Below are 45,779 nucleotides of genomic sequence, written 5' to 3'. Positions count from 1 at the left end.
CCCCCCCCCCCCCCCCCCCCCCCCCCCCCCCCCCCCCCCCCCCCCCCCCCCCCCCCCCCCCCCCCCCCCCCCGCCGGCGGGCCTCAGCTGCGCGCGGCGAGTGCCTCGCGCCATGCCGGGCTGTCGACGTAGTGGTTGTCGAACCGCTCCGAGGAGTCCTTGATCTCCTGCGGGTCGGCCTCGCCGCGCATCACCCGGCCGAGGAGGCGCAGGTAGTCGAAGCGGCCGGCGCCCGGGGTGAAGACGAACAGGACGTCGGCGGTCCTGCCGGGAGCCGCGGCGAAGGCGTGCGGGGTGTGCGGCGGCACGACGAGGAGGTCGCCCGCCTCCAGGACGGTGATCTCCTCGCCCACCAGTACCTGGAGCGCCCCGTCGATCACGAAGAACATCTCGGACGCCTTGGTGTGCAGGTGGGCGGGCGCTCCGATCGCGCCTTCGGCGAACGTCGACCGGTAGCTGGTGAGCCGCCCACCGGTGTGGCCGGAGTCAGCGAGCAGTGTCATGACGCTGCTGGGGTCCCGGGTCGTCTCGGCGTCGGCCGCGCGGGTGAGGAGCGGGGTGAAGCCCGCGGTCCGGGTCTGCTCGGTCTCATTCGTCTTCGTCGTCATGACTACGACTTTAGGAGGCCAACCGACCAGCAGAAGGGTGCATTTGAGGGTCGAAGGCATGGGTCAATCTGCTCAACTCACCAGGCCGTCCACGCCGCCTCGAAGGTGAGCCGCACTTCGCGGACGGAGGCGAGCGACGGGAACCCAGCCGCGGATCAGACCATGCTGAAGAACACTGCGGTGCCCAAGAAGCAGGGGCAGCCCGGTCAGGAACAATGCGTCCGGAGAAGTTTGTCGCGACACCCCGAATGTTCTGGGGGCGGGTTAAAGGAGGAGGTTAAATACCTGGGTGAGCACCTTGCTAGTGTCCGGTGTGGAGGTAGTGGCATATGGCATCGGAGGAAGAGCTGTTCGCGTCGGTCGACGCGCTGTTGGAGGCGGAGCCACAGCTCCCGCATCCAGCGGAACGCGCCCGGCTGCGTGAGGCCGCCGGAATCACCCAGGCCCGCCTCGCGACCGCGCTGAAGACCACGACCCAGTCGGTCAAGAACTGGGAGAACGGCCGCAGCGAGCCGAAGTCCCCCCGACTGGAGGCGTATCAGCGACTGCTGAACGGCTGGGCTGCAAAACACCCCGTACACGGCACGCCCGCGACCGCACCCGCCTCGCCGCCCGCGCCCCGACCGGAGCCGGCTTCGAAGACGTACCCGGCTCCCGCTCCCGAGACGCCCGAGACGGAAGCCACCGCGCCGGCTAAGGCGCCTGTCGCCCCGGCCCCCCTCAAGCGCCCGGACGCCCGCCGGGCGATGCCCTCCCGGCCTTCGCACGCGACGAAGGCGGCCGAGCCCGCCGCCGACCCGCGCTTCCCGCACGGCCCGCTCGCCGTCCTGGACAGCGACGGCTCCGCCTACGGGAGCGCAGGCCTCGTGCTCCACTGCTCCGCCACCACCATCCCGGAGCTGGTGGAGTGGACGCTCAAGGAGTCGGGGCTCGGCGCCGCAAAACTGCACCGCAACGGCAAGGACGCCGACCCGCTGATCGTGCTCACCGCCGCCGCCGCGGTGAAACTCGGCCTTCCCGAACACCTGGAGGGCCACGAGCAGCGCCGCTCCCTGCGCCTGCCCGCCGACCATCCAGTGGTCAAGCAGGTGACGAAGGCGAAATGGAGTCTCACGCAGCGAGGCTTCGGCCCCTGGGCCCGCATCTACCGACCCGCCCAGGCGGGTCAGCGGCAGTGCGTGCAACTGGCGATCCTCTCCTGGGACGCGCTCGACGCGCGTTCCTGGCCGGGAGTCGCCGAGATGGAACCGGCCGACGTTGCCCGCGTGCTGGGCACCTATGCGCTGCGTGTCCTCACACCGCGCGGCAGCACGGCCGTGTCCGGGCTGGAACTGATGACCGCGCTGCGCCCGCCCACCCGAGCCGTTCAGGATCACGCGACCGGCAACTGGGTCCCCGGCCACAACCCCGGCAGCCTGGGCACCGAGCCGGTCGACCCGGCGCCGCCAGAGGCCACCGGCGAACACCCGGTGGTCGTGAACTCCGGCTGGACCGGCGGCTTCCTGGACGAGGAGGCATATCAGTGGGTGCGTGACGTCGACCTGCTCACCGGCGAGGAGGCGACGCTGCCGTACGCGGTCGGCCTGGACCTGAACACCGCGTTCCTCGCGGCCGCGGCCCGCCTGACAGTGGGCCTGTCCGGCCCCGAACACCTCGTGAGCCCGCCCTTCAACCCGAAGGTTCCCGGCAGCTGGTTCGTGGACCTGTCCCACATCGAGGTGGACCCGCGCCTCCCCTCGCCGTTCACGCCGTCCGGGATCCGGCCTCAGGGTCCGGCCTGGTACCAGACCCATACCGTCGCCTACGCCCAGGAACTCGGCTACAACGTCGCTCCGATCGAGGCATACCTGCGCAGGGAGACGGGCGCCTACCTGGACCCCTGGCACGACCGGCTCAAGACCGCCTACGTCGACACCCTCGCCGACCTCGGCGTCACCAAAGACCTCACCGACCAGGAGTTCCTCTCGGCGATGGAGCGGCACAAGCAGGCCGACCCGGCCATGGCCGCGGTCCTCGCGGCGATCAAGGCCACCATCAAGGGTGGCGTCGGCAAGCTCCGCGAGCGCCCGCAAGGCCGCCACTACCAGCAGGGCGAACGGTGGCCGGCCCTGGAGCGCCCGACCTGGCGCCCCGACATCCGTGCCGCGGTCATCTCCAAAGCACGGGTCAACATGCACCGCAAAATGGCCAACATGGCCAAGATGACAGGCCTTTACCCGCTGGCGGTACTGTCCGACTGCGTCGTCTACCCCACCCCCGGCCGCAGCCCGCTGGACTTCCTGCCCTACAGCGCCTCCGGCAAGCCCCAGCCCGGCGGCTTCCGCCTCGGCCCCACCCCCGGCCTGGCGAAACTCGAGGGCGTCCAGGACCTGGCCTGGGCGGTCGACCTGATGGAACAAGGCCTCAACCCGGCCCGCCACATCAAGGGCGGCGACGCCGTCCTGGACGACGGAGAGTAGCGCCGTGGGAGAGATCGACGAGGCGATCGAACGCGCCGACCGGGAAGCGTTCACCCGCGAACCGCCCAAGACACTTCCGGCCCGCATCAACTACCTGCTCAAACAGCTGGGCACCGCGAAGGCCGTCGCAGCCGAACTGGGCGTCACCGCCGACTCGGTGAACCGCTACCGGCGCGGAGCCAGGAAGAACCCGCCCAAGGACATCGCCGCCAAGATCGACACCGCGGTGCGATCCCGCTGGCAGCCGCAGGTCCGCAGACGCCGGCGGAAGCAAGCCGCCGCCACGGGCGGCATCACCGTGGAGACACGAGCCCGCTTCGGCTACACCGCCCCCATCGGCACCACCGACGACGGCCGCTTCCGCCGCCTCACCGTCCACCTTCCCGCGGCATACGCACAGCGGCTGTTCGACGCCCGCGACGCCGGCGCCGGCGACCAGGAGATGCGCCGGATCATCGCCGAAGGATTCAAGGACATCTACTTCCAGGACGGCGGAAGCCGCGCCATGGGGATTTCGGATGTGGCCATCAACGACATCGACTACCTGGACCTGGACTTCTGAGCAGACGGAGTGAACGCCGGTCGCTCGACTGTCTCGAATCGGAGCACCATGGTTGTCGCACAGGTGCGCCTGCTGTCACAAAGATCGCCGAGCGTAGGGTGCTCGGGTGTTCAACCGGCTTGAGGTCAGTGTGTTGCCACCGGGCCCCCGATGGGCTGCGCAGTTGCAGTTCCGGATCGACGGCGAGGAAGTGGTGGCAGAGGCGGTCGGAGAGGGAGGCCGCGGCCTGTTTGCGGAGGACGTGCTGCCCGGCGGCGGTCACGATCCCCTCTGGGCGACCGGCGAGGAGCGACGCGTCGTGCTGGGCGAACCTGAGTGCACGGGCGGATGCTGTGGCTACCTGTCCGTGTTCGTGCAGCGTCATGGCGGGATCGTGGAGTGGTCCGACTGGGAGGTGCCCGTTGACAAGGTGCGGCCCCCGGCGTTCTCTTTCGACGCCGATCAGTACGACGCCGAACTGACCCGAGCACTGACAGACCGACGGTGGCTAGGCGCAGAGGAGTGATTGACGCGCCTCCTGACCTGTTCCCGGGGCGCGTGGCCGTCAAGCCGTGTGAACGTTGCCTGATGCGGCACTAAGATCCTGGCATGGCCCTGACCTTCAGTGACGTGGACCGGTTCGAGGCGGCCAGGCCGCGCCTGGAGGCCATCGCCTACCGCATGCTCGGCTCGGCGAGCGAGGCGGAGGACGCCGTGCAGGAGACGTATCTGCGCTGGCAGGCCGCCGATGTCGGGCGCATCGAGGTGCCCGAGGCCTGGCTGACCAAGGCGCTCACCAACCTGTGCCTCAACCAGCTCACGTCGGCCCGTGCGCGCCGCGAGACCTACGTCGGCCAGTGGCTGCCCGAACCGTTGCTCGAAGGGGACCCGATGCTGGGCCCGGCGGAGACGGCCGAGCAGCGCGAGTCGGTGTCGTACGCCGTGATGGTCCTTCTGGAGCGGCTCTCGCCCAACGAGCGTGCGGTGTACGTGCTGCGCGAGGCATTCGCGTACTCCCACCGGGAGATCGCCGAGATCCTGGACCTCAGTGAGGCGGCCAGCCAGCAGATCTTCCATCGCGCGAAGAAGCATGTGGCGCAGGGCAGGACGCGGGCGGCTTCCGACGCAACTGCCGTCGGCGGGGCCGCTTTTGGCGGTGCTTCGGGCGGCGCGAGGGTCGAGATCGACGAGGCGGTCGCGCGCCGGATCGTCGAGGAGTTCCTCGCTGCGGCGACCAGCGGTGAGACCCAGCCGCTGATCGAACTGCTCACCTCGGACGCCATCGCGGTCGGCGACGGCGGCGGGAAGGTGCCGGCCCGGGCCAGTGCCTTCGAGGGCGCACGCGCGGTGGCGAAGTTCCTGCGCGGGCTGTTCAAGCCGGCCCAGGCCAAGCGGAATCTGGTCGGCGGTTCGCCCGACCTCTACGCCGCCACGGCCAACGGCGGCCCCGCGGTCGTCGCCGTGGTCGACGGGCGGGTCTTCGGCATCATGTGCCTGGAGCGGACGCAGGAGGGCATCGTCGCGGTCCGCAGCCAGGTCAACCCGGACAAGCTGGAACGCGCGACACAGCGCTGGGCGGCGGGCGATTTCGGACCTCCGGTCCTGACCGAAGCCCTCTGACCCGTCGTGTGACGCAGGTCACTCTCGTCTCCTGTCAGGAATCGGAGGGCTGCCCGGTTCAAGGGGCGTGACCGGGCCACAAGGCTCCGGACCCGCGCAGACAGGAGCAGGAAAATGCAGCACCGGATCATCGTCCTCGGCGCCGGCTACTCCGGAGCGATCGCGGCAGGCCGGCTCGCCAAGCGGCTGCGCCGTGAGGACGTCGTCATCACCCTCGTCAACGCCGAACCCGACTTCGTCGAGCGGGTCCGGATGCACCAGCTGGCCGTGGGCCAGGAGCTCAAGCCGCGCCCGCTGAGCGACATGTTCGCGGGCACGGGCGTCGAGCTGAAGCTCGCGAAGGTCACATCGATCGACGTGGACAGCAAGACGGTCGCGGTGCAGAGCGCCGAGAGCACGGAGGAACTGGCCTACGACACACTCGTCTACGCCCTCGGCAGCAGCGGCAACGACAACGGCGTCCCGGGAGTTGACCAGCACGCCCACCAGATCGCGAGCCGCCCCGGCGCGCTCCGGCTGCGCGAGCGCCTGAGCCGTCTCGCCGAGGGCGAGACGGTGCTCGTCGTGGGCGGCGGCCTGACCGGCCTGGAGTTCGCGACGGAGGTGGCCGAGGCCCGCCCGGACCTCGACATCACGCTCGCCACGCGCGCCGAACTGGGCGACTGGCTCTCCCCGAAGGGCCGCGCGCACCTGCGCAAGGTCATCGACAGGCTCGGCATCACGGTGCACGAGAACGCCTCGGTGACCGCTGTCGCGGCGGACCGGGTCACGACCGCGGACGGCCGGACCCTCCCGGCTGCCGTCACTGTCTGGACCACGGGCTTCGCGGTCCACCCGCTGGCCGCGGCCACCAGCCTCGAACTCGCGGACACCGGCCGCATCGTGGTCGACGCGACGATGCGCTCCGTCTCGCACCCGGACGTGTACGCGATCGGCGACGCCGGCCACGCACTGGGCGCAGGCGACAAGCCACTGCGCATGTCCTGCGCCTCGGGCACCCCCATGGCCTGGCAGGCCGCCGACTCCATCGCCGCCCGCCTGACCGACGGCAAGCTGCCGAACGCCCCGCTGCGCTACTTCAACCAGTGCATCTCCCTCGGCCGCACGCAGGGCCTGATCCAGTTCGTCACCGCCGACGACCGCTCCGTGGACCGCGCCCTGACCGGCCGCTTCGCGGCCCGCTACAAGGAGTTGGTCTGCAAGGGCGCGGCCTGGGGCGTCGCCAACCCGACGCTGGGCATTCCGGTACGACGGCGACGGGTGGCGGCCGACCGGGCCGCGGCACAGGGGACGGCACGGGTCGCGGCGTGAAGCACCTGCCACCTTCCGCAGAGCCTTTCTCGACACCGAACAGGCTCGGAACGAAGGCGAGTTGGACACTGCTGATGGTCGACCGGCCGCTCTATTTCTCCGGGGCTCCGAACCAGTGGGTTGCGGCCTGTGCGAACGCGTCGTGATCGGGGGCGTGCTCACCCGCCCAGGCCACGACGCCGTCGGGTCGGATCAGTACGGCGGCCAGCCCCAGGTCGTTGCGCACCGGGCCGGACGCGTACCGGATGCGGCCTTCCCACCCCTGGGCGGCGCCCTGCAGCGCGCGGTCGGTGCTGAAGTCGAGCGCAACGCCCTGGCCCCGGTGCATCAGGTCACCGAGGCGGGTGCCGTCGTCGAAGCGGAAGTCCGGTGCGGCCCGGCCGATGAGCGGATGCCGGTGTCCCAGGTCGTAGCGGTGGAAGAGCCCCGATGTGGTGCGGTAGACGTGGGTTGCTCCGTCGGGGGTGCTCATCAGGTCACGGACCAGCTGGCGCAGCGCAGGGGCGTTGGGGCCCGGCTTCATGGTCGCCACCTGAGCTCGGGACCAGTCGAGCACCGATGCGCCGACGGGGTGGCGCTCACTGGTGTAACTGTCGAGCAGGCCGTCGGGCGCGTGTCCGTGCACGGTGGCCGAGAGCTTCCAGCCGAGGTTCATGGCGTCGCCGATGCCGAGGTTGAGCCCCTGGCCACCCAGAGGGGAGTGGACGTGCGCGGCGTCGCCGGCGAGCAGAACGCGACCCCTGCGGTACGTCGGCGCCTGCATCGCGCGATCGGTGAAGCTGGAGGCGAGATGGACCTCGTCCAGCGTCACATCGGCGCCGGAGACGCGGCGTAGGACCGTCTGGAGGTGGTCGCGGGTCAGCGGTTGCGAGCGGTCGAAGGTGCCGCCGTCGAAGTCCATCATGCCCAGGTGTCCTTCGAAGGGCGTGCGCAGGTACATGCCGTTCGGTGTCAGGTTGAACCCGAGGGGCAGCTGCTGCGGGTCGGTGAAGGTGACCTTGGCGACGTAGCCGGTGAACAGCGGCTCGGTGCCGACGAACTCGAAGCCCGTGAGCTCGCGTACCGCGCTGCGCCCCCCGTCGCATCCCACCAGCCAGCGCGCCCGGTACTCCTGCCCGCCCGCGGTGGCGACAACGCCCTCGTCGTCCTGGCTCACGGCCGTGACGGGAGCGCCCCGGACGATCTCCACACCGAGAGCGGCGGCCTGCTCGGCCAGTACCGTCGTCACCGTTTCCAGGCTCGTCATGAAGCCTTCCATCGCCGGACTGGGCAGCCGGAAGGGAAGGGCGGCTGCGTCGATGGTGGCCGCGTCGAGCGCCATGCCCGCGAAATGGCTCAGGTCACGAGGCGCGGGCGGCTCGACCGCTTCGGGGTCCGCGCCGACCTTCTCCGCGTTGACGCCGGAAGCCTTCGCCATCGCTTCCAAAAGGCCGCGGCGGTAGAACGTCTCGGCGGACCCTGCGGTCAGGCCCCGCAGCCCCAGCGGGAGCGCCTTCAGTGGCGAGGTGGGTTCCTGGTCCCGCTCGAGCACCAGGACGCGAGAGCCGGTCAGGGCGAGCTCGCCTGCCAGGAACAGGCCGACCGGGCCGGCGCCCGCGATCACTACGTCGTGCATCAGGAATTCCCTTCTGGAACGATCAGCGGCAGACCCGTGCGGATTCGGTCGGTCAGCGCAGGCTGGTGATGCCGTCGAGGACGACGGCGATGCCGGTGAGGAACTGTTCGCGGTCATCGTGCTCGCGCATCTGGACGGCGATGGCGTGCATGAACGGATAGTCGTCGGGGTCGAGTTCCTGCCATGCCGTCGACGCTGCGTCGAGGAACTCTTCGCGGTCCGCGTCGGGCGTGACGCCTGAGGTGTCGCCGTCGATCCGGGCGTTTTGGCTGACGGCGCCAAGGATGTAGTGCACGAGCGTCGAGGCCGCGTCGAACCAGACACCCTGCGGTACGCCCAGGGCGCCCACCTGCCGGCCGACCCTCTCGTAGATCCCCACCGTCACCGCCCCCATCGGGTTTCGGATGATCTGGAGGGTCAGCCGTGTCGCGAGCCACTGGTGGTCCGCGATCGCGTCGAAGAGCGCCAGTGCGACGACGCGGATCTCTTCCGCGGGCGTGGCCGAAGCCTGGGCGGGCGCGGCCGCCAGTGCCGCGGTGATGACGGTTTCCGTCGCCGTATCCAGCAGCTCGTCCCGGGTGCCCACGTGGTAGTAGATCGCCCCGGCCCCGGTCGCCAGGCGCTCGGTCAGCGCCCGGACGGTCAGCGCACCCTCGCCGCCCGCGTCCAGCAGCTCGACGGCGGTATCGATGATGTGGTCCCGGGAGAGCACCTGGTTGCGCCGCTGTGCCCGGCGCGCTCGTGTTGCCATGCCTCGATCGTGCCACACTTGGAACGTTAAACCAATTTGGAGCACTGAACCAAATGCGGCCGTCAGAACCACCCCGACCCGCCCGCCCCTTCCAACTGCTTTGCCGAGGGCTGATGTTCAGCACCTCACGGGCGGACTGCCGAAGATCATCAACGGCATCCAGGATGCGTGCCGGAGCCGGACCTGAGATCACTCAACGCAAGGAAGGGGCTACGGTGTGGCGCTGCGGGGCTCTGCCCGTGAAAAGGGGCTGAGGAGTGAAGTCGGCCGTGCTTTCATGGGCGTCATGGTGCCTGCTGAACGCTTGCTTGCCTTCGCGGCTATGTCGTTTCTGCTGATAGTGATCCCCGGGCCCAGCGTGCTCTTCGTGATCGGGCGGGCGTTGGCGCAGGGGCGGCGTGCCGCCCTGACGACGGTCGTGGGGAACGCGTTGGGCGCCTATGTACTCATCGTGGCCGTGGCTCTCGGAATCGGAACGATCGTGGAGCGCTCCGCTCTCGTCTTCACGGTGCTGAAACTGACCGGTGCTGCCTATCTGGTGTATCTGGGTGTCAAGGCGTGGCGGCAACGCGGCTCGCTACAGGCCGCGTTCACCGGTGACAAAGCCCCACGGGGCGGCCTGCGGACGTTGTGGGAGGGGTTCGCCGTGGGCGTGGCCAACCCCAAGACCATGGTGTTCTTCGCCGCCGTACTGCCGCAGTTCGTCGACCGCGGCCAGGGACACGTCATGGTTCAGATGCTGCTGCTCGGGCTGGTCTTCAACATCATCGCAGTGGCCTCCGACAGTCTGTGGGGACTGATCGCGGCAACCGGACGGGACTGGTTTGCCCGCTCACCTCAGCGGCTCTCCCTGGTCGGAGGAGTCGGCGGGCTCACGATGATCGGCCTCGGCGTCACCGTTGCCGCGACGGGAAGCAAGGACTGACCCGGCATCCGCACCCTCCGCCGGGTGCGCACCACTCACCGTGAGCGCGTCCAAGAGCTCTGACAACGGCTGGCCGCCGCACACGGCAGGATCCTGCGCCTGCAAAGGGTGATCCAGTCCTATCGCCCGACGTCATGACAGCACTCGCTGGGCTGCAGAGCTTACGATCCAGTGCGCAATCCCAGAACACTGTGCTCCACCGCACCCGAGGGAAGATCACTCTTTCCCGAAGCCCGAGCAGTCAAGTCCACGAGACCGGCCCGGAGGTCGGCGGCGGGCTCACCAAGGACGATCGCGCTGATGATCAGCTCCAGCATCAGACAGTCGTACTCGTCCCCCACGCGCCGAAAGCGCTCGCGATCAGCCTCCACAACAGCAGAGGCGATCCTCCTTCCACCACCGGTCATTGGGGCAAAGGACGCCTCATAGACGCCGTGACCGGTCCAACTCCGGTGCATGAAAAGGACATCGCTTTCAACGAAGATGTTCCACTTCTCATCCATGTCCCGGGTTCGATATCCGCGCCGGATCCGGTCCCAGTCCTCGTCGGTCCAGACTCGATCCGGCAACAGAGGCAGCGGCCGGGGCGTGTTGATCGGATGGAGGCGCCGGAACGACTCTCGGGTGAGCGGGGCGTCGGCAGTCATGACGTGATCCTATGGAAGCACCAATCCAACAGGACAGCGGCTCACCTCCAAGAGCAGGCACCCGCGGCAGAGGATGAACCCAGCCGCCTTCCCGACGCGTCCGCAGCGTGGTGAACAGCGACGTTGCGAGACGCCTTCGCCGTTACCCCAGATAACCGGATCGACTCAGACGGGCGGGGAGCCCCGAAGGTTCCGGACAGGGACCCAAGCAGGGCCGCCCTGAAGGGCCGCGCTGACGAACTGAAGTCATCCGGTCGCGCCGGTCGGTCGGTTCTGGCGCCGCAGTGCGCTGCGCTTCCCCACGTACATCCGCTGGTCAGCGGATTTCAGCACCTCTTCGGCGGTCATCCCGCAGTGTGCCCAGCCGATGCCGAAACTGGCGCCCACGCGCACCGTCCTCCCCTCGACACGGATCGGCGCAATGATGGCGTTGCGCAGCCGGGCCGCAAGGTCCTGGGCGTCCGCGGGGCCGAGCCCGTCGGCGAGGACCACGAACTCGTCGCTGCCGAGCCGGGCGACCGTGTCACCGTCGCGGACCTGCCTGCTCAGCCGCCTGGCGACCTCGATCAGCACCTCGTCGCCCGCGTTGTGCCCGAACCGGTCGTTGATCGACTTGAAGCCGTCGAGGTCGCAGAAGAGGACCGCGAGACCTCTGGCGCCATTGTCCGCGCCGGGTTCGTCGCTCGCGGGCGCGACCACGTGCACGTGGTGGTCGAAGGTGGGTGCGGCGTAGCCGGCTGGTGGGGGCGGGGCGGCGCCTTCGGATCCGGGCCTGCCGACCTGTGGCCGTGGGCAGAGGCGGGAGCTGAGCCGGGAGCGCAGCTCGGCCGAGTTCGGCAGGCCGGTCAGGGAGTCGTGCGAGGCGCGGTGGGCGAGCTGCAGCTCGCGGCGCTTGCGCTCCTCGATGTCCTCGACGTGGGTGAGCAGGAAGCGGGGCCCGTCGGCGGCGTCGGCGACGACGGAGTTGCGCAGCGACACCCACACATAGGTGCCGTCGCGGCGGCCGAGGCGCAGTTCGGCGCGGCCGCCCTCGGCGGAGGTCCGCAGCAGGGTGCCTGTGTCGTCAGGGTGGACGAGGTCGGAGAAGGAGTAGCGGCGCATCGCGGAGGCGGGGCGGCCCAGCAGCCGGCACAGGGCGTCGTTGGTGCGCAGGATCCGGCCGTGCTGGTCGCCGCCCATCTCGGCGATGGCCATGCCGGAGGGGGCGTACTCGAAGGCCTGGCGGAAGGACTCCTCGCTGGCACGCAGGGCCTGCTGCTCGCGCTCCAGACGGACGAGGGCGCGCTGCATGTTGGCTCGCAGGCGCGCGTTGCTGATCGCGATGGCGGCCTGGAAGGCGTACATCTGCAGGGCCTTGCGACCCCAGGCACCGGGCCTGAGTCCGTTGCGCGGCCGGTCGACGGAGATGACCCCGATCAGCTCGCCGCCGGAGGCGCCGGTCGCGTACATCGGCGCGAAGAGCCGGTCGGAGGGGTGCCACTCGTCCTCGAGGCGGGGCGCGGGGCCGTCGGCGTGCCACTGCGGTACGTCGTCCTCGTCGAGGACCCAGCCCTCGGTGTGCGGGATGAACCGCAGGTCGCCCCAGGCCTCGCCCATGCTCAGCCGGCGGTCCCAGGAGGCGCGCGAGCCGACGCGGCCGGTGATGAGGGCCTCGGCGGCGGAGTTACCGGCGAGGGCGGCGACGACGAGGTCGCCGTCGGGGCGTACGAGGTTGACACACGCCAGCTCGTAGCCGAGGCCGTTGACCACTCCGTCGGCGACGGTCTGCAGTGTGTCGGCCAGGCCTCGGGTGGTGTTCATGTTCGTCATGACCTGCTGCAGTTGGTCCAAGGCGGTCAGGTCGACGTGGGGCTCCGGTGTCACCACCACGGTGGTCGGGCGCGGTGCGGTCTTCGGTGCGTCGGCGCCTTCCTGCTGCACGGGGGCCGCCGCCAGGGGAGCACCGAGCACCTGCTCCTGCGACTCCGGTGGTTGCTCCGGCTCCTCGTGCGTCTCATGCCCCGACAAAACGCTGCGCAGGACGCGTCCGGCCTCTGACACGCCCATCTCGTGCGCGTGCCGCAGCCACCGTACGGCCTCATCGAGATCGCCGTTGTCGTCCTGCAGGTGGTGCATGCCCTGTGCGTAGGCGGCGTGGCCGATCTCGGCCCGGTCCGACGCCAGGCGCAGCTCTGCCCGCTCCTGGTCGGTCGCCCCACGAAGACGGGCCATCACCGCGTCGAATCCGGCGTCGAGCTCGGTTTCGGTCGTCTCGAAGGAGGCGCTGCGATCGTCATTTGTCACGGGCGTGCCTCCCTCGGCCGAGCGGCAGTTGATAGGACTCCAGTTTCGGGGAGGCCCGCAGTTTGGTGAGAGCCACCCCGAGCGTCTTCTTCACGGTATTGGGACTGATGCCCATGAGCCGGGCCGTCTCATTCATGGTCAGCCGTGCCACGTGATGGAAGTGAAGCGCCTGGCGCTGGCGCTCGGTCAGGTCCGCCAGAGCTCGCTTCAAGTCCACGGACCGGCTGGTGCTGTCGTCGACCAGGATGCCGCACTGCGGTGCGACGCCGTGGGCGAGCGCCTCGAGGTCCTCGCTCGCGGCCGCGGCCTCCCGCGTTCTGCCGCGTTTGCGCCAGTGGTCCACGATGCGGCAGTGGGCGATCGGGAACAGGACCATCGCCAGGTCGTCGTACGTCGCGACATGTTCCTCGAACTTCGAGAAGAAGGTCGCCCAGGTGTCCTGGCACACGTCCTCCGCGTCCTGCTTGCGGGCCGCGCCGAGCTGCGAGACGACGAATCGCCAGATGCGCCACTTGTAGGCGTCGTAGCAGTCCCGCATGGCCAGTTCGGCAGGGCTGCGGTCCTCCGTGTCGCCGTCGCGGACGTGCTCGGTCACCTGTCGAGGTCACCACTTGCCGCATGGTCCGGCGGCCGCAACGCCTCCTCTTCGACAGGACTGCTGCCCACCTCCAGTGACCACTGGGCGCCGGCGCAACTGTGTCGGATGCGCGCCGTGCGTCCGGTGGCGGTGACCGCTTCGGCCACGGCGGTGATCGCCTGTCGCTGTTCCCGCGCGAGCCTCACCCGGCCGCCGACGCGGATCGCCAGCGCGCCCAGGGCCAGCACGCCGGCGAGTACCGACGCGATCTCCTGAGGACCTACCGAATCGAGCACGTTGCGCCTCGCTTTCATCTCCCGACAGCATCGACGCATACATCGCTCGCCATCGGTGAAACGGGTACCTCCCCTCGGAAAATTTCTGAAATGTCGCTCAGCATTCGTTCCGTCCGCGCGCGTGAGGGCCTGTCACGACTGTGATATCGAAATCCCATTCGGTCAAGCGGCATATTTTCGAACAGTAAATGCCCCTCGGAGCCCGCAGGGTGCCGGACGTGGTGGACGACCAGCTGATCAGCCGACCACCGGTAGTTCGTCAATTCCGGCGGTGGCGTGGGTTGACGGCAGGTCGGGTTGGTCGCAGGAAGTGAACTGCCTTATTGGGGGCTTGAGATGAACGCCCACAGTGGCTGCCTCTTCCTGTTTGCCGGCGGGCCCGCCGACGCCTGAGGCGGAGCGGGGCAGGCTGTCTCGACTGCCGTGTGGGACGAGGGCAGTCGGGACGGCCACGCCCCAGAGGGTCTGGAGAAAGGGGCTTCCGCTGATGAGGGCTCTGGTCCTATCGTCTGGGCTCGTGATCAATAATGGTGTTCCAGTGCCCCCGACGGTCTACCCGCTCGCCAAGGGGCGTGTGTGGGCCATGCTGGCCGGCTCTGTGGTCTTCGTCGCGGTGGGCATTGCCTTCCTGGTCGCTCACAGCACCGTGAAGATGACTGTGGCGGGGGCGCTGGCCGTGCCCTTCTTCGGGCTCTGCTCGGTGATCATCATCCAGCGCCTGCTCCGCGACCGGCCGGAGCTGGTGCTGGACGACGGGGGAGTGGACCACGTGAGGCTGGGCCGGTTCGGCTGGGACGAGATAGCCGCCGTACGGATACGTGAGCAGCGGGTGCGTAACACCTCGCAGAGGTTCATTGAGCTGGTGCTGCACAACCCGGACGCCTATCTGGCGCGAGCGCCCAAGCTCGTCCGCAGCACCGCGTCCATGAACGCGCGACTCGGCTTGGGTCCGGCCAACATGGCCACGAACACCTTGCCGGTGTCGCCTGAGGCGGTCCTGGACGCGATGCGGCGCCACTGCCCCGGACTCGCAGTACAGCACTGAGCGCGCACCTTGGCCGACCGGCTCTACTGCGAGGAAGGGTCATGCCCGAGTACGCGCCAGCGGTGTCGGTCTGTCGGTCAGAACGGATCGAGGCCGCCCGGCTCGGTGTCGTCGATGTCCGGGAGGTCGGTGTGCGAGATGTCGGGTGCGGGCCAAGGGCCGTGCGGATCCGACAGGGTGAAGCCACCAGACCCGACTCGCCACTCCTCACTACTTGGAGGAGGAACCTCGTCCCACGTCTGTAATGGCGCCAGTTGGCCCCATATGGAGGTGAAAATCGGTTCGTCGGCTTGCGGTTCTGTGAAGTCGGCCGTTGGCCCCCGCGGGGTGAAAATCGGCCCGTTGGTCTCGGGGCGGCGTGGTCGTGGGGCGCCCGGCGACCTCGGCTCGGAAGAGCCCGGATGACGCGGTGGCTCCGCAGATGCCGGCGTCGCGGCGTCAGGAGGAACAGGCTCTGACGCCATCCGCCGGTGGGACGACGGCCCGCGGGGCCGCCGGAAGCGGGGCTGCGAATCAGGTCCTTCCGAGGATTCCGGCCCCATCACGGACGGGCGGTCGGGCATGGGTGCCGGTATGTCGACGGCTGGGGCGGGTACCGGGTCCGCCGGGTGGGATGGTCCGGCCGCGCTCGCGTAGTGGCGCAGCGAGCGGGTCAGCCCCTGCAGGCGGTCCACGTTGAGGTTGTGCAGGGCTTCGCCGATGAGGCGGGTTACGTCGTCGGTGAGTGCCACGAAGGTGGGATGCAGGACGTACTTGCCCAGCTTGACCGCGGCCTCCAGCCTCTGGTTGCCGCGGGCCAGGTCGGTGACCAGAGTGGCGGACCAGCCCTCGGGGGAGGTGTGCGGGAGCATCAGCCTCCCGAGGACGTCGAAGGCGTCGGCCGCTCCCGCTTCCCCGGGATGGGGTACGGCGTCCTGGCCAGGCACGCTCGCCGCGCCGAGGTCGCGCTCCGACCAGCTGCGTGCCCGTATGTGCACGGCGAGAGCGAGGGCGGTGTGGACGAATCCCTCCTGCGCTGCGATCCCGACCGGCGGATGGTCGGGCAGGTCGGGCCCCAGCATCGCCTGTGTCTGCCCCGCCAGCATGCCCAGCGCCCACGCCCGCCGAGCCGCATCCGCAGGCTCCCGTCGCAGCTCCCGGGCCGCATCACGAGCGGCGCTCAGCACCCCACACGCCAGTCGATCAAGCTCCTCGGGTGACGTGGTGGACCACTGACGCGGCTCCGGAAGGTCCTCGGCGTCCATGCTGCTCCCCTCCCCGGCCGGCCCGACAGCACGAACAGGAAAGGCCGGAAAGCCCAGGATGCCCCGCCTATTGCCTTTGTTCCAGACCCGAACACGGCAACACTTGGACCACCGAAAACAGAACTGTCCGTGGTTCCAGCACCTGCCAATAGCCCCACCAGGAATGCCGGATCGGTGCCCCAGCACTCATTCCGGGTCACAGCCATGGGCGGGGTGGAGAGCTGAGCACGCCTGGAGGCGCACGGGGATCAGCAGGCGCCACGGGAACTGATGGCGAGGCGAATCAAAGGAAAAGCAGGTGCCGAGTCATGGGCCGTGCGGGCAGCATGCCCGCATGTCCACCGAAGTCAGCGGGATGATCGAGTGTCGACCAGGTGCCCGCCTCTGGGGCCCCGACGACGAGGACTCCGTGTGGCATGCCGCCATCGACCTCTTCCTGCTCAACAACGGCAACGCCTACGTTGCCCTCGCCTGCCTCTTCGGTATCCGGAACTACTTCGGCTTCCACCCTCTGGCCGAAGGCCGCGGTTTTCCTGGCGACGTATCCGAGGGCCTGCGGATCGAATACGCCGCGTACGGCGGCCCTCCTGACGTCCACGGCACAACATGGATCACCTGGGCCGAACTCGTCGCAGCCGACTGGCAGGAAATAGATGGTTCCGGCACGCGAAGCCCAGAATCAGTCGCCGGAGACAAAACCGCCTGGGGACCCGTATGGAGCGTTATGCGGACACTCGGTGAACTCCACGGAGCGGACCATGTGCGACTTGTTGCCTGGTTCCACTGACGTCGACTGCGCGCCGAAGCGCCGCTTGCACGGTGGGACGCGACCTTGATTGAACGCGACGTCATGCTCAACGAACTTGCCCAGGGGCTCCGCCCGATGTCACAAGGCATCGCATGGTTCGACGCACTCAGCCCGGAGGAGCAGTCCGAGACGCTCCTGTTCCTGCGCCACCACTGTGTACAGGCACGCGCTGTGACCGAGGACGGATCGGAGAGCATCCTCCGTGCCGGGCTGCGCCCGACGCACACGCCCGCGGTGCTGATCACACGCGGCCGGATCGACCGTCAACTGGGGAAGATCGCCTCTCTCACTCCCCGCGACGAACGCCGAAAAGCGTTCCGACTGTTGGTCGCGGTACTCGCGATCGCCGACGGACGACGTCGCGAGCGCTTCTGCTCCGACGGGTGCGGTCACTGGTGGCACAGGCTGTCCGCCGTTGAGTGATCCTTCTTGTCGGCATCTGTGCACCGATGCCGATGGCGTCCAGGGCAGATTCGGGAAGTACGGCGACATCCGCGCCTGATATAGGAGCTGAGCGCATCCCGGGGGCGGTGGAAGTGCGGCTGACCGGTGGGTTCATCGTCCCTGGCGTGGCACTTGGCGTGTTATGCAGCGAATGGGTACGGCATTGCGGGTGGCGTGGCGGCACAGTGGGGCGGCCGCGCTGGCGGTGCGGCGGGGGTGGGCGGGTCCGGGCCGTGCAACCCGAGCTCGTCGGCGAGTCCTTCCAGGTCGCCTGGATCGGGCTCGTCCAGCTGTATCCAGCAGAATTCCCGTTCTCCCAAACGCTTCAGACTCTCCAGAACCGCAGCGCAGCCACCGTCGGCCTGTCCGCAGTCCACCTGCTCCCGCACACCCAGCGGCTCACGGTAGATGACACTCCTCATGCTTCACGGCTGCGCCGCCGCGCCGATTGCATGCCTTGCACCAACGGACGACCGGCCAGTGGCACACCGTCCCCACGAGATGGTCACGCTCCCTCCACGGCTTGGGTCTCTGCGTCGCTCGGTGCGGGCTACCCGGCAGGAAAGAGAGCCCGTCTTCAAACTTCAAAAGGAGTTGTCGTGGTCTTCGTCGCCATTCTGCTGCCCCCGGGACTGATGTGCGTGATGCTGTCACTGGGACGCTACGAGGAGTGGCTGCTCAAGCAGCCTGCGCAACCTGCGCGTCACGCCCACCGAGGGCGCCATCTCTCCCTCGTTCCGCGCACCGGAGCCCATGCGGAGCAGAACGGCAGCGAGTCCAGGCAGCGAATCACCGACGCGGCATGACTGCGGGCACGGTCGAAGTGGCCGGCTTGCGGCCTGTCGAAACAGCGTGTGGTCCCAACTCGGTCGCGATTGTTGAGAATCGTGACGGTGTGGCCGGGTGGTGCGTCAGGTGACGCTGGGCAGGGGTGGGGTCCAGCGGTGGGCGCGGGGCGCTGTGCCGGTGACGCCGTAGTCCTTTTTCAGCTGTTCGGGGATGGCGTAGTGCATGACGCGTCCGCGGGTGAGCGAGGACAGTTCGAGGATGGTGGTGAGGTGGCCGAGCCGGTCCAGTGCCCAGGCGCCGAGAGGTGAGCGGTCCTCGATGCTTTCCAGGACGCCCAGCAGGTGGGGAACGGCCTTGACGACGGTGTCCCAGGGGGTGCGCGGGACTTGGAGCCAGTCGGCGCAGGTGTCGCCGATCAGGTGGCGGATCAGCGCGGAGACGATCGGGTCGAAGAAGGTGCCGGGGACGACTTCCTCGTACAGGTCGATCAGCTGCCGGGTGAGGTGCGCGCCTTCCTCGGACGGTGCCATGTGGCGGATCATGTACAGGTCGAGGAATTGACGGGCTTCCTCCAGCGTCTTGGGGACGGTGTCCTGGTCGACGCCGAGCATCGCTCCGACGACTCGCCAGGCGTAGAAGTACGCATCGGCGCCCTCGGGGGACATGTGGATGCCCAGGCGGTGCAGAGAGTCCAGTACGAGCAGGGAGAAGAACATCTGCCCGCCGATCATGTCCTCCTGACAGATCGGCACGCCCAGTGTTTCGCTCTCCCAGCGGTTCTCCCGCTTGAGGTGGTGGCGGATGGAGGCGTGCAGGAGGCGGACCTTCTGGGCGGCGGGGATGAAGCGGCTGCCGGCCTCGAACGCGTCGGGCTGCATGAGGTAGACGGTGAATTGCCCGGTCTCCGCCATCCGCTTGGAGGGGTACTTCAGACCGTGGGTGGCCGACAGCAGCCGGGCAACGTGCGGGACGACGTAGCAGGCGGGCATGGAGGCGAACGACAGCGCGGTGGAGATGTGCACGTTGTTGTCGATGAAGAACAGACGGGCCTTCTCCATCTCGGCCCAGTCCACCCAGTCCGGCGGTGCGCTCGTCACTTGGAGGTACTCCCGGGCCACATCGGGCAGCCCGTCGGGCAGGGGAGCACCTGCGGTGGACACGTACCGCATAAGGGTGTTGAACTTGCCGACCTCTCCGCGTTCGAACAGGGTGGCGACGGTGGCGTCGGCGAGTTCGTCACCGGCTTGGCGCAGGGCGTCCAACGACGCCTCGGTGTAAGTCATCACGGAACTCCTTGACCTTACGCAGCAACCCCCTGGGGAGCTTGCTGTCGCAGGATGGGGTGATGCGGTTGGGGCTGTGCGGTGGTGCGGCTGGGCGAGGGCGTCAGTGGTGGCGGATCGCTGCTGACTGGGCCAGCGTGGTCAGAGCCGCGGTGGCATGCGCGGGGACGGCCAGACCGTGCAGGCACTGTGTGGCCTCGTCGACCCGCGTAGTGATCATTGCTTCGATACGCTCCGGCGCATTCAGCCGCCGCATCAGCGCGCGCACGGCTTCCAGGCCGTTGCCGTCGAGGCGTCGCCCCAGCAGGGTGCGCAGCTGCTCACGATCCTTGTCGTCGGCGAGGCGCCATGTCTCCGCCAGCAGGGCAGTGGGCCGGTGGCCACGCAGATCGTCGAGGTTGGCTTTGCCGGTGTGTTCCGGGTCCCCGAACAGGCCCAGCAGGTCGTCCCTGAGCTGAAAGGCTTCGCCCAGCGGCAGCCCGTACGCGGAATACCCCTCGCGCAGCCGCCCGCCGGCGCCGGCCAACGCACCGCCGATCAACAGAGGCTGCTCGACGGTGTATTTGGCGGTCTTGTACCGGATCACCTTCAGTGACGCGGAGGTGTCCGGGGCGGCTCCGGTGTGCAGGATTTCCAGACACTCCCCGGCGATCAGCTCGCGGGCCAGCGCCGCCCACAGCGGGCGGGCCCGGCCGAGATAGGCGGCGGGCAGGCCACTGGTGGTGAACAGCTGACCGGCCAGCGACATCAACAGATCGCCCACCAGCATCGCCAGCGACCGGGCCGCGTTCGCCGCCCGCGGGCGGTGCCGCAGCGCACCGCGCAGGGCCACATGCGCCGTGGGGCGGCCGTGGCGCAGCGCACTGTCGTCGATGAGGTCGTCATGCACGATCGCGGCGGCGTGGACCAGTTCCATGGACGCCGCCGCCCGCACCAGCGCGTCACTGTCCGGCTGCCCGGCCGCACGCCAGCCCCAGTAACAGAAGGCCGCCCGCAGCCGTTTGCCGCCGGCGACCGCGTGCTCCACCTGCCGGGCAACAGGAACGAGCGCTGGATCGATATCCGCGAACTGGTCGGCCTCCGCGGCGACGAAGGAGCACAGCACCTCATCGACCCGGGCCTTGAACGGAGCCGCCTTCCAGTGTTCAGACACCGTCGCCGGCCTGCCGGGCCAGCGCGTGCCGGGCAAGCACCTCCAGATGGGCCGGTGATGCGGCCGCGTACCGGTCGAGAGCCAGGCGCCCGCGCGCGATCAGGTCCCGTTCGGCCTGCTCCGCCAGCTCTGCCGTGTCCGAGCGACGCAGGAACCCGCGCACCGTGCCAAGCGCCGAACCGAGCGTGCTCACCGCTAGATCGGCCACGCCCGCCACCAGCAGCACCGCTTGCTGTTCCAGGCTTCCAGGGCGTTCCGCTTCCCGTGCCATGCCTACCCCCACCTACAGAAGAACCTCAGGCACCGGTCCCGCGCCATGCCACTCAGCGTCGCGTCACGTCAGGCGCAGAGGAGGGAAGAACTCACCAACGAGTGATCACACCGTATGGATGTGCGGTCCCTGTACCTCTGTCTGCCGCTCTTGGCCAAAACTCAGGTACTTCGGTGAGGTCTTCGATCGACCGTTCCCCGGACCCGCAAAGCCCGCGCATCAGCCTGTGGACAAGGACAATCAGTTCCCCGGAGCGGAGAGCATGCCCGATCATGCAGCATGCGCTCGGATGCCTGGCACCTCACCGAAGACATCGACGACTTTCTCGGGCGGGCCGGAGACTTCCTGCGCTCACGCCCCGCCCTGCACAACACGCCGCTCACAGTGATCGAGAAGTGGCAGACCCGCCCGGGCGCGTTCACCCCCGGAACCGTCCTCTTCGGGCGGCTGGAGTCGGAGGGCGAGATTCAGGCGATCTTCTACCGCCCGCCGACCCGCCGCCTGACCCTCACTTCGCTCTCCCCTGAGCGGGCCGATGCCCTGGCCGCCAAATTGTCCTGCACCGGCCATACCTTCGCCGGCGTCACCGCGGACCACGACACCGCCACCGCATTCGCCGAAGCCTGGCAGAGGCATACCGGTGCGACGTCGACGCTTCGCGTCCGGATGAGCCTGTACCGCCTTGGCATGCTCATCCCGCCGGAGCCGTATCCGGAGGGCCGCGGCAGGGTCGTAGGCGAGCAGGACCACGAGCACCTCATGCGCTGGTGCCGTGAACTCGCCGCCGACCTCCGGGAGACCGTCACCGTCGACGCCGCCTCCTGGGAACGCACCCGCTTCGCCGAGAAGACCTACACCTTCTGGGAGACCTCAGAGGGCACCCCCGTCTCCATGGCCGGCGTGAACCCGATGGTCGCAGGCATGGTCCGGGTGGACCCCGTCTACACCCCGGCCCACCTCCGCGGCCGCGGCTACGCAGCCGCCGTAACCGCCGAGGTGAGCAGGGCCGCGCTCACCGCGGGTGCCAGGGAGGTCGTGCTGTTCACGGACGCGGGCAACAACACCAGCAATACCCTCTACCAGCGCCTCGGGTACCGCCGGGTCACCGACTGGGCTTCGTACGACTTCGCGTATGGCGCACCGGAAGCCAGTTGAATCAATAACCTCGCCTATTGCATTGGCCGGCTCAGTGGCGTAGGTGGGTCAGAAGCGTGTCGCCCGAGGGATAGAGGTGTTCCGCGGGAAGCAGTTGCTCGGCGGCTTCCAAAGCCCCGTCTCTTACGTGGGCATGGATCGCATGCGCGATTGCGGTGACGTCGTTGATCGAGACGATCCACTTCTCTGCGTAGCGCTCGGAGGCCTCGCCCGTGAGGCCGAGTTGTAGTGAGCGGTGAGGCAGCGGCTGTAGGTGCAGATCGCGTTCGGGATCCCACTGCACTCGTGCCGGGGCTCGCTTCAGCCGGCGCTTCCATGTGGCGCGGTTGGGATGCAACCCGTGTTCGTAGTGGGCCAGGCAGGCGTTCGACAGAGCCCACTCGAAGCCCTCGCGGGTGATTTCGATTGCGAGGACGGTCTCCTGACTTTCCTTGCTTGCCCATCCGCAGCGGTACATCATCCAGAGGAACGACGGTTTGATCCACGTCATTCGGTCCCTCTTCCAGGCGGCCGGAAAGCGACCGTCCTGCGCGGCGGGCAGGCCGATTTCCGGTGCGTATGCCTGATAGACGGTCACTGTGGCGGCCGTGTAGAGGGCGCGGATCTGATGCTTGGGTTCTGGCACGGTGACCAGGGTCGACGTTTGATGAGGGCTGCGCCATCGAATTACCAGGCCGGATGAGGCTGACTGGGCGCTGGATGGAGTAGGGCTCCGGCTTCGGGTTCAGGGCGTCCGGGACTGGCGCCGGTGGGGGGTGGGTGGCCCGGGGGGCACTGGCCTGGCTGGGGGGCCTCTGCGGACCTGGGGGTGCTGCCCGGTGCCTGGGTGCCGACGGCGGGTGGCATCTCCTGGGACCAGACGACGGTGACGTCGGCGGTCCTGATGTCTGTGGCCCTGCCGGATGGAGGTAAACAGGTCGGTCCCGGCTGGGGCTTGGCAATCGGCGAAGTCGAAGTCGGTGGTGACGGTGTGGCGTGCGGGGCCGGCCTGGTCGGCGCTGTCGGTGGACTACCAGCGAATCCGGAGGGCTGCTTCTGCATCCAGGGATGAAACAACTAGATGGAACGACGTCTCAGCCGAGGACGCTCAATACATCCGCTACGGACACTGTTGAAGAGTTCGCGGGCGGGCTGACTTTGACGGGCTTTCCGATTTCGCTGAACTGCGCCGAAACGGCCTGGCCGCCGTCGACAACGTACTCGGCGCGACGCAGTTCGGGTTCGCCTTCCATCAGCACGTACACCCGCACTGTGACGGGACCGGTGACGCGGGTCAGGACACGCAGTTGCTCATCGGTTCCCTCTTCTGCCGGCCCGGAGGTGACATCTCCGCTGGCGTATCCGGCGTTGGCCAGAAGTTCACCAGCCTGGCAGGCCGGGGCAATCCCCTCCGCAAAGATGTTGTTGTTGGGCAGGTCGGTGACCATGTAGCTTCCGCGCAGCAGCTTCGTGGCAGCAAATTCCGTGTCGTCGCTCTGTGAAGCAGCCGGGTCGGCGGGAGTGGCGGACCCACCGCTCAGCCCGCTGACAGCTTCGTCCAAGGCAGCGTCGTCCCAGCGAGTCCAGACACGCTTCCCGCGCAGGACACTCTCTGCTTTGCCCATCAGGCCGGTGCAGTCGCCCTGCCCGTTCAGCCGTGCGTCGAATCGGATCCTGGTCCCCTCAGGGGTGCGGAGTTCGCCGGCCATCCGGAAAGTCCCCGACGCATGCAGGGGTTGTAAGGCTTCCCGCATCGCCTTCGCATCGCCGTCCGCTGCCCCGCCCCGGGCACAGGACAACAGCATCGTCAGCGCCAGAGCCGTTGCCGTGCTGACCAAGAAACCCCGTGTCCGACTCACGCCCATAGCAGCCCCCGTCGATCAGTCGAGAGCAATACTCGCCCACGTCTGGGGCATTGCACGAGCAGATCGACGCGATCCAGACATACGCCGAGCCGTGACGACCTGCGCGGGACCTCGCCAGACAACGGGCCAACCCGATCCTCCAGGCCTGCGCGGCGACTTGGCTCTCGGTGACGCCAGGAGTCGGCAGGAGGTCAGCACGCCAGGCTGACCTGATGGCCGGTCACCCGCCCTCGGAGACTTGATCGACCGCTTCGAGCAGCACGTTCCACCAGCTCCGGTCGGCCACTCGGCCACTCGGCGGCGCTCGTGGCTGTGGCCTCTGACCGTCTTGCGGGCGTGTTCCGTCGTGTGAGCGCGAGGAGGGGAGAACGATCGGCTGAGGGGCAAGACGCTCGGATCCACGGCTGGTGCGCCGGTGCTGGAGCTGTCGGATGTCGAGTTGGTGCGCGCCTGTTCGTCCAGGGCCTTTGGCGGCTGGGTCCACTCCAGCTCAGGTGACTCCGGTGGGCCCCTGGACGTGGCGCACACGGAGGCGTTTGAGACCCAGGGTGCCGACGCAACCAGAACGCTCAGCCCTCCCTTGGAGGAACCGAGGGGACTCTCCGAGCGCCTGGCCGCTGCCTCTTTCGACGAGGTCTGCACGGACGGGACCGCAGCTCCTGCTTGCCGCTTCCGCCGTATGGTAACGGCTGTTACCATACGAGTATGGCGAAGACACAGCTGGGCGCGCGCGTGGATGAGGACGTGGCGGAACTCGCGAGGAAACGCGCCGCCGACCTGGGGCTGAGCATCGGCGACTACCTCGCCAGGCTGGTGCAGGACGACACCAGCGGCCTGCGCGCCCGTGCGGTGGACGCGGCTGCCCGCTTCCTGGCCGAACACCAGAGCGTCTTCGACGAGGCCGAACAAGCCCAGCAGACGCCCGGGGGAGCGTGCGCGGCCTGATGGACCTGCACATCGACGTTCCCTGGATCCTGCAGGTCGCCGAGGCGGCCGGAGCTGACGATCCGGCCCCTGACGACTACGGCGTTCCCGTCTCGGCGGTCGCCCGCCACAGGGCCGAGCTGTTCGAGCAGCCCGTCTACGACGGCCTCTACGCCAAAGCCGCCGCTCTGGTGCACACCCTGGGCCGGTGCCGCTGGCTGGAGCGTTCCAACATGGCCGTCGCCGCCGCGTCCGGCGTCATGTACTTGGAAGCCGCCGGGATTCCCGTCAAGCCCGCCCGCGAGGATGCCGTCGCTCTCAAGGACCTGCTCCTCGACCCCGCCTGCACCGCCGGGAAGATCGCCGCCTTGCTGCGGACCTGGCCCGCCGCCAGTTGACACGCGCGGGCCCGCCACCGCCTCCCGGGCGCCGGGCGCAGTACGGGCTCACCGCGCCTTCATCGCCAGTCGTTCTTCCCTCCGCCCCGCTGAGGAGTACCGCGCCCCCACTGACGCGGAATGGGAGGATTTCCTGGGCCACTTCGAACGCTGGCGGCTCACGCTCGGCACGTGTTCGCTCGGCTCTACGGCACCGCCTGCGTTCTCGAGTACGTCTGCTTATCCGGACTTCCCGGCACGCCCCGTGAGGCCGCGATTTCCAACTTCCGCACTATGGGTAGTGGTTGCACGGTCACGGGTCGAGGGCTCGCTCTCCGTGATATGCGTCCTGGCGGGGATCTCGATCGGGGCAGTTGGCTTGACCACGACAATCTGCAACTTGCGCCCCGATACGCTGTCGGTTCGGTTTAGGGGGCCTGGGGGGGCAGCGGTGATAGGTGGCTATGACGCCGTCCGTGAGTTGGCGGTGCCGTCGCGTCTGGGGGCAGTGGCCGATCTGGCGCCGGTGCGGCATTGCGAGCGGTCGGCGTGGCTGGTGCTGGGCGAGGACGGAACGATCAGCCGGTGGGACGTAGCAACTGGTGATCACGAGGCTGTCGGGACCACGACCGTTTCGGCAGAACCCGACCACGAACCATGGAACGATCGCCGGCTTCGCAGGCGCCTGCATGCCTCCTACGACGGCATGTTCGCCGCTGTGGTCAACGATTACGGTCGGTTTGGTGAGGTGATCTATCTGCGGACCGGCGAGGTTACGCTGGCGTTGGACAACCAGGGCTACAACGCGGACACCGTCCCGTTCTCGCTGGCGTTCGGGCAGAGCCGCGGGGTTTGCGTCGTGATCCACCGCACGGACTGGCACCGGCTGGACGTGTCCGACGCGCAAACGGGGTTGCTGCTGACTGACCGGTCGCTACCTGTGGCTGCAGCCGGAGAGGCCTTGCCGGAGCATTTCCTCGATTACTTCCACGGCGCACTGTATGTGAGCCCTGATGGCAAACGGATCCTGGACGACGGCTGGAAATGGCATCCATTCGGCATCCCCTCAGTGTGGGATCTTGATCCATGGATCGAGGGCAACGTGTGGGAGTCCGAGGACGGTCCGAGCCGGGTGGAAGTGTGCGACCGGACGTACTACTGGAATTACGCCGTGACCTGGATCGACTCTGTCCGGGTCGCCGTAGAGGGACTCGGCGACGACGGTAACGCCATGCGGCCCGGGGCACGGATCTTCGACACGAGTCGAACCGGGCAGGACGGAATGGCTGTTGAACTCCTCGCGTTCGAGGGCCCGGCCGGGCCCTTCTTCAGCGATGGCACCCGCCTCTTCAGTAGCGGCGACGCCGGTCTGTCGATATGGGATCCGGTCGAGGGGAAGCTACTGGGCATCGTTCCCGGAATATCCCCCACACATCACCACCCAGGCGCCCGGCAGTTCTTGCAACTCGCTGACGGCATGGTCCGTCTATGGACTGCATGACCGGTTGCGCGCTCCGCTCGACCGGATGCCGCTCTGATCGCTGCGTTTGCCCTGCACGCATGGCCGGCTGGAGACCTCGCCCGTTACTGGGAATTGGGGGCGCGATCGGCAGGCCGAACGAGATGATGCGACTCGGGAGTTCGACGACCTCGAGCCGTTCTGGGGCGCCGTAGGGCTCTCGGGTGGAGTACGCGGTTAACGGCAGGGAAAGTCGCGGCGTACGCCGGCACAACCAACCGCCTCTCTGGTGAGTCGTACTGGGCGGCGTGAGGACGCGTACGCCGGTGCCGTATGGGTGTTGCGCTCCGGGTCCGCCGGTGCCACGGTCCAAGGGCTCCTTCTCCTTCGGCGCCGGCACTCTCGGCACGGTCGGGAGTGGCGCCTGGCTCGGCGACGCGTTCCCGCGCTGACCCCCGCCCCCCACGCGCCTTCTTCTCCGCCTACGTCAGGACAATCATGGCTTCCCGTTCCCTCCCCCGGCGCCGCAGACGGCTCGTCCTCGCCACCGGTATCGCCCTGGTCAGCGGTGCCGTGCTGGTTCCCGTCGTCGACGCCGCCACCCCGGCCGCTACGACCACCGCCACGCCCAGCACCAAGCGCCTGCACGACGACTTCAACGGCGACGGCTATCGCGACCTGGCGATCGGCGCGCCCGGCACCACATTGAACGGGCAGGCGAAGGCGGGGGCGGTCAGCGTGCTGTACGGCTCGTCCAGCGGGCTGTCGACCTCGCGCAAGCAAGTGCTGACGTGGTCGAGCCGGTCGACGGCGCAGCCACAGACGCGCTACGGCAGCGACCTGCAAAGCGGCGACCTTGACCGGGACGGCTACGCCGATCTGCTGTCGCTCGTGGACATGTCGCCGATCAGCGGCTACGCCGGACGCTTCCTGGCCGTCAACTGGGGCGGCCCCAAGGGTCTCTCCGCCACGCCGACTCTGCTGAGGAACGTTCCGGCGAACTCCCGCGGCGCCTACGTGGTCGCTGACGTCGACGGGGACAAGTACCCGGATGTGGTGGCGTCGGGCGACGACTACGGCGACGAGAACACGCCCGGCGAGGGCTCGGTGCTGCACGGCCCGTTCCGGCGGAACGGCGCCGACGCGAGGACGACCCGGTTCACCCTCGTCGCCTCCGGCGAGGAGTGGTATGCCCTCGCGATGGCCGCCGGTGACGTGAACGGCGACGGCATCGCCGATCTGGCCGTCAGTGCCAGACAGCTGGACGGTGAGGTCGGTACCGGTGGGGTCGCCCTCATGGTGGGCGGTCCTTCCGGGTTCACGTACAAGGGCCTCCTCAAGGATGCGCAGGGCCGGCTCATCCGCGGCGACGACGTCGAGATCGGCGACCTCGACAAGGACAAGCACGCCGAGATCGTCGTCGGCCACTCCGTCGACGGCACCGACTACGACGTCGGCCTCCCGATCAAGGGCGGTGCGGTCGCCGTCGTCCACGGCGGTCCGAACGGCGTGTCCACCACCCGTAAGCCGGTGTGGATCAACCAGGACACCGCGGGTGTCCCGGGCGTGGGGGAGTGGCATGACGGCATGGGGTCGGGCCTGTCGATCGGCGACACCAACGGCGACGGTTATCCCGACGTGGCAACCGGACTGCCTGGTGAGGACTTCGACGGCATCACCGACGCGGGCAGCGTGCTCGTGCTGCGCGGCACCGCGAACGGCCTGACCGGCACCGGTGCCAAGGTGTTCAGCCAGAACACGAGCGGCGTGCCCGGCACCGCCGAGAAGCTGGACCGCTTCGGCAGCGAGACCGCCCTCGTCGACGCAGACGGCGACAAGAAGGACGGCCTGGTCGTCGGCGACTCGGCGGAGAACGCGAACAACGGCGCCGCGTGGGTCTTCCCGGCCACCTCCAGTGGCATCACCGCGAGCGGTTCCTTCTCGTTCGGCCCGCCCACCATGGGCCTGCCTGCGAGCGGGGCCATGTTCGGAGCCTCGGTGGGCGACTGACCGCGAGGTCGCGGCGTGCACGGTGCAGCAGGCGTGCACGCTGTCGGCGTGCGGGGTGGTGCCACCGGTTGGCGGCGTCACGGGCGCTTTCGACGCCGACTTCGACCACCAGCCTCGGTGGCACCAGGGTGACGTCCAGAGTCTCCCGGCTGTCCGGCCCGGCGGAGAACGACCAGCCTGTCCACGAATGACCGCGCCGGGCCGGAGCGAGGAGCGGGCGCCCGTGCGTGTTACTGGCAGGAGCGGGTTGTTTCCGACCGTGCATCATTCCCTCAACTGCCCTCAGGTCGAGTGGGGTCGCGGCTCAGCGCATGGCGGGCCGTTCCCTCAGGCGTGAAGGTGAAGCCGTCCATGAACAGGGTGCCCCCGGCGCGGAACGCCCAGAGGATCGGCTCGGCGTGGACGCACGACGACGAAGGGCTTGGGCTCGGCAGGAAACCGTTCCAGAGGTGAAAACAGAGAAGGGCGTCGTCTCGCCGCCCGGTCGTATAGGCAAGTGTCTTGGGGTAGTTGGGGTTGGTCCCCCCGAAGAGTACCGAGGGGGGACCGAACGCCGTGACGACATCGCTGAGGAACCGATCCTCTCGGCACCAGGTCTCGCCGGCGTGACGGATCTCGTCGTATTCGCTTGAGGTGAGGGTCCGGTCGAGTCTCAGCCATCCCTGGCGGTGTGCAATCTCGGCATACACCGACGCCACAGAGCCCTCGTGCGTATCGCCCCAGAGTTCTTGGAAGGCTCCGCGCACTCCAGTGGAGAAGACCACTCTCGTTTGGAGGTCCTTCAGCTCCTCCTGCCACACCTGCTCAGCGGCGTCGGCGAACGCCACGGCGTCGAGGTAGAGCCTGAGCGCCGTCTCGCCGCCGTACATTCCGGGGCGGCGCATCGCAGCATTCAACTGCGCGAGTAGGTACTCGCGCACTTCCTGCGCCGTGCGCCCGTCGCTGTCGCTGGTCATGAAGGTCATTGGTTGTCCCCTTGTTGGTCCTCGGCTCGGGCGGCGAGGTACTCGGCCCAGTCGCGTCGCGCGTAGGTGATCCAGCGGAGGGCGGTGTGGCGGTGCATCCACGACGGCTGCACGGCAAGCGCAGCGCTGACCCTCGGCGATCACCGTCGTCCTGAGCAGCCGAAGTCAGTAACCACCAAGTTCAGCCCTGGCGAGTGTGCCCGCGATGAGGGTTGTCAGCATCTCCTCCAGGGTGGTGGTGAAGTCCATGCGCAGGGCAGCGAGTGAGGGATCGGCTTCGTATGCGGTGAGCATGGCGGGGGACGGTCGGGCATGGGTCCATACCGCGCCGCTCACCATGACGGCCTGGGCACAGAGTTGGTCGGCGTGAGCGCCGAGTTCGGGCAGGTGCCGGCGGGCAAGCGCGGCCAGAGCGGCGACGTTGTCGAGGGCTGCTCGTTTGTAGCGGGCGGCCACGTCCGCGGAGACGTTGTGTTCCAGGACGCCCGCTTGGGCGCTGAGCAGGTCGCACAGTACCCGGTGCTGTTCGAGGGAGTGTGTCAGGACGGCGGCGAACTCCTGACCGCGCTGGATCGGCGGGGCGCCGGAGGTGACCGAGGTGGCGAGCTGTTCGGGAAGGTCGGCGGTCCACTGCCGCCAGTCGCGGTCCAGCAGTTCCAGCAGGACTGCTTCGCGTGACTCGAAGTAGCGCAGCACGTTGGACTTCGCCAGGCCCACGCGCCGACTCAGTTCGTTCAGGCTGAGTGCGCTCACGGACATCTCGTCGAGCATCGCCGCCGCGGTGTCGAGGATCGCCCGCCGCCGGATCTCGCGCTGTTCCTCGCTGCGTGCTCGCTGGAAGGTCGTCATGCCCTCATGTTACAGACTGCCGGTCTTTTGACATCAGACCGACAGTCTCTTAAGTTGGAGCACAAGAGACCGCCGGTCTTCTAAAGCGGGGCCATCGGCCGTGCTCACCCGTACATGAAAGAGGTTCGCCACCATGAGCGTTTCCAGCGTCGCCCTGGTCACCGGAGCCACCACCGGCATCGGCAAGGAGACCAGCCTTGCTCTGGCCCGCGCGGGCCACGCCGTCGTCGTCTCCGGCCGTCGCAAGGAAGCGGGCGAAGCCGTCGCCCGCGAGATCCGCGACAACGGCGGGCAAGCCGCCTTCGTCGCCGTGGACGTCAACTCCGAAGAGTCCGTCGCCGCCCTGGTCGCGGCCACCGTCGAGCGCTTCGGCCGACTCGATGTCGCGGTCAACAACGCCGGGATCTCCCTTGATGCCGGCCGCATGGCCGACGAGCCCACCAGCCGCTTCCAGCAGATGCTCACCACGAACGTGCTCGGCGTCTTCTGGGGCATGAAGTACCAGATCCAGCAGATGCTGGCCCAGGACACCCCTGGCGGCTCCATCGTCAACCTGGCCTCGATCGCGGGCCTGGGCGGCATACGCTACGCGGCCAACTACTCCGCCACGAAGCACGCCGTGGTCGGCCTGACCAAGTCCGCCGCACTGGAGTACGCCACCGACGGCATTCGCATCAACGGGGTCGCCCCCGCCGCGATCAGGACCGACATCCTCAGCACCGCCATCGAGGCCGGCACGTGGGACGAGGCCGCCATCGCCGCCCTCCAGCCGGTCAACCGGATGGGCCGCCCCACCGAAGTCGCCGAAGCCATCACCTGGCTTGCCTCTCCGGCCGCGTCCTTCGTCACCGGAACCATCCTCAACGTCGACGGCGGCTACAAGGCCCAGTAAGGGTCCTGCGGTGATGGTCCGAAAGCCGTCCCCGGTGATCCAGTCAGTGCAGCCGCTCAGTGCAGCCGGTCGGTGGGCTCCGTCGTCCGGACGGGAGTGGCTGCCAGGCTGGCGAGGAGCTTGAGGCGCTCTTCGGAGGTGCTGCCCGGTTCGGCGGTGTAGAGGCTCAGGTCGTGCACGGTCCGGTGAGACACGGGCAGGTCCACAGACTGGTAGGTCAGCTCCAGGAGGCCGACCTCGGGATGGTACAGCCGCTTGACTCCGTCGTGGCGGATACGTACGTCGTGTGCAGCCCACATGGTGCGGAAGTCGGCGCTGAGCGTGGACAGCTCACCGATCAGCTCGCGAAGGGCCCGATCATGCGGCTCACGCCCGGCCTCGGCACGCAGCAACGCGACGGTGGCGGCGGCGCCGGCGTCCCAGTCGACGAAGAAGTCCTGTGAGCCAGGGTCGAGGAAGTGGTAGCGGGCGAAGTTCGGACGGCCGAGTTTGTCGGTCGTGCGGCTGTCGAACATCGGCGCGTGCAGGGCCCGGCCGAGAGCGTTGTGGGCGGTGACGTCCAGGCGGCCGTTGCGTACGAAGGCGGCGGACATCGTGATGGAGCCGAGCAGCCACTGGATGCGTGGCGGGACTTCGACATCCCTGCGGCGGGACGGCGTGCGGCGTGCGGGCCGGGCGGCGCGGGCCAGGTCGAACAGGTAGGTGCGCTCGTCCTCGTCCAGCTGCAAGGTATCGGCGACCGCGGCCAGCACGTCTTCGGACACCCCGCTGATATGGCCCTTCTCCAGCCGGGTGTACCACTCGGTGCTCACCCCGGCGAGCACGGCGACCTCCTCACGCCGCAGTCCCGGGACCCGGCGGCGGCCGCTGGTGGGCAGCCCGGCCTGCTCCGGGGTGATCTTCGCCCGGCGGCTGGCAAGAAAGTCCCGGATCTCCGCACGGTGATTGGTTCGGTCGTCCATGCGATCCACGGTAGCCAGCAAGGGGCGCCAAGGGAGGTTGAGCTTGTACCCCCTATAAACACGACCTTCTCCACCTGTGCCGAAGCCGGTCTCCTGGGACACCTACCCCGATCACGACCCCACGGAGATGAACCTTGAGTACGCGAGGAGGAACCCTCCACGCCCCGGCTGAAGCGCGGGCCGAGCAGCCTCAGCAGGCAGCGCCCGCCCGACTTCCGCTCGTCGTGTACGTGCTCGCGCTGGGCACGTTCCTGATGGGCACCACCGAGTTCGTCGTGGCCGGCCTGCTGCCCGAGATCGCGGGAGACCTGCAGGTCAGCGTTGCCCAGAGCGGGCTTCTGATCACAGTCTTCGCCATGGGGATGATCGTCGGCGCGCCGTTGATGGCGATGCTCACGCTGCGGCTGCCCACGCGGCTGACCCTGATGCTCGCCCTGGGCGTCTTCGCCGCAGGTCACGTCGCCGTCGCCGTCGGCTCCAGCTTCACCCTCGTGCTCGCGGCCCGCTTCCTGACCGCGATCGCCACCGGCGCCTTCTGGGCCGTGGCCAACGTGACGGCCACCCGCGCCGCGGGCCCGACGGCCCGCGCCCGTGCCCTCGGTCTCGTCGGGGCCGGCGCGATGCTCGCGAACGTCGTGGGCGTGCCGCTGGGCGCCTTCGCCGGCCGGCTCATGGGCTGGCGCGGCCCGTTCTGGGCCCTGGCAGCTCTCTCCGCCGCGGCCGTCCCGCTGATCGCCCGCACCGTCCCGCACGACCGTCCGGCCCAGCACACGGGATCCGTCCACTCCGAGCTGACCGCGCTGCGCTCCGGCCGCCTGTGGCTGGTCCTGGCCGCCTGCGCCACCACCACCGGAGGCGTCCTCGCCGCGTACTCCTACGTCGCGCCGCTGTTGACCGACCGCACCGGTCTGGCCGCCGGTCTGGTGCCGCTGGTCCTCATAGGCTTCGGCCTCGGAGCCCTCGTCGGCTCGATCGTCGGCGGCCGTCTGGGTGACCGGTGCCCTCACACGGTGACCATCGCCGCCGCCGCAGGCGCCACCCTCCTGCTGCTCGCGATCGTCCCGCTGGCCGGCTCCGCCCCCGTCACGGTCGTCCTGGTTGCCCTGCTCGGCTTCTTCGGCCTCGGCGCCAACCCGGTCCTGATGGCCTTGGCCGTCCGCTACGCCGGTACGGCGGCCACGCTGGCCTCCGCCCTGACGGTCTCGGCGTTCAACCTCGGCACCGCCATCGGCTCCGGGATCGCCGGCCAAGCGCTCGACTCCGGCATGGGCTCCACCGGCCCCGCCGCGGTCGGCACCGCCATCGCCGCACTGACTCTGATCCCCACCACCGTCCTCGCACTGAACCGCCACCGCCGAGCCGCGGTGTCCGGTTCGGCCGGCCTTCCGAGTGCGCCCGCCGGCCGTGCCGATCACGCTTGAGACCGGCCAGGGCGCGCACTCGCCCATGAACCACTGACCAGCACCATGCGAAACACACCATCACCGCACTGGAGAGCACCTCATGCGCGCAACCCTCATGTACGGCGCCGGCGACATCCGTATCGAGAACGTTCCGGACTCGGTCATCAAGCACCCGACCGACGCCCTGGTCCGGATCACGGCGTCCTGCGTCTGCGGCAGCGACCTGCACCCCTACGGCTCGATGAAGCCCGAGGACGGCCCCGCCCGGATGGGGCACGAGTTCATCGGCATCGTCGAGGACACCGGCTCGGAGGTGACCACCGTCAAGCGCGGTGACCTGGTCGTCGCCCCGTTCGCGATCTCCGACAACACCTGCGCGTTCTGCCGCGAGGGCCTGCACACCTCCTGCGCCCACTCGCAGGCCAACTTTTGGGACGGCGAGGCGGAAGAGGGCGGCCAGGCCGAAGCGGTCCGCGTCCCGCTCGCCGACGGAACCCTGGTCAAGCTGCCCGTCGCGGCGGACTCCGCCCTCATCCCGTCCCTGCTGACCCTCTCTGACGTCTTCGGCACCGGCTACCACGCCGCCGTCGCGGGCGGTGTCAACGAACGCACCCGCGTCACCGTGATCGGCGACGGTGCCGTCGGCCTGCTGGCGGTCCTCTCGGCCAAGCGGCTCGGCGCGGAGCAGATCATCCTCATGGGCCGGCACCAGGAGCGCACCGACCTGGGCCGGAAGTTCGGCGCCACCGACGTCGTCTCCGCCCGCGGCGAGGAAGGCATCGAGGCGGTCCGTGAGCTGACCGGCGGGCACGGCACGCACGTGGTCCTGGAAGCGGTCGGCCACATGCCCGCCTACGAGCAGGCCCTCGGCGTCGTCCGCCCCGGCGGCGTGATCAGCCGCGTCGGCGTGCCCCAGTACGAGGAGGCACCCATCGGCTTCGGCAGCCTGTTCCGCCACAACATCCGCCTGGCCGGCGGCCCCGCACCGGTCCGCGCCTACATCGAGGAACTGATGCCCGACATCCTCAACGGCACCATCGAGCCGGGGAAGGTCTTCGACGCCGCCACCGACCTCGAAGGCGTCCCGGCCGGCTACCAGGCCATGGCCGACCGCAAGAGCCTGAAGGTCCTCATCAACCCCTGACCCAAGAACGCCAGGAGTGGGGTGCGGCCAGTCCGCACCCCATGGCCGTACTGGCCGGCTACTCCACTTCAACACCTTGGACTTGACACAGAAGACGAAGCGGGCCGGTCACGCCTTCCAGATTCTTCTGAGTCCGTCGGTTGGAGGATGTCGAGAACGTGCCGCCGGCTCCGTCCCTGGGGCATCAGCGGCCACCACCGGCCGCGCCAGGAAGAAGGAGAAAGCAGCATGGCGATTCAGCGGATGGACAACGTCGGCATCGTCGTCGAGGACATGGATGCCGCCATCGCGTTCTTCGTGGAACTCGGTATGGAGCTGGAGGGCAGGGCGCAGGTCGAGGGCCCCGTCGCCGACCAGTGCACCGGACTCGACGGCGTCCGCTGTGACATCGCGATGGTCCGGACCCCGGACGGTCACAGCCGGCTCGAGCTGGCGAAGTACCGCAGCCCCGCGGTGATCAGCGCCGGGCCGCGCAACCGGCCGCACAACGTTCTGGGCACGCACCGCGTCATGTTCGCCGTCGATGACCTCGAGGACACCGTTGCCCGCCTGCGGCCTCACGGCGCCGAACTCGTCGGCGAGATCGCCCGGTTCGAGGACAGTTATCTGCTCTGCTATCTCCGCGGCCCGGAGGGCATCATCGTCGGACTGGCCGAGCAACTGGGCTGAGAGGGAGGAACCGCGGCGCAGAGCCGGCTCAGCGCGGTGATCCCGGCGCTGATCTCCGCTGAGGAACTGTCCAACTTGGAGAGGGAGTTGACGCGGTGTCGGTGCTCGACTTACGGTCGTTGTGTGTAGCCGCTTGGCTGCATGTTCTTGGGGGGCGGGCTTCATCGCGCAAGCGATAGGAAGCCGGGGAATTAACCCCAGGAGACATGCGGCTGAAAGCGGCTTGTTGCTTGTCCGGGGGCTGAGTTCCTCGCCTGCCCGCCCTTCCCGACTGGGAAGGACCGGCGTGTCGTCGCAGGTTGAGCCATCAGAAGAGGACTCTGCTGTTTCGGGTGCCGACCCCGAATCCGGGGCAGAGTCGGATCACCGCAAAGTCGACTTGATCGCGCTCGTGTGCATCCTGGCCGCCTGCACCGCGATCTGCCTTTCAGCTGGTGTGGCGGCGCTTCAGGCGGTGATCGGCGCTGCCGGGATCTTGTTCGCCGCATGGCGGACACCACCGCGGGCCAGGCGGGAGCCGAGATCGGGCTCGGCCCAGCGCCAGCCGTCCCGCCGCCCTGACAGGCGCCGTTGATGGGTTCTCGTTGTGCCCTGGTGCGCCTTGCGGAACGACGAACCGCCATCCGAACCAGGCCGGCGCGCTCACCCTGGTCCGCTCCTAGCAGCCGCACGGTGCCGTCCATTCACCTGGTCAGCCCAGTGTGCTGCCGCCATGGCGCGCGTAGTGTTCGATCAAGGCCGTGCGGGTCGTCTCCAGTCGGTTGGCGAGAATGGCCCCGATCGTGCGCGTCAAGGACAGCTCCAGCGTCGGATCCTCCTCGCAGAGGCCGCGCACCTCCCCGGCGTCGAACTCGTAGGCCCGCACGGGACTGAACGCCTCGGCGCCGAAATCCCATGTGTGCGGCGGGAACAGCCAGGACCAGCCGAGCAGGTCCCCGGGGCCCAGCTGCGCGACCGAGATACGTCTCTCTCCGATGACCCGCTGGTAAAGGGAGACCGTCCCGGAGCGCACCACCCAGAAGCGGTCGGCCGTGCCCCCCTCCTCGAAGATCCTTCCGTCCGCCGGGAAGGAGACCTCGCGAGCCACGCCCATCAGACGCTCACGATGCACGGGCGAGAGTGCGGGCAGGAGCCGGAGAGCAGTGGCCATCGCGTACCTCCGTCGCGCCGCCGCGAGAACCCCACCGGATCCCGCGGCGCCTGTCGTACCGGTTGTACCCCGTCACCCTCCATTGGAGCCGGATCCGCGGGATTCGTCGCGTCGGGAACCGAATCCCTTGCTGGATCCTTTGCCCGATGCCCTGGTGCGACGTCGTGGTGCGGCGCGGCATCGGTGTGCGGATGCGGTGTGCGGGTATCTGTGCTAGCCGCACGGGTACAGGAGTCACGTGGAGTGACAGGGGTGACGGAGTCGGTCGGGCGGGGGCCACTGTCGTGGGCGGCCCCCGTCCGACGTCGCTAGCGCCGCGGGCGCTCGAAGGTCAGGAGCAGCCCCTCGACCGAGCCGGGACCTATGCGGCCCTTGACGTCGGCGGACGTGATCGCCTTCAGCGCCCACCCGTCCTCGGCATGCTTGTTGAGGACCTTCTCCAGCTTGTCGCTGTCCAGCGCGTCGCCGATCAGCGACTCCCGGAAGGTGACGACCTTGTACTCGTACGTGTAGGGGCTGCTCATGGCTGTGTGGCTCTCCTGCGGATGGATGGTGGGCGTGGCCAGGGCCCACCCAACCATCGATGGCCGCGTTCGAACAGGGGCGATGGGGGGACCACACCTCCTGTTCACGAAAGGCGGGTGCGAAGCGTGGCCAGGAGGACGAGCGCGGCGATCTGGATCGCGACAACGACCGCGATCAGCAACGGAATCGACGAGCCGTACAACGCACCGGTCAGCGTGCCGCCCACGACGCTCGCCGCGCCGACGACCCCGGCGAAGACGCCGTAAGCGGTCGCGCGCCGACCCGACGGGACGAGGTCGGCGACCGTGGCCCGCAGCGTGGACTCCTGGACGCCCATAGCGGCGCCCCACACGAGCGACCCCGCCACCACGAGCGCCACCGTGTCGGTGAACGCCAGTGCCGGGACCACCGCGGCGAGCAGCGGCAGCACCACCAGGACACGCGCCCCGATCCGGTCGTAGAGCCAGCCGGTCGCCAGCGCGGCGATCGCGTCGACGACCATGGCGGCGGCGTACAGCACCGGCACCCATGCCGTCGCCACCAGATGCCGTACGACGAGGTGATACGAGAGCACGCCGAAGGTGGCGAACCCGGCCGTGGTGGCCGCGGTGAACGCCGCGTACGTCCAGAACGCGCTCGGCAACCGGACCTCGTCCGCCGCCGCGGGGGCGGACGGTGTCAGCGCCCGTTCGTACGCCTCCGGGTCCGGCACCCGCGCCCGCAGCCACAGCAGCAGGCCCAGCACCGCGACGCCGGGCACGGCGAGTACACCCAGGGCAGGGCCGTAGTCGCCGCCCGTGATCGCGAGGACACCGGCCACCACCAACGGGCCGATCAGCGCCCCGACCTGGTCCATCGCCTCATGGACCGCGAAGCCTCGCCCGCGTCCGGTCGCGGCGGTGGCGTGAGACAACAGCGTGTCCTTCGCCGGAGAACGCACCGCCTTGCCCACGCGTTCGGCGATCACCAGGGCGCAGGCAGCCCAGAGCACCCCGACCACACCCAGCAGCGGCACGGAGAGCACCGTCAGGGCGTACCCGGCGATCGCCAGTCCCCAAAAGCGCCGGGTACGGTCGGCGAGCGGCCCGGACACCAGCCGCAGTCCCAGCGCGGCGGCCTCGCCCGCGCCCGTGACCAGGCCGACGACCAGCGCGGACGCGCCGAGCGAGGCCAGCAGCGGACCCGTGACCGAGCGCGCCCCCTCGTACACGAAGTCGGCGAGCAGGCTGACCGTGCCGAACCACACCACGAAGCGCCAGGGCCCCATTCCGGTCACCTCCTTCGACGGTCCGCTGCCTCTCACGCTGACCTGCCCGTCCGGCCGGGCGGAGTCGCAACGCGTCGTCCGTGAGGGACACATCGTGTCACCGAGAGGGATGAGGCGGGGGAGTCGTAGCGTTGTTGATCGAGAGGACCGCGAAGGCGGTCCCACCTGACGGCCGACCCCCTGGTGACGGTATGTGTTGGAGTGCGACAGCCGATCTCGTGGCCGGTGTCGGTATCGGCGCCGTGGGAGTGGCCTGCGTGGCGCGGGTGCGCCGGCGCGGCGATCTGCCACTGGCGGCGCTGCCGCTGCTTCTGGGGGCTCACCAGATCGTGGAGTCGGTGGTGTGGGACTCCGGAGGTGGCAGGGGACCTGCCGCCGTTGCCTGGGCCGTGATCGCCCTGCCGCTGCTGGCTGTGTGGGTGCCCCTCGGCGTGGCTTGCGCGGCCCCACGGCGCGCCCTACGCAGGCTGATGATCCCGCTTGCCATCGGCCTCGCCACCGCCGTGCCGCTCACATACGCTCTCGCGACGCGCCCGGTGACCGCGCAGGTCCGCGGCCACACCGTCGGCTACGCCGTCGGTCTGCCCCACGCCGCTCTGCTCGTCGCCGGATACCTTCTGGCCACCATCGGTTCGCTGCTGCTGTCCGGGGAACGGGGACTGCTGCTGCTCGGTGTGCTGGTCGCCGTGGGCGCACTGATCTGCTGGACGGTGTGGCAACGGGAGTTCGTCTCCACCTGGTGCGCGCTCGCGGCCGTCTGCTCGGTGGTGCTGTTCGGCTGGGTGCAGGGCCGCTCGGGGGCTCCGCCGGGCGCGCGGCAGGCAGAGCGCGCGAGGGTGACGTAGCGAACGGCACGGCTGTTCTCGGGAACGGCGCTGTGCCGCTCACCGGAACACGTTGTCCGACTCCTCCCAGATCGACGGATCGCCCGACACGTACTCGCGTGGGGCCCGGGAGGACCGCTGGTACATCGCCTCGATCTCGGGGGCGTAGCGCCGCACGATCGCGTCGCGTCGCAGCTTCATCGAAGGCGTGAGCAGCCCGTTGGAGGGGGCGAAGGGTTCCGGAAGGACGCGGAAGACCCGGATGGATTCCGAGCGGGACACGGTGCTGTTGGCCGCGGCGACGGCGCGCCGGACCTCCTCCCGCAGTTCGTTCTCCTCCCGCGCCTCACGGGCAGGTCCCGCCCCGCCCTTGGACCAGGCCGCCCGCCAGTGCGCGAGGAAATCCGGATCCAGCGTGATCAGGGCACCCACACAGGGCCGGTTGTCGCCCACTATCACCGCTTGGTGAATCAACGGGTGCATACGCAGCCGCTGTTCGAGGGCCGACGGCGCCACGCTCTTGCCGCCGCTCGTGATGATGACGTCCTTCTTGCGGCCGGTGATGGCCAGATATCCCTCGGAGTCCAGGTGGCCGATGTCCCCTGTGGCGAGCCAGCCGTCCCGCAAGGCCGCCTGAGTGGCCCGGGTGTCGTTGATGTATCCCTGGAACACGGAGGGCCCGCGCACCAGAACCTCCCCGTCGTCGGCCACACGGATGTCCGTGCCCGGCAGGGCGCGGCCGACGGTGCCGAACTTCTCACGTCCCACGGGCTGCGCCGTCACGCCGCCGCTCGTCTCGGTGAGCCCGTATCCGTCGTGGACGAGGATCCCGATTCCCGAGTAGAACAGGGCGAGTTCACGGTTCAGGGGTGAGCCGCCCGACACCGCACCGCAGACGCGGCCGCCCAGCGCGGCACGCAGTCTTCTGTACACCGTCTTTTCGTAGAGGGCGTGTTGCAGGCGCAGGTCGAACCCGGGGGCCGGGCCTGCGCCCAGCCGGTGGCGCTCGGTGGCAATGGCGAAGTCCGTCGCCGTACGGGCCGCACGCTCGAACAGCACGCCGTGGCCGGCCCGTTGGGCGCTCTGCAGGAAGTTCTTGTAGATCTTCTCGAAGAGGGACGGAACGGCGTAGAGATAGGTGGGGCGGAAGGACCGGAAGGCCTCGGAAAGAGACACATCACTCAGATCGGGCTGGTGGCCCATCAACAGGCCGCCCCGCATGCAGAGGCCTTGGATCATGAGGCCGTACACGTGCGAGAAGGGCAGGAAGGCGAGGATGGCCGGCTGTTGGCCCGGTGGAGCCGCCGTGTGCCCCCATCCTTCCAGCAGGGTGTCGCAGGTGCTCGCCAGGTTGCGGTGGGTGAGGGCGCAGCCCCTGGGCTGGCCGGTCGCGCCGGAGGTGTAGGCGATGATCGCGGTCGAGTCGGGCAGCACGATCCGCCGCAGGGAGTCGACGGTCATCGGTGGGATCGCACGGCCCCGCTCGACCAGCTGCGACAGCGCCCCGTTGTCCAACTGCCAGACGTGGCGCAGCGCGGGGAGCGCGGCACAGGCCGAGGCGACCGTCATGATGCCCTCTTCGTCCTCCACGACCACGGCGACACAGCGGGAGTCCTTGAGGATCCACGCGACCTGCTCGTGCGACGACGTCGGGTAGACCGGCACGAGTTCGGCCCCGACCGCCCACAGCGCGCAGCTGAGTGCGGTCCACTCGTACCGTGTGCGCGCCATGATGGCGACCCGGTCGCCCGGGCGCAGTCCGGACGCGACGAGTCCCCGGGCCAGGTCGACCACTTCGTCCCGCAGCTCGGCGGCCGTCATCGGAGTCCAAGGGCTCGGGGCGACGTCTAGGCGGCGGGCGATCTGCGGAAGGTCGGGGCTGCGGCGTGCCGTGTCGAAGAGGCTGTCGGCGAGTCCCCCGTGCATCGAAGCCGCGGCCGGCGGGAGGTGTTCGAACTGGTGCATTCACCGCTCCGGAAGTCTTCTCGACACGCCGTCACCCAGAGGCACTGGAGCCGAGGGTTCTCGAATGTAGCCGACACGGGCACGGAACGTGGCGGGAATGCCGGAGCGGATTGTCTCGATTGATGCCGCCGCACCGGCGCCGGTCGTCCTCCTGCGTCAACGGTCCTCCACCGCACTGCCGTAGCGGGGTCGGTGAGCGCCGCGCGGGCTCTGTCGCGGTCTGCGTCAGGACAGGGTGGAGGGTCTGCGCGGCGGCGGCAGCGCCCCCAACAGATCCCATAACGGTTGCGAGCCGGCCGCCCACATCGCCAGCAGACGGCGATCGACGAGGTGCAGCCGCTGCTGGCGCGCGAAGTCCTGGGCCGGGCTGGTGACGCGGCCGTTCGTCACGATGACGGCTATGTCGGCCTGGTGGACGGGACGGGCGGTGCCATTGAGGACCTGCAGGTCCGGCGACCCCACCGCCGACCCGCGCTCCCCGTCGCGGCGGTGCTTGCACTGGATCACCCACCGCCGGCCGAACGGATCCGTCGCCTTCACATCGGCGCCGAGATCGCCCCGGCCTCCGACCCGGGCGGCGTCCGAGCAGCCGTCGCGACGCATCAACTCCCGTATCGCCTGCTCGAACTCCTGGTGGTGCAGCGCGTCCAGTTGCGTCAGCGCATACCGCAGCCCGCGCAACTCGGCCTCCTCCCGGCGCGCACGCTCCTGTCGCCGCCTCAGCAGGGCGGCGCCCGCGGGCACCGCGAGCACCACGGCGACGACGGCCACCCAGCGATGCGCCGCGAGCCACGCGACCGCCATCACCACGAGCCCGACCACGACCGCCGCGACCGTCAACCACACCAGCAGCCTGGCCTCCGCCTCCTGCTGACGCTTGCTCGACCGCCGCCCACGCCGCCTCGCGGGCGGCCGTCGCCGCGTCATCGCTCACCCGTCGGACATTGATCGATCCCGGACACGCTGTCCCCCCGTCCCGCGCTTTTCACGACATCGCCCATCATGGCAAAGCCCACTGACATTGGGTCACGAATTGAGCGCATGAAGTGATCAGGGCAGGTAGCGCCGCGCGCTTCCGGAAGCGGCGCGGAAGGCGGAGGCGAGGGCGGAGGCGGGCGGGAGCAGGTGCAGGTGCAGGAGCGATGGTGTTCTAGTCGCCCCACGTCAGGACACCGTCGACGGCCAAAGGGATCCGGTTGTCGAACCGTCGGCCCTGCTCCAGGGCTTCCGCGTAGTCGGCCAACGCGTGCCGCAGCGAGGGCCATTCGGTGAAGGAGGGGGAATCCTCGTCGAAGTAGCGGCCGACGCGGCCGAAGTTGTGGCCGGGCCGGCAGGAGAGGAAGAGCCCGTCGGAGGACTGCCAGCCGATGCCGAGTGTGATCAGTAGCCATTCATCACGCCAGTAGGCATTCAGCTCCTCATACTCCCTTTCCTCGTCGCCCTCACCTGGGGCGTCGTCGTCCAGGGCGAGGTCGGCACCGACTTCGCGCAGAAACCGTGTGCTCTCGATGATCTGCTTGAGGCTCGACGGTGGCCCGTAGTACGCCAACTCGGGGGCTCCGTCCTCGAGTTCCACACCGTCGTGGCACCGCAAAGACGCTGTCAGGTCGGGGTGGAAGGTCACGCCGAGGGCCTGCTCGGCGGCCTCGATGTCGCTCGGTGACGCGGGTGAACGCAGCTGCGCATGGCTGAGCGGGGCGTGCTGGGCCAGCCAGGCATCGATGCGGGCCCAGGAGTCTGCGATGGCGGGACTGTTCATGTGCGGACGATAAGGCCCGGCACTGACAACGTACTTGGAGGGCTCGGGGGCTTGGGCGGTCCGCACGCCGCGTTGCGGGGCGTCGGCGCCAAGGCGGGTGAGTGATCTTTTCCATTCCCGTCCACGAAGCCCGGCGAGAGCGAGTTGACCCTCCCCTTGCGTCAGGCTTGAGGCTGTATGCCAACGAAAGGGCAGGTGGGTGAGCTACTCCGTGGGGCAGGTCTCGGCTTTCGCCGGGGTGACGGTGCGTACGTTGCATCACTACGACAAGGCGGGTCTGCTCTCGCCCAGCGGCCGCAGCCACGCCGGATACCGGCTCTACAGCGACACGGACCTGGCCCGTCTCCAACAGATTCTCTTCTACCGCGAACTCGGCTTCTCCCTCGACGAGATCGCAGGAATCCTCAGGGATCCACAGGCGAACGCCCTGGAGTATCTGCAGTCCCGGCAGCGGCAGTTGAGCGAAGAGATCGCCAGGCTCCAGCAGTTGGCGGAGGTGGCGCAGCGGGCGATCGAGGTCCAGCAGACCGGGGTGTCCCTGAGTCCTCAGGAACGCTTCGAGGTCTTCGGTGAGATCACCTTCGACCTGAGCTACGCCACCCAGGCAGAGCTGAAGTGGGCCCACTCGGAGGGGCAGCGCGAGGCGATGGCGCGCGCGGCCGCCCACACCAAGGAGGACTGGCGGCAGCTCATGGGCGAGGCCACCGCCTGGCGCGCAGAGCTGCTCGCGGCCTTCGGCGAGGGGGAGCCGAGCGACGGCGAGCGGGCCATGGACCTCGCCGAGGAGCACCGCCTGCACATCTCACGCTGGTTCACCTCCTGCCCACCGGACATGCACCGGCGCATCGCGGACGACTTCATCGCCGACCCGCGCGCATTCGCCCTGGTCGTACCGCCGTCGCAACAATGCCCGGGTCTGGCCGCCTATACGTGCAAGGCGGTCCACGCCAACGCGGCCCGCCACGCAGGCGGCCGTACCGAATCCCAGGAGGACCGATGAAGATCCTGATCGCCGCGGCCGGATCGCGCGGTGACGTCGCGCCCTACACGGGGCTGGGCGCCGAACTGCGGCGGGCCGGATACGACGTAGCCCTCGCCACCACGGACACCTTCGCACCCCTCGTACGCGACGCAGGACTGGAATTCCGTAGTCTGCCCGCCGACACGCGGGTTCGCGGCGGTGGCCCGGGCAGACGTGAACTGATGCGCACCGCGGCTGCGTTCACTGCCGAACTGGGCCAGGGGTTCGCCGACGCGATGACCGAGGGCGCGGATCTGCTTCTGCTGTCGACCACCACGGCCCCGCTCGGCTGGCACCTCGCCGAGGCCATGGGCATACCGAGCCTCGGCGTGTACCTCCAGCCCACCGCACCGACCGGCGACTTCCCTCCGGTCGTCACGGGCTCCCGCTCACTGGGGCGCCTCGCCAACCGCACAACCGGACGCTTCGCGCTGCGCATGACCGACCGCGTCTACGAGCAGGCGGTCGCAAAACTGCGCCACCACCTCCAGTTGCCCCCGGCCGCCGCCTCCGCGACGCGCCGGCGGCAGGAACAGGCGAACTGGCCCATCTTGTACGGCTTCAGCACGGCGCTGGTGCCGCGTCCCTCCGACTGGCGTTCCGGCCTGAAGGTCGTGGGCAACTGGTGGCCTCATCACGACGCGGCCGAACAGCTGCCCGCAGACGTGGAGGACTTCCTTCATGCCGGACCTCGGCCTGTCCTCATCGGCTTCGGAAGCATGGCGGCGGGCTACGGGGAACGGCTGAGCGAGATCGCCGTGCGAGCCCTGCGTCGCGCCGGGCTGCGCGGCATTCTTCAGGCCGGCAGCGCGGGGCTCGCGGCCGACGACGATGACGTGCTCACCATCGGTGACGTACCGCACGCCCTGCTGTTCCCGCGGCTGGCCGCGGTGGTCCATCATGCCGGGGCCGGAACCTCGGCCGCCGCGTTGCGCGCCGCAGTGCCCGCGGTCACCGTGCCGGTGACCGCGGACCAGCCGTTCTGGGCGGGACGACTTGCCGCCCTCGGCGCCGCCACCGACCCGATCCCCTTCCGGGCCCTCACTGCCGAACGGCTCGCCGACTCACTCGACCGAGCAGTGAAGCAGCAGGCATTCACACAAGCCGCCGCGAGAGCGGCGCAACACCTGATGACCGAGGACGGAGCGGGCCAGGCGCTCAAGGCCGTGCGGCAGCTGACCGCTGGATGACGCCGATGCAGCCCGGGGCGCCCGCATGGTGTCCATCTGCACCGGCGCGTTCGTCCTGGCCGCCGCGGGCCTGCTCGACGGACGACGTGCCACCACGCACTGGCAGCACGCGGCAGCCCTCGCAGACCGGTACCCCCGGGTCACGGTGGAGCCGAAGGTGCTGTACATCAGGTGCTGTACATCGATGAGGGCGAGGTTCTGACCTCCGCCGCAGTCGCCGCAGGACTCGATCTGTGCCTGCATCTCATCCGCCGTGACTTCGGGGCCCCGCGTGGCGAACCAGCGGGCACGCATGCTCGTCACCGCCCCTCACCGCACCGGCGGCCAGGCGCAGTACATCGATCTGCCGGTGCGGCCCGAGCGTTCCGCGGGGCTGACGCAGCTGTACGAGTGGGCACTGCTGAACCTCCATCAGCCACTCACCGTGGACCAGTTGGCGCAGCAGGCCGGCATGTCCCGGCGGACTCTGATCCGTCGCTTCAACTCCGAGACCGGCCGGCCGCCCATGCGGTGGCTCCTTGACACCAGGCTCAGCCACGCGCGGGAACTCCTGGAGTCGACCGACCTCACGGTGGAAAGCGTGGCGCGGCGTTGCGGCTTCGGGACATCGGCCAACTTCCGCACGCTGTTCAAAACGCACGTCGGTGTCCCGCCCAGCGTCTACCGCGACACCTTCGACCGCAAGGACCGTGACTGACAAGGGAGTTGGAGGGCTGGGGCGGGGGGGACGCCCCGGCGCGCGGCGTCCGGCCCAG

At 69.1% G+C, this 45,779-nt stretch carries 46 protein-coding genes; 24 read left to right on the top strand and 22 right to left on the bottom strand.

Annotated features, from left to right (window positions below):
- Positions 1-83 precede the first annotated feature (83 nt).
- Entirely contained in the window at positions 84-608 is a 525-nt protein-coding gene (locus tag ACN6LB_RS17315; RefSeq protein WP_445026688.1) for a cupin domain-containing protein, read from the bottom strand.
- A 329-nt stretch (positions 609-937) separates the two neighbouring features.
- On the opposite strand from ACN6LB_RS17315, the gene tap reads away from it, so the two are divergent.
- From tap to ACN6LB_RS17290, 5 genes are all read left to right on the top strand, one after another.
- Complete coding sequence (gene tap / locus ACN6LB_RS17310; RefSeq protein WP_445026687.1) at positions 938-3,067, top strand: telomere-associated protein Tap; 2,130 nt, start codon at positions 938-940, stop codon at positions 3,065-3,067.
- A gap of 4 nt (positions 3,068-3,071) precedes the next feature.
- Positions 3,072-3,629 carry a telomere-protecting terminal protein Tpg gene (gene tpg / locus ACN6LB_RS17305; protein WP_356147888.1) on the top strand — a complete coding sequence of 186 codons (558 nt, stop codon included), beginning with the start codon at positions 3,072-3,074 and terminating at the stop codon, positions 3,627-3,629.
- Positions 3,630-3,735: 106 nt separating this feature from the next.
- Positions 3,736-4,134 carry a hypothetical protein gene (locus ACN6LB_RS17300; RefSeq protein ID WP_445026686.1) on the top strand — a complete coding sequence of 133 codons (399 nt, stop codon included), beginning with the start codon at positions 3,736-3,738 and terminating at the stop codon, positions 4,132-4,134.
- 83 nt (positions 4,135-4,217) lie between these two features.
- Entirely contained in the window at positions 4,218-5,228 is a 1,011-nt protein-coding gene (locus ACN6LB_RS17295; RefSeq protein WP_445026685.1) for a sigma-70 family RNA polymerase sigma factor, read from the top strand.
- A 114-nt stretch (positions 5,229-5,342) separates the two neighbouring features.
- Positions 5,343-6,539 (top strand): NAD(P)/FAD-dependent oxidoreductase, encoded by a 1,197-nt coding sequence (locus ACN6LB_RS17290; protein WP_445026684.1) that lies wholly within the window; start codon positions 5,343-5,345, stop codon positions 6,537-6,539.
- Between the two features lie 91 nt (positions 6,540-6,630).
- On the opposite strand, the gene ACN6LB_RS17285 is transcribed toward ACN6LB_RS17290, so the two are convergent.
- Complete coding sequence (locus ACN6LB_RS17285; protein WP_445026683.1) at positions 6,631-8,154, bottom strand: FAD-dependent oxidoreductase; 1,524 nt, start codon at positions 8,152-8,154, stop codon at positions 6,631-6,633.
- A 52-nt stretch (positions 8,155-8,206) separates the two neighbouring features.
- On the bottom strand, positions 8,207-8,905 hold the full coding sequence (locus tag ACN6LB_RS17280) for a TetR/AcrR family transcriptional regulator (RefSeq protein ID WP_445026682.1): 699 nt from the start codon (positions 8,903-8,905) through the stop codon (positions 8,207-8,209).
- A gap of 286 nt (positions 8,906-9,191) precedes the next feature.
- Here ACN6LB_RS17280 and ACN6LB_RS17275 point away from each other — a divergent pair, with 286 nt between their 5' ends.
- Positions 9,192-9,830, top strand: coding sequence for a LysE family translocator (locus tag ACN6LB_RS17275; RefSeq protein WP_445026746.1), 639 nt, complete (start codon positions 9,192-9,194; stop codon positions 9,828-9,830).
- A 161-nt stretch (positions 9,831-9,991) separates the two neighbouring features.
- Here ACN6LB_RS17275 and ACN6LB_RS17270 read toward each other — a convergent pair whose 3' ends face one another.
- The 4 genes from ACN6LB_RS17270 to ACN6LB_RS17255 all read right to left on the bottom strand — a co-directional run bounded on the left by ACN6LB_RS17270 (position 9,992) and on the right by ACN6LB_RS17255 (position 13,633).
- Positions 9,992-10,477, bottom strand: a complete 486-nt coding sequence (locus ACN6LB_RS17270; protein ID WP_445026681.1) for a hypothetical protein — start codon at positions 10,475-10,477, stop codon at positions 9,992-9,994.
- Positions 10,478-10,723: 246 nt separating this feature from the next.
- A complete protein-coding gene (gene cdgB, locus ACN6LB_RS17265; protein ID WP_445026745.1) occupies positions 10,724-12,286 on the bottom strand; it encodes a diguanylate cyclase CdgB in 1,563 nt (520 codons plus the stop codon).
- A gap of 463 nt (positions 12,287-12,749) precedes the next feature.
- Complete coding sequence (locus tag ACN6LB_RS17260) at positions 12,750-13,355, bottom strand: RNA polymerase sigma factor (RefSeq protein ID WP_445026680.1); 606 nt, start codon at positions 13,353-13,355, stop codon at positions 12,750-12,752.
- On the bottom strand, positions 13,352-13,633 hold the full coding sequence (locus ACN6LB_RS17255) for a hypothetical protein (RefSeq protein ID WP_445026679.1): 282 nt from the start codon (positions 13,631-13,633) through the stop codon (positions 13,352-13,354). Before ACN6LB_RS17255 ends, ACN6LB_RS17260 begins: the two co-directional genes overlap by 4 nt.
- 538 nt (positions 13,634-14,171) lie before the next feature.
- Between ACN6LB_RS17255 and ACN6LB_RS17250 the strand changes: the two genes are divergently transcribed.
- A complete protein-coding gene (locus ACN6LB_RS17250) occupies positions 14,172-14,678 on the top strand; it encodes an STM3941 family protein (protein WP_445026678.1) in 507 nt (168 codons plus the stop codon).
- 77 nt (positions 14,679-14,755) lie between these two features.
- Here the strand turns inward: ACN6LB_RS17250 and ACN6LB_RS17245 are convergent, their stop codons facing one another.
- Positions 14,756-15,922 carry a hypothetical protein gene (locus tag ACN6LB_RS17245; RefSeq protein WP_445026677.1) on the bottom strand — a complete coding sequence of 389 codons (1,167 nt, stop codon included), beginning with the start codon at positions 15,920-15,922 and terminating at the stop codon, positions 14,756-14,758.
- Positions 15,923-16,256: 334 nt separating this feature from the next.
- On the opposite strand from ACN6LB_RS17245, the gene ACN6LB_RS17240 reads away from it, so the two are divergent.
- The 3 genes from ACN6LB_RS17240 to ACN6LB_RS17230 all read left to right on the top strand — a co-directional run bounded on the left by ACN6LB_RS17240 (position 16,257) and on the right by ACN6LB_RS17230 (position 17,980).
- The gene (locus ACN6LB_RS17240; protein ID WP_445026676.1) at positions 16,257-16,709 is read left to right on the top strand and encodes a hypothetical protein; all 453 of its coding nucleotides are present in this window, start codon (positions 16,257-16,259) and stop codon (positions 16,707-16,709) included.
- Positions 16,710-16,772: 63 nt separating this feature from the next.
- The gene (locus ACN6LB_RS17235) at positions 16,773-17,153 is read left to right on the top strand and encodes a DUF5958 family protein (protein ID WP_445026744.1); all 381 of its coding nucleotides are present in this window, start codon (positions 16,773-16,775) and stop codon (positions 17,151-17,153) included.
- Between the two features lie 620 nt (positions 17,154-17,773).
- Positions 17,774-17,980, top strand: coding sequence for a hypothetical protein (locus tag ACN6LB_RS17230; protein WP_445026675.1), 207 nt, complete (start codon positions 17,774-17,776; stop codon positions 17,978-17,980).
- A gap of 105 nt (positions 17,981-18,085) precedes the next feature.
- Here ACN6LB_RS17230 and ACN6LB_RS17225 read toward each other — a convergent pair whose 3' ends face one another.
- From ACN6LB_RS17225 to ACN6LB_RS17215, 3 genes are all read right to left on the bottom strand, one after another.
- On the bottom strand, positions 18,086-19,246 hold the full coding sequence (locus ACN6LB_RS17225; RefSeq protein ID WP_445026674.1) for an oxygenase MpaB family protein: 1,161 nt from the start codon (positions 19,244-19,246) through the stop codon (positions 18,086-18,088).
- A gap of 103 nt (positions 19,247-19,349) precedes the next feature.
- Complete coding sequence (locus ACN6LB_RS17220) at positions 19,350-20,399, bottom strand: polyprenyl synthetase family protein (RefSeq protein ID WP_445026743.1); 1,050 nt, start codon at positions 20,397-20,399, stop codon at positions 19,350-19,352.
- The gene (locus ACN6LB_RS17215) at positions 20,392-20,670 is read right to left on the bottom strand and encodes a polyprenyl synthetase (RefSeq protein WP_445026673.1); all 279 of its coding nucleotides are present in this window, start codon (positions 20,668-20,670) and stop codon (positions 20,392-20,394) included. The genes ACN6LB_RS17220 and ACN6LB_RS17215 overlap by 8 nt, the downstream gene beginning before the upstream one ends.
- Before the next feature lie 279 nt (positions 20,671-20,949).
- Here ACN6LB_RS17215 and ACN6LB_RS17210 point away from each other — a divergent pair, with 279 nt between their 5' ends.
- Positions 20,950-21,825, top strand: coding sequence for a GNAT family N-acetyltransferase (locus ACN6LB_RS17210; protein WP_445026672.1), 876 nt, complete (start codon positions 20,950-20,952; stop codon positions 21,823-21,825).
- A gap of 31 nt (positions 21,826-21,856) precedes the next feature.
- Here the strand turns inward: ACN6LB_RS17210 and ACN6LB_RS17205 are convergent, their stop codons facing one another.
- Both ACN6LB_RS17205 and ACN6LB_RS17200 read right to left on the bottom strand, forming a co-directional pair.
- Positions 21,857-22,450: a DUF4291 domain-containing protein gene (locus ACN6LB_RS17205; RefSeq protein ID WP_445026671.1), complete on the bottom strand. Its 594-nt coding sequence runs from the start codon at positions 22,448-22,450 to the stop codon at positions 21,857-21,859.
- 448 nt (positions 22,451-22,898) lie between these two features.
- A complete protein-coding gene (locus tag ACN6LB_RS17200; protein ID WP_445026670.1) occupies positions 22,899-23,642 on the bottom strand; it encodes a hypothetical protein in 744 nt (247 codons plus the stop codon).
- Between the two features lie 732 nt (positions 23,643-24,374).
- Between ACN6LB_RS17200 and ACN6LB_RS17195 the strand changes: the two genes are divergently transcribed.
- The 4 genes from ACN6LB_RS17195 to ACN6LB_RS17180 all read left to right on the top strand — a co-directional run bounded on the left by ACN6LB_RS17195 (position 24,375) and on the right by ACN6LB_RS17180 (position 28,439).
- On the top strand, positions 24,375-24,614 hold the full coding sequence (locus ACN6LB_RS17195; RefSeq protein ID WP_445026669.1) for a hypothetical protein: 240 nt from the start codon (positions 24,375-24,377) through the stop codon (positions 24,612-24,614).
- Positions 24,614-24,991 (top strand): fic family toxin-antitoxin system, toxin component, encoded by a 378-nt coding sequence (locus ACN6LB_RS17190; protein ID WP_445026668.1) that lies wholly within the window; start codon positions 24,614-24,616, stop codon positions 24,989-24,991. The genes ACN6LB_RS17195 and ACN6LB_RS17190 overlap by 1 nt, the downstream gene beginning before the upstream one ends.
- Before the next feature lie 430 nt (positions 24,992-25,421).
- A complete protein-coding gene (locus ACN6LB_RS17185) occupies positions 25,422-26,471 on the top strand; it encodes a hypothetical protein (RefSeq protein WP_445026667.1) in 1,050 nt (349 codons plus the stop codon).
- Positions 26,472-26,927: 456 nt separating this feature from the next.
- Positions 26,928-28,439, top strand: a complete 1,512-nt coding sequence (locus ACN6LB_RS17180; RefSeq protein WP_445026666.1) for an FG-GAP-like repeat-containing protein — start codon at positions 26,928-26,930, stop codon at positions 28,437-28,439.
- Between the two features lie 272 nt (positions 28,440-28,711).
- On the opposite strand, the gene ACN6LB_RS17175 is transcribed toward ACN6LB_RS17180, so the two are convergent.
- Both ACN6LB_RS17175 and ACN6LB_RS17170 read right to left on the bottom strand, forming a co-directional pair.
- Positions 28,712-29,404, bottom strand: a complete 693-nt coding sequence (locus tag ACN6LB_RS17175) for a hypothetical protein (protein ID WP_445026665.1) — start codon at positions 29,402-29,404, stop codon at positions 28,712-28,714.
- A gap of 165 nt (positions 29,405-29,569) precedes the next feature.
- Positions 29,570-30,253: a TetR family transcriptional regulator gene (locus ACN6LB_RS17170; protein ID WP_445026664.1), complete on the bottom strand. Its 684-nt coding sequence runs from the start codon at positions 30,251-30,253 to the stop codon at positions 29,570-29,572.
- Positions 30,254-30,386: 133 nt separating this feature from the next.
- Here ACN6LB_RS17170 and ACN6LB_RS17165 point away from each other — a divergent pair, with 133 nt between their 5' ends.
- Entirely contained in the window at positions 30,387-31,145 is a 759-nt protein-coding gene (locus ACN6LB_RS17165) for an SDR family NAD(P)-dependent oxidoreductase (protein WP_445026663.1), read from the top strand.
- A gap of 56 nt (positions 31,146-31,201) precedes the next feature.
- On the opposite strand, the gene ACN6LB_RS17160 is transcribed toward ACN6LB_RS17165, so the two are convergent.
- Positions 31,202-32,107: a helix-turn-helix transcriptional regulator gene (locus ACN6LB_RS17160; protein ID WP_445026662.1), complete on the bottom strand. Its 906-nt coding sequence runs from the start codon at positions 32,105-32,107 to the stop codon at positions 31,202-31,204.
- A gap of 134 nt (positions 32,108-32,241) precedes the next feature.
- On the opposite strand from ACN6LB_RS17160, the gene ACN6LB_RS17155 reads away from it, so the two are divergent.
- The 3 genes from ACN6LB_RS17155 (at position 32,242) to ACN6LB_RS17145 (ending at position 35,323) form a co-directional block, all read left to right on the top strand.
- Positions 32,242-33,528 (top strand): MFS transporter, encoded by a 1,287-nt coding sequence (locus ACN6LB_RS17155; RefSeq protein WP_445026661.1) that lies wholly within the window; start codon positions 32,242-32,244, stop codon positions 33,526-33,528.
- Between the two features lie 82 nt (positions 33,529-33,610).
- A complete protein-coding gene (locus ACN6LB_RS17150; protein ID WP_445026660.1) occupies positions 33,611-34,654 on the top strand; it encodes a zinc-binding dehydrogenase in 1,044 nt (347 codons plus the stop codon).
- A gap of 228 nt (positions 34,655-34,882) precedes the next feature.
- Entirely contained in the window at positions 34,883-35,323 is a 441-nt protein-coding gene (locus ACN6LB_RS17145) for a VOC family protein (protein ID WP_445026659.1), read from the top strand.
- Positions 35,324-36,014: 691 nt separating this feature from the next.
- Here the strand turns inward: ACN6LB_RS17145 and ACN6LB_RS17140 are convergent.
- The 3 genes from ACN6LB_RS17140 to ACN6LB_RS17130 form a co-directional block, all read right to left on the bottom strand.
- Positions 36,015-36,473, bottom strand: coding sequence for a Crp/Fnr family transcriptional regulator (locus tag ACN6LB_RS17140; protein ID WP_356140218.1), 459 nt, complete (start codon positions 36,471-36,473; stop codon positions 36,015-36,017).
- Positions 36,474-36,781: 308 nt separating this feature from the next.
- Complete coding sequence (locus ACN6LB_RS17135) at positions 36,782-36,997, bottom strand: DUF4177 domain-containing protein (RefSeq protein WP_356140217.1); 216 nt, start codon at positions 36,995-36,997, stop codon at positions 36,782-36,784.
- Between the two features lie 104 nt (positions 36,998-37,101).
- On the bottom strand, positions 37,102-38,265 hold the full coding sequence (locus tag ACN6LB_RS17130; RefSeq protein WP_445026658.1) for an MFS transporter: 1,164 nt from the start codon (positions 38,263-38,265) through the stop codon (positions 37,102-37,104).
- A gap of 191 nt (positions 38,266-38,456) precedes the next feature.
- On the opposite strand from ACN6LB_RS17130, the gene ACN6LB_RS17125 reads away from it, so the two are divergent.
- Positions 38,457-39,110: a DUF6629 family protein gene (locus tag ACN6LB_RS17125; RefSeq protein ID WP_445026657.1), complete on the top strand. Its 654-nt coding sequence runs from the start codon at positions 38,457-38,459 to the stop codon at positions 39,108-39,110.
- 39 nt (positions 39,111-39,149) lie between these two features.
- Here ACN6LB_RS17125 and ACN6LB_RS17120 read toward each other — a convergent pair whose 3' ends face one another.
- From ACN6LB_RS17120 to ACN6LB_RS17110, 3 genes are all read right to left on the bottom strand, one after another.
- Complete coding sequence (locus ACN6LB_RS17120; RefSeq protein ID WP_445026656.1) at positions 39,150-41,054, bottom strand: AMP-dependent synthetase/ligase; 1,905 nt, start codon at positions 41,052-41,054, stop codon at positions 39,150-39,152.
- Positions 41,055-41,279: 225 nt separating this feature from the next.
- Positions 41,280-41,981, bottom strand: a complete 702-nt coding sequence (locus ACN6LB_RS17115; protein ID WP_445026655.1) for a restriction endonuclease — start codon at positions 41,979-41,981, stop codon at positions 41,280-41,282.
- Positions 41,982-42,204: 223 nt separating this feature from the next.
- Entirely contained in the window at positions 42,205-42,813 is a 609-nt protein-coding gene (locus tag ACN6LB_RS17110) for an SMI1/KNR4 family protein (protein WP_445026654.1), read from the bottom strand.
- 199 nt (positions 42,814-43,012) lie between these two features.
- On the opposite strand from ACN6LB_RS17110, the gene ACN6LB_RS17105 reads away from it, so the two are divergent.
- The 4 genes from ACN6LB_RS17105 to ACN6LB_RS17090 all read left to right on the top strand — a co-directional run bounded on the left by ACN6LB_RS17105 (position 43,013) and on the right by ACN6LB_RS17090 (position 45,721).
- Entirely contained in the window at positions 43,013-43,813 is an 801-nt protein-coding gene (locus ACN6LB_RS17105; protein WP_445026653.1) for a MerR family transcriptional regulator, read from the top strand.
- Positions 43,810-45,024, top strand: coding sequence for a glycosyltransferase (locus ACN6LB_RS17100; RefSeq protein WP_445026652.1), 1,215 nt, complete (start codon positions 43,810-43,812; stop codon positions 45,022-45,024). The genes ACN6LB_RS17105 and ACN6LB_RS17100 overlap by 4 nt, the downstream gene beginning before the upstream one ends.
- 25 nt (positions 45,025-45,049) lie before the next feature.
- Positions 45,050-45,226: a DJ-1/PfpI family protein gene (locus tag ACN6LB_RS17095; protein WP_445026651.1), complete on the top strand. Its 177-nt coding sequence runs from the start codon at positions 45,050-45,052 to the stop codon at positions 45,224-45,226.
- A gap of 69 nt (positions 45,227-45,295) precedes the next feature.
- Positions 45,296-45,721 carry a GlxA family transcriptional regulator gene (locus tag ACN6LB_RS17090; protein WP_445026650.1) on the top strand — a complete coding sequence of 142 codons (426 nt, stop codon included), beginning with the start codon at positions 45,296-45,298 and terminating at the stop codon, positions 45,719-45,721.
- Positions 45,722-45,779 lie beyond the last annotated feature (58 nt).

The organism is Streptomyces sp. SAS_270, from assembly GCF_052543295.1.
This window is presented reverse-complemented; position numbering and strand designations above follow the sequence as displayed.

Bases quoted from the DNA above. Each gene is read 5' to 3' on its own strand.
- ACN6LB_RS17145 (WP_445026659.1), top strand. From the start codon at position 34,883: ATGGCGATTCAGCGGATGGACAACGTCGGCATCGTCGTCGAGGACATG.
- ACN6LB_RS17125 (WP_445026657.1), top strand. From the start codon at position 38,457: ATGTGTTGGAGTGCGACAGCCGATCTCGTGGCCGGTGTCGGTATCGGC.
- ACN6LB_RS17195 (WP_445026669.1), top strand. From the start codon at position 24,375: ATGGCGAAGACACAGCTGGGCGCGCGCGTGGATGAGGACGTGGCGGAA.
- ACN6LB_RS17135 (WP_356140217.1), bottom strand. From the start codon at position 36,997: ATGAGCAGCCCCTACACGTACGAGTACAAGGTCGTCACCTTCCGGGAG.
- ACN6LB_RS17210 (WP_445026672.1), top strand. From the start codon at position 20,950: ATGCGCTCGGATGCCTGGCACCTCACCGAAGACATCGACGACTTTCTC.
- ACN6LB_RS17160 (WP_445026662.1), bottom strand. From the start codon at position 32,107: ATGGACGACCGAACCAATCACCGTGCGGAGATCCGGGACTTTCTTGCC.
- ACN6LB_RS17245 (WP_445026677.1), bottom strand. From the start codon at position 15,922: ATGGACGCCGAGGACCTTCCGGAGCCGCGTCAGTGGTCCACCACGTCA.
- ACN6LB_RS17130 (WP_445026658.1), bottom strand. From the start codon at position 38,265: ATGGGGCCCTGGCGCTTCGTGGTGTGGTTCGGCACGGTCAGCCTGCTC.
- ACN6LB_RS17180 (WP_445026666.1), top strand. From the start codon at position 26,928: ATGGCTTCCCGTTCCCTCCCCCGGCGCCGCAGACGGCTCGTCCTCGCC.
- ACN6LB_RS17115 (WP_445026655.1), bottom strand. From the start codon at position 41,981: ATGACGCGGCGACGGCCGCCCGCGAGGCGGCGTGGGCGGCGGTCGAGC.
- ACN6LB_RS17240 (WP_445026676.1), top strand. From the start codon at position 16,257: ATGTCCACCGAAGTCAGCGGGATGATCGAGTGTCGACCAGGTGCCCGC.
- ACN6LB_RS17215 (WP_445026673.1), bottom strand. From the start codon at position 20,670: ATGGCACGGGAAGCGGAACGCCCTGGAAGCCTGGAACAGCAAGCGGTG.
- ACN6LB_RS17165 (WP_445026663.1), top strand. From the start codon at position 30,387: ATGAGCGTTTCCAGCGTCGCCCTGGTCACCGGAGCCACCACCGGCATC.
- ACN6LB_RS17285 (WP_445026683.1), bottom strand. From the start codon at position 8,154: ATGCACGACGTAGTGATCGCGGGCGCCGGCCCGGTCGGCCTGTTCCTG.
- tap (WP_445026687.1), top strand. From the start codon at position 938: ATGGCATCGGAGGAAGAGCTGTTCGCGTCGGTCGACGCGCTGTTGGAG.
- ACN6LB_RS17295 (WP_445026685.1), top strand. From the start codon at position 4,218: ATGGCCCTGACCTTCAGTGACGTGGACCGGTTCGAGGCGGCCAGGCCG.
- cdgB (WP_445026745.1), bottom strand. From the start codon at position 12,286: ATGACGAACATGAACACCACCCGAGGCCTGGCCGACACACTGCAGACC.
- ACN6LB_RS17095 (WP_445026651.1), top strand. From the start codon at position 45,050: ATGGTGTCCATCTGCACCGGCGCGTTCGTCCTGGCCGCCGCGGGCCTG.
- ACN6LB_RS17140 (WP_356140218.1), bottom strand. From the start codon at position 36,473: ATGGCCACTGCTCTCCGGCTCCTGCCCGCACTCTCGCCCGTGCATCGT.
- ACN6LB_RS17315 (WP_445026688.1), bottom strand. From the start codon at position 608: ATGACGACGAAGACGAATGAGACCGAGCAGACCCGGACCGCGGGCTTC.
- ACN6LB_RS17290 (WP_445026684.1), top strand. From the start codon at position 5,343: ATGCAGCACCGGATCATCGTCCTCGGCGCCGGCTACTCCGGAGCGATC.
- ACN6LB_RS17110 (WP_445026654.1), bottom strand. From the start codon at position 42,813: ATGAACAGTCCCGCCATCGCAGACTCCTGGGCCCGCATCGATGCCTGG.
- ACN6LB_RS17150 (WP_445026660.1), top strand. From the start codon at position 33,611: ATGCGCGCAACCCTCATGTACGGCGCCGGCGACATCCGTATCGAGAAC.
- ACN6LB_RS17225 (WP_445026674.1), bottom strand. From the start codon at position 19,246: ATGACTTACACCGAGGCGTCGTTGGACGCCCTGCGCCAAGCCGGTGAC.
- ACN6LB_RS17280 (WP_445026682.1), bottom strand. From the start codon at position 8,905: ATGGCAACACGAGCGCGCCGGGCACAGCGGCGCAACCAGGTGCTCTCC.
- ACN6LB_RS17190 (WP_445026668.1), top strand. From the start codon at position 24,614: ATGGACCTGCACATCGACGTTCCCTGGATCCTGCAGGTCGCCGAGGCG.
- ACN6LB_RS17100 (WP_445026652.1), top strand. From the start codon at position 43,810: ATGAAGATCCTGATCGCCGCGGCCGGATCGCGCGGTGACGTCGCGCCC.
- ACN6LB_RS17120 (WP_445026656.1), bottom strand. From the start codon at position 41,054: ATGCACCAGTTCGAACACCTCCCGCCGGCCGCGGCTTCGATGCACGGG.
- ACN6LB_RS17170 (WP_445026664.1), bottom strand. From the start codon at position 30,253: ATGACGACCTTCCAGCGAGCACGCAGCGAGGAACAGCGCGAGATCCGG.
- ACN6LB_RS17235 (WP_445026744.1), top strand. From the start codon at position 16,773: ATGCTCAACGAACTTGCCCAGGGGCTCCGCCCGATGTCACAAGGCATC.
- ACN6LB_RS17175 (WP_445026665.1), bottom strand. From the start codon at position 29,404: ATGACCTTCATGACCAGCGACAGCGACGGGCGCACGGCGCAGGAAGTG.
- ACN6LB_RS17275 (WP_445026746.1), top strand. From the start codon at position 9,192: ATGGTGCCTGCTGAACGCTTGCTTGCCTTCGCGGCTATGTCGTTTCTG.
- ACN6LB_RS17270 (WP_445026681.1), bottom strand. From the start codon at position 10,477: ATGACTGCCGACGCCCCGCTCACCCGAGAGTCGTTCCGGCGCCTCCAT.